Origin of the sequence: Paenibacillus sp. P13VS (genome assembly GCF_015143645.1) — a bacterium.
Lineage (GTDB): Bacteria > Bacillota > Bacilli > Paenibacillales > Paenibacillaceae > Paenibacillus > Paenibacillus xylanilyticus_A.
This window is the reverse complement of record NZ_WYEV01000020.1, coordinates 1-56,365: the sequence shown is the minus strand read 5'-3', so window position 1 is coordinate 56,365 and position 56,365 is coordinate 1. Positions and strand designations below refer to the sequence as shown.

At 46.8% G+C, this 56,365-nt stretch carries 69 protein-coding genes, 1 rRNA gene and 1 other annotated feature; of the genes, 1 reads left to right on the top strand and 69 read right to left on the bottom strand.

The window, feature by feature from the left end:
• Window positions 1–72 precede the first annotated feature (72 nt).
• From GUA98_RS28155 to GUA98_RS27860, 60 genes are all read right to left on the bottom strand, one after another.
• On the bottom strand, window positions 73–765 hold the full coding sequence (locus GUA98_RS28155) for a phosphoadenylyl-sulfate reductase (protein ID WP_193725097.1): 693 nt from the start codon (window positions 763–765) through the stop codon (window positions 73–75).
• A gap of 629 nt (window positions 766–1,394) precedes the next feature.
• A complete protein-coding gene (gene rpsI / locus GUA98_RS28150) occupies window positions 1,395–1,787 on the bottom strand; it encodes a 30S ribosomal protein S9 (RefSeq protein ID WP_056697740.1) in 393 nt (130 codons plus the stop codon).
• A 19-nt stretch (window positions 1,788–1,806) separates the two neighbouring features.
• Window positions 1,807–2,244, bottom strand: a complete 438-nt coding sequence (gene rplM, locus GUA98_RS28145) for a 50S ribosomal protein L13 (RefSeq protein ID WP_127540947.1) — start codon at window positions 2,242–2,244, stop codon at window positions 1,807–1,809.
• Between the two features lie 204 nt (window positions 2,245–2,448).
• Complete coding sequence (gene truA / locus GUA98_RS28140; RefSeq protein ID WP_193725096.1) at window positions 2,449–3,222, bottom strand: tRNA pseudouridine(38-40) synthase TruA; 774 nt, start codon at window positions 3,220–3,222, stop codon at window positions 2,449–2,451.
• A gap of 158 nt (window positions 3,223–3,380) precedes the next feature.
• Window positions 3,381–3,746: a 50S ribosomal protein L17 gene (gene rplQ, locus GUA98_RS28135; protein ID WP_017692102.1), complete on the bottom strand. Its 366-nt coding sequence runs from the start codon at window positions 3,744–3,746 to the stop codon at window positions 3,381–3,383.
• A gap of 34 nt (window positions 3,747–3,780) precedes the next feature.
• A complete protein-coding gene (locus GUA98_RS28130; protein WP_024633566.1) occupies window positions 3,781–4,725 on the bottom strand; it encodes a DNA-directed RNA polymerase subunit alpha in 945 nt (314 codons plus the stop codon).
• A gap of 136 nt (window positions 4,726–4,861) precedes the next feature.
• On the bottom strand, window positions 4,862–5,257 hold the full coding sequence (gene rpsK / locus GUA98_RS28125; protein ID WP_017692100.1) for a 30S ribosomal protein S11: 396 nt from the start codon (window positions 5,255–5,257) through the stop codon (window positions 4,862–4,864).
• A gap of 19 nt (window positions 5,258–5,276) precedes the next feature.
• Window positions 5,277–5,645 carry a 30S ribosomal protein S13 gene (gene rpsM, locus GUA98_RS28120; RefSeq protein ID WP_095293406.1) on the bottom strand — a complete coding sequence of 123 codons (369 nt, stop codon included), beginning with the start codon at window positions 5,643–5,645 and terminating at the stop codon, window positions 5,277–5,279.
• 20 nt (window positions 5,646–5,665) lie between these two features.
• Window positions 5,666–5,779 carry a 50S ribosomal protein L36 gene (rpmJ, locus tag GUA98_RS28115; RefSeq protein ID WP_003333770.1) on the bottom strand — a complete coding sequence of 38 codons (114 nt, stop codon included), beginning with the start codon at window positions 5,777–5,779 and terminating at the stop codon, window positions 5,666–5,668.
• Window positions 5,780–5,929: 150 nt separating this feature from the next.
• A complete protein-coding gene (gene infA, locus GUA98_RS28110; protein ID WP_017692098.1) occupies window positions 5,930–6,145 on the bottom strand; it encodes a translation initiation factor IF-1 in 216 nt (71 codons plus the stop codon).
• Window positions 6,146–6,148: 3 nt separating this feature from the next.
• Window positions 6,149–6,457 (bottom strand): KOW domain-containing RNA-binding protein, encoded by a 309-nt coding sequence (locus GUA98_RS28105; protein WP_095293407.1) that lies wholly within the window; start codon window positions 6,455–6,457, stop codon window positions 6,149–6,151.
• Window positions 6,458–6,467: 10 nt separating this feature from the next.
• On the bottom strand, window positions 6,468–7,220 hold the full coding sequence (gene map / locus GUA98_RS28100) for a type I methionyl aminopeptidase (RefSeq protein WP_153980057.1): 753 nt from the start codon (window positions 7,218–7,220) through the stop codon (window positions 6,468–6,470).
• 4 nt (window positions 7,221–7,224) lie between these two features.
• Window positions 7,225–7,869 (bottom strand): adenylate kinase, encoded by a 645-nt coding sequence (locus GUA98_RS28095; protein WP_095293409.1) that lies wholly within the window; start codon window positions 7,867–7,869, stop codon window positions 7,225–7,227.
• Window positions 7,870–7,959: 90 nt separating this feature from the next.
• Window positions 7,960–9,258, bottom strand: a complete 1,299-nt coding sequence (gene secY / locus GUA98_RS28090; RefSeq protein WP_095293410.1) for a preprotein translocase subunit SecY — start codon at window positions 9,256–9,258, stop codon at window positions 7,960–7,962.
• A complete protein-coding gene (gene rplO, locus GUA98_RS28085) occupies window positions 9,258–9,698 on the bottom strand; it encodes a 50S ribosomal protein L15 (RefSeq protein ID WP_153980058.1) in 441 nt (146 codons plus the stop codon). The genes secY and rplO overlap by 1 nt, the downstream gene beginning before the upstream one ends.
• Before the next feature lie 42 nt (window positions 9,699–9,740).
• On the bottom strand, window positions 9,741–9,926 hold the full coding sequence (rpmD, locus tag GUA98_RS28080) for a 50S ribosomal protein L30 (RefSeq protein ID WP_017692092.1): 186 nt from the start codon (window positions 9,924–9,926) through the stop codon (window positions 9,741–9,743).
• A 12-nt stretch (window positions 9,927–9,938) separates the two neighbouring features.
• Entirely contained in the window at window positions 9,939–10,436 is a 498-nt protein-coding gene (gene rpsE / locus GUA98_RS28075) for a 30S ribosomal protein S5 (protein ID WP_017692091.1), read from the bottom strand.
• Between the two features lie 27 nt (window positions 10,437–10,463).
• Entirely contained in the window at window positions 10,464–10,832 is a 369-nt protein-coding gene (rplR, locus tag GUA98_RS28070; protein ID WP_095293412.1) for a 50S ribosomal protein L18, read from the bottom strand.
• A 117-nt stretch (window positions 10,833–10,949) separates the two neighbouring features.
• Window positions 10,950–11,492 (bottom strand): 50S ribosomal protein L6, encoded by a 543-nt coding sequence (gene rplF / locus GUA98_RS28065; protein ID WP_090924669.1) that lies wholly within the window; start codon window positions 11,490–11,492, stop codon window positions 10,950–10,952.
• Between the two features lie 30 nt (window positions 11,493–11,522).
• Complete coding sequence (gene rpsH, locus GUA98_RS28060; protein WP_095293413.1) at window positions 11,523–11,921, bottom strand: 30S ribosomal protein S8; 399 nt, start codon at window positions 11,919–11,921, stop codon at window positions 11,523–11,525.
• A 32-nt stretch (window positions 11,922–11,953) separates the two neighbouring features.
• Entirely contained in the window at window positions 11,954–12,139 is a 186-nt protein-coding gene (locus tag GUA98_RS28055) for a type Z 30S ribosomal protein S14 (protein WP_009226651.1), read from the bottom strand.
• Window positions 12,140–12,213: 74 nt separating this feature from the next.
• A complete protein-coding gene (rplE, locus tag GUA98_RS28050) occupies window positions 12,214–12,756 on the bottom strand; it encodes a 50S ribosomal protein L5 (protein ID WP_095293414.1) in 543 nt (180 codons plus the stop codon).
• A gap of 32 nt (window positions 12,757–12,788) precedes the next feature.
• A complete protein-coding gene (gene rplX, locus GUA98_RS28045) occupies window positions 12,789–13,142 on the bottom strand; it encodes a 50S ribosomal protein L24 (protein ID WP_024633578.1) in 354 nt (117 codons plus the stop codon).
• Between the two features lie 41 nt (window positions 13,143–13,183).
• A complete protein-coding gene (gene rplN / locus GUA98_RS28040; protein ID WP_090905289.1) occupies window positions 13,184–13,552 on the bottom strand; it encodes a 50S ribosomal protein L14 in 369 nt (122 codons plus the stop codon).
• 35 nt (window positions 13,553–13,587) lie between these two features.
• Complete coding sequence (rpsQ, locus tag GUA98_RS28035) at window positions 13,588–13,854, bottom strand: 30S ribosomal protein S17 (protein ID WP_095293415.1); 267 nt, start codon at window positions 13,852–13,854, stop codon at window positions 13,588–13,590.
• A gap of 48 nt (window positions 13,855–13,902) precedes the next feature.
• Window positions 13,903–14,100 carry a 50S ribosomal protein L29 gene (gene rpmC, locus GUA98_RS28030; protein ID WP_017692083.1) on the bottom strand — a complete coding sequence of 66 codons (198 nt, stop codon included), beginning with the start codon at window positions 14,098–14,100 and terminating at the stop codon, window positions 13,903–13,905.
• Entirely contained in the window at window positions 14,090–14,524 is a 435-nt protein-coding gene (gene rplP / locus GUA98_RS28025) for a 50S ribosomal protein L16 (protein WP_017692082.1), read from the bottom strand. Before rplP ends, rpmC begins: the two co-directional genes overlap by 11 nt.
• Window positions 14,525–14,526: 2 nt before the next feature.
• Window positions 14,527–15,192 carry a 30S ribosomal protein S3 gene (gene rpsC / locus GUA98_RS28020; RefSeq protein ID WP_090924673.1) on the bottom strand — a complete coding sequence of 222 codons (666 nt, stop codon included), beginning with the start codon at window positions 15,190–15,192 and terminating at the stop codon, window positions 14,527–14,529.
• A gap of 15 nt (window positions 15,193–15,207) precedes the next feature.
• Window positions 15,208–15,540, bottom strand: coding sequence for a 50S ribosomal protein L22 (rplV, locus tag GUA98_RS28015; protein ID WP_095293416.1), 333 nt, complete (start codon window positions 15,538–15,540; stop codon window positions 15,208–15,210).
• A gap of 35 nt (window positions 15,541–15,575) precedes the next feature.
• On the bottom strand, window positions 15,576–15,854 hold the full coding sequence (rpsS, locus tag GUA98_RS28010) for a 30S ribosomal protein S19 (protein ID WP_095293417.1): 279 nt from the start codon (window positions 15,852–15,854) through the stop codon (window positions 15,576–15,578).
• Window positions 15,855–15,925: 71 nt separating this feature from the next.
• On the bottom strand, window positions 15,926–16,756 hold the full coding sequence (rplB, locus tag GUA98_RS28005; RefSeq protein WP_095293418.1) for a 50S ribosomal protein L2: 831 nt from the start codon (window positions 16,754–16,756) through the stop codon (window positions 15,926–15,928).
• A gap of 31 nt (window positions 16,757–16,787) precedes the next feature.
• A complete protein-coding gene (gene rplW / locus GUA98_RS28000; protein WP_024633586.1) occupies window positions 16,788–17,078 on the bottom strand; it encodes a 50S ribosomal protein L23 in 291 nt (96 codons plus the stop codon).
• A complete protein-coding gene (rplD, locus tag GUA98_RS27995; protein ID WP_095293419.1) occupies window positions 17,078–17,701 on the bottom strand; it encodes a 50S ribosomal protein L4 in 624 nt (207 codons plus the stop codon). The genes rplW and rplD overlap by 1 nt, the downstream gene beginning before the upstream one ends.
• 25 nt (window positions 17,702–17,726) lie before the next feature.
• Window positions 17,727–18,350: a 50S ribosomal protein L3 gene (gene rplC / locus GUA98_RS27990; RefSeq protein WP_095362280.1), complete on the bottom strand. Its 624-nt coding sequence runs from the start codon at window positions 18,348–18,350 to the stop codon at window positions 17,727–17,729.
• 43 nt (window positions 18,351–18,393) lie between these two features.
• Window positions 18,394–18,702 carry a 30S ribosomal protein S10 gene (gene rpsJ, locus GUA98_RS27985; RefSeq protein WP_017692074.1) on the bottom strand — a complete coding sequence of 103 codons (309 nt, stop codon included), beginning with the start codon at window positions 18,700–18,702 and terminating at the stop codon, window positions 18,394–18,396.
• Between the two features lie 435 nt (window positions 18,703–19,137).
• Window positions 19,138–20,328, bottom strand: a complete 1,191-nt coding sequence (gene tuf, locus GUA98_RS27980) for an elongation factor Tu (RefSeq protein WP_193725095.1) — start codon at window positions 20,326–20,328, stop codon at window positions 19,138–19,140.
• 99 nt (window positions 20,329–20,427) lie between these two features.
• Complete coding sequence (fusA, locus tag GUA98_RS27975; protein ID WP_193725094.1) at window positions 20,428–22,506, bottom strand: elongation factor G; 2,079 nt, start codon at window positions 22,504–22,506, stop codon at window positions 20,428–20,430.
• Window positions 22,507–22,553: 47 nt separating this feature from the next.
• Complete coding sequence (gene rpsG, locus GUA98_RS27970; protein ID WP_056697679.1) at window positions 22,554–23,024, bottom strand: 30S ribosomal protein S7; 471 nt, start codon at window positions 23,022–23,024, stop codon at window positions 22,554–22,556.
• Between the two features lie 86 nt (window positions 23,025–23,110).
• The gene (rpsL, locus tag GUA98_RS27965) at window positions 23,111–23,533 is read right to left on the bottom strand and encodes a 30S ribosomal protein S12 (protein ID WP_017692070.1); all 423 of its coding nucleotides are present in this window, start codon (window positions 23,531–23,533) and stop codon (window positions 23,111–23,113) included.
• 154 nt (window positions 23,534–23,687) lie between these two features.
• Window positions 23,688–23,936: a ribosomal L7Ae/L30e/S12e/Gadd45 family protein gene (locus GUA98_RS27960; RefSeq protein WP_076292165.1), complete on the bottom strand. Its 249-nt coding sequence runs from the start codon at window positions 23,934–23,936 to the stop codon at window positions 23,688–23,690.
• A 203-nt stretch (window positions 23,937–24,139) separates the two neighbouring features.
• Window positions 24,140–27,754 (bottom strand): DNA-directed RNA polymerase subunit beta', encoded by a 3,615-nt coding sequence (gene rpoC, locus GUA98_RS27955; protein WP_193725093.1) that lies wholly within the window; start codon window positions 27,752–27,754, stop codon window positions 24,140–24,142.
• 112 nt (window positions 27,755–27,866) lie between these two features.
• Window positions 27,867–31,412, bottom strand: coding sequence for a DNA-directed RNA polymerase subunit beta (gene rpoB, locus GUA98_RS27950; RefSeq protein ID WP_095293424.1), 3,546 nt, complete (start codon window positions 31,410–31,412; stop codon window positions 27,867–27,869).
• A 393-nt stretch (window positions 31,413–31,805) separates the two neighbouring features.
• On the bottom strand, window positions 31,806–32,423 hold the full coding sequence (locus tag GUA98_RS27945) for a class I SAM-dependent methyltransferase (RefSeq protein WP_127540935.1): 618 nt from the start codon (window positions 32,421–32,423) through the stop codon (window positions 31,806–31,808).
• Window positions 32,424–32,519: 96 nt separating this feature from the next.
• Window positions 32,520–32,882, bottom strand: coding sequence for a 50S ribosomal protein L7/L12 (gene rplL, locus GUA98_RS27940; RefSeq protein WP_095293426.1), 363 nt, complete (start codon window positions 32,880–32,882; stop codon window positions 32,520–32,522).
• A 72-nt stretch (window positions 32,883–32,954) separates the two neighbouring features.
• A complete protein-coding gene (gene rplJ, locus GUA98_RS27935) occupies window positions 32,955–33,458 on the bottom strand; it encodes a 50S ribosomal protein L10 (RefSeq protein ID WP_095293427.1) in 504 nt (167 codons plus the stop codon).
• A gap of 23 nt (window positions 33,459–33,481) precedes the next feature.
• Window positions 33,482–33,629: a sequence feature (ribosomal protein L10 leader region), on the bottom strand.
• A 67-nt stretch (window positions 33,630–33,696) separates the two neighbouring features.
• A complete protein-coding gene (gene rplA, locus GUA98_RS27930) occupies window positions 33,697–34,389 on the bottom strand; it encodes a 50S ribosomal protein L1 (RefSeq protein WP_127540933.1) in 693 nt (230 codons plus the stop codon).
• A gap of 95 nt (window positions 34,390–34,484) precedes the next feature.
• The gene (rplK, locus tag GUA98_RS27925; RefSeq protein WP_053779217.1) at window positions 34,485–34,910 is read right to left on the bottom strand and encodes a 50S ribosomal protein L11; all 426 of its coding nucleotides are present in this window, start codon (window positions 34,908–34,910) and stop codon (window positions 34,485–34,487) included.
• Window positions 34,911–34,978: 68 nt separating this feature from the next.
• Window positions 34,979–35,512: a transcription termination/antitermination protein NusG gene (gene nusG / locus GUA98_RS27920; RefSeq protein ID WP_056697652.1), complete on the bottom strand. Its 534-nt coding sequence runs from the start codon at window positions 35,510–35,512 to the stop codon at window positions 34,979–34,981.
• A 22-nt stretch (window positions 35,513–35,534) separates the two neighbouring features.
• Window positions 35,535–35,726: a preprotein translocase subunit SecE gene (secE, locus tag GUA98_RS27915; protein ID WP_024633600.1), complete on the bottom strand. Its 192-nt coding sequence runs from the start codon at window positions 35,724–35,726 to the stop codon at window positions 35,535–35,537.
• A gap of 21 nt (window positions 35,727–35,747) precedes the next feature.
• Entirely contained in the window at window positions 35,748–35,897 is a 150-nt protein-coding gene (rpmG, locus tag GUA98_RS27910; protein WP_072735843.1) for a 50S ribosomal protein L33, read from the bottom strand.
• A 303-nt stretch (window positions 35,898–36,200) separates the two neighbouring features.
• Window positions 36,201–36,845 carry an RNA polymerase sporulation sigma factor SigH gene (gene sigH, locus GUA98_RS27905; protein ID WP_024633601.1) on the bottom strand — a complete coding sequence of 215 codons (645 nt, stop codon included), beginning with the start codon at window positions 36,843–36,845 and terminating at the stop codon, window positions 36,201–36,203.
• Window positions 36,846–37,017: 172 nt separating this feature from the next.
• The gene (locus GUA98_RS27900; protein WP_095293429.1) at window positions 37,018–37,539 is read right to left on the bottom strand and encodes an NYN domain-containing protein; all 522 of its coding nucleotides are present in this window, start codon (window positions 37,537–37,539) and stop codon (window positions 37,018–37,020) included.
• 5 nt (window positions 37,540–37,544) lie between these two features.
• Window positions 37,545–38,291 (bottom strand): 23S rRNA (guanosine(2251)-2'-O)-methyltransferase RlmB, encoded by a 747-nt coding sequence (gene rlmB, locus GUA98_RS27895; RefSeq protein WP_095293430.1) that lies wholly within the window; start codon window positions 38,289–38,291, stop codon window positions 37,545–37,547.
• A gap of 80 nt (window positions 38,292–38,371) precedes the next feature.
• On the bottom strand, window positions 38,372–38,872 hold the full coding sequence (locus GUA98_RS27890; RefSeq protein WP_193725100.1) for a Mini-ribonuclease 3: 501 nt from the start codon (window positions 38,870–38,872) through the stop codon (window positions 38,372–38,374).
• A 20-nt stretch (window positions 38,873–38,892) separates the two neighbouring features.
• A complete protein-coding gene (gene cysS, locus GUA98_RS27885; RefSeq protein ID WP_193725092.1) occupies window positions 38,893–40,293 on the bottom strand; it encodes a cysteine--tRNA ligase in 1,401 nt (466 codons plus the stop codon).
• 27 nt (window positions 40,294–40,320) lie between these two features.
• On the bottom strand, window positions 40,321–40,989 hold the full coding sequence (gene cysE / locus GUA98_RS27880; RefSeq protein WP_127540927.1) for a serine O-acetyltransferase: 669 nt from the start codon (window positions 40,987–40,989) through the stop codon (window positions 40,321–40,323).
• 596 nt (window positions 40,990–41,585) lie between these two features.
• Window positions 41,586–43,049, bottom strand: a complete 1,464-nt coding sequence (gene gltX / locus GUA98_RS27875) for a glutamate--tRNA ligase (protein WP_193725091.1) — start codon at window positions 43,047–43,049, stop codon at window positions 41,586–41,588.
• Between the two features lie 36 nt (window positions 43,050–43,085).
• Window positions 43,086–43,562, bottom strand: coding sequence for a 2-C-methyl-D-erythritol 2,4-cyclodiphosphate synthase (gene ispF / locus GUA98_RS27870; protein ID WP_193725090.1), 477 nt, complete (start codon window positions 43,560–43,562; stop codon window positions 43,086–43,088).
• Window positions 43,559–44,251, bottom strand: a complete 693-nt coding sequence (ispD, locus tag GUA98_RS27865) for a 2-C-methyl-D-erythritol 4-phosphate cytidylyltransferase (RefSeq protein ID WP_095293434.1) — start codon at window positions 44,249–44,251, stop codon at window positions 43,559–43,561. The genes ispF and ispD overlap by 4 nt, the downstream gene beginning before the upstream one ends.
• A gap of 101 nt (window positions 44,252–44,352) precedes the next feature.
• Complete coding sequence (locus GUA98_RS27860; protein ID WP_193725089.1) at window positions 44,353–45,438, bottom strand: PIN/TRAM domain-containing protein; 1,086 nt, start codon at window positions 45,436–45,438, stop codon at window positions 44,353–44,355.
• Window positions 45,439–45,612: 174 nt separating this feature from the next.
• Here GUA98_RS27860 and GUA98_RS27855 point away from each other — a divergent pair, with 174 nt between their 5' ends.
• A complete protein-coding gene (locus GUA98_RS27855) occupies window positions 45,613–46,008 on the top strand; it encodes a DUF1573 domain-containing protein (RefSeq protein ID WP_095293446.1) in 396 nt (131 codons plus the stop codon).
• A 133-nt stretch (window positions 46,009–46,141) separates the two neighbouring features.
• Here the strand turns inward: GUA98_RS27855 and pssA are convergent, their stop codons facing one another.
• From pssA to rrf, 9 genes are all read right to left on the bottom strand, one after another.
• Complete coding sequence (gene pssA, locus GUA98_RS27850) at window positions 46,142–46,873, bottom strand: CDP-diacylglycerol--serine O-phosphatidyltransferase (protein WP_095293436.1); 732 nt, start codon at window positions 46,871–46,873, stop codon at window positions 46,142–46,144.
• A gap of 61 nt (window positions 46,874–46,934) precedes the next feature.
• Complete coding sequence (disA, locus tag GUA98_RS27845; protein ID WP_127540919.1) at window positions 46,935–48,011, bottom strand: DNA integrity scanning diadenylate cyclase DisA; 1,077 nt, start codon at window positions 48,009–48,011, stop codon at window positions 46,935–46,937.
• Between the two features lie 13 nt (window positions 48,012–48,024).
• Window positions 48,025–49,392 carry a DNA repair protein RadA gene (gene radA / locus GUA98_RS27840; protein ID WP_095293438.1) on the bottom strand — a complete coding sequence of 456 codons (1,368 nt, stop codon included), beginning with the start codon at window positions 49,390–49,392 and terminating at the stop codon, window positions 48,025–48,027.
• Window positions 49,393–49,618: 226 nt separating this feature from the next.
• Window positions 49,619–52,081: an ATP-dependent protease ATP-binding subunit ClpC gene (clpC, locus tag GUA98_RS27835; protein ID WP_153980071.1), complete on the bottom strand. Its 2,463-nt coding sequence runs from the start codon at window positions 52,079–52,081 to the stop codon at window positions 49,619–49,621.
• 188 nt (window positions 52,082–52,269) lie between these two features.
• Window positions 52,270–53,340: a protein arginine kinase gene (locus tag GUA98_RS27830; protein WP_153980072.1), complete on the bottom strand. Its 1,071-nt coding sequence runs from the start codon at window positions 53,338–53,340 to the stop codon at window positions 52,270–52,272.
• A gap of 28 nt (window positions 53,341–53,368) precedes the next feature.
• On the bottom strand, window positions 53,369–53,887 hold the full coding sequence (locus GUA98_RS27825) for a UvrB/UvrC motif-containing protein (RefSeq protein ID WP_095362295.1): 519 nt from the start codon (window positions 53,885–53,887) through the stop codon (window positions 53,369–53,371).
• 32 nt (window positions 53,888–53,919) lie between these two features.
• On the bottom strand, window positions 53,920–54,381 hold the full coding sequence (locus tag GUA98_RS27820; RefSeq protein ID WP_095293442.1) for a CtsR family transcriptional regulator: 462 nt from the start codon (window positions 54,379–54,381) through the stop codon (window positions 53,920–53,922).
• A gap of 488 nt (window positions 54,382–54,869) precedes the next feature.
• Window positions 54,870–56,045: an enhanced intracellular survival protein Eis gene (gene eis / locus GUA98_RS27815; RefSeq protein WP_193725088.1), complete on the bottom strand. Its 1,176-nt coding sequence runs from the start codon at window positions 56,043–56,045 to the stop codon at window positions 54,870–54,872.
• 220 nt (window positions 56,046–56,265) lie between these two features.
• Window positions 56,266–56,365, bottom strand: a 5S ribosomal RNA gene (gene rrf, locus GUA98_RS27810); the annotation flags it as partial.

Here is a 56,365-nt window from a genome sequence, read left to right as displayed (position 1 = left end):
TGGTGGTTCGATAGAGATAAGCTCAAAGCTATAATGTAAGCTCTAAAGAATGTTCCCGCTATTTCGAATACTTTATTTATGAAGTCCGCATTCTGTTTTATCATTGCCGGACCATCGTCCTGCACGCGGATCTTCACCTGGCATAACTTGACGGGTGCAATGTTCACAACCAATGCTCGGATAGTTCTGATCATGGAGAGGGTTGTATACGACGTTATTAGCCCGAATATAATCCCACACATCCTCAGAAGTCCAATGAGCGATCGGGTTAAATTTCATAAGTCCAAACTTCGTATCGTATTCCACCTTCTTCGCATTAGCACGAGTCGGTGCTTGATCTCTGCGAATTCCCGTGATCCATGCATCATACTTCGAAAGAATACGTGTTAGCGGCTCAACCTTGCGAATATTACAGCAAGCATTAGGATCGGATTTCCACAATTCCTCTCCATGTTGGGACGCCTGCTCTTCAGGCGTAATTTTAGGAGAAACACGCACAAAATCCATATTGTATTTCTCTTTCATAAGATCACGAGTCTCATACGTTTCCTTGAAATGAAAATCAGTGTCCAGATAAAAAACATCCGTAGATGGACTGATCTTCTGAAGCATATCTACAAGTACAACATCCTCTGCACCAAAGCTGCATGCAAAAGTGATATTTGGGAATGTCTCAACAGCGTAACGTATAATATCCTCGGGGCTTGCATTTTCCAATTCTTCTGCTTTCACCCGAGCGAGTTCTTCTTTTTCCAACAAGTTCATTCTGAATTTCCCCCATTCTGCTTTTCCCGAAAACTTTAATGCCGACCAATCTAATCTGAATTATGTATAGTATAAATCTTTCAGGGGGGATGTCAATGGCCTGCCGCATGGTAAAATGATTCCTTTGCAGCCCATTTTGGTGTGTGGATTGCCAATCATTTTGTAAACATTTCGATTCTCTCTCAATAAATTTCATTGCAACTAATTTAAGCAGGCTAGAAGTTATTAGGTCCAATTCGTTAAGCAAAATGTGAAATTCTTTGTCCCTTCTGGTTTTTTTGGATTAAACAGGACTAAAGTTCGTATTGATATTACTCGTTACAAAACCAAATACGAGATACAAAGGGACCAACCGTGCAAGAAAAAATTTGAATTCTCTGTGCACACATGTAAGTAACATTTATTGAATTCATAAGAAAAACTGATGATTATGACCTCGCATAACCTGTCTTGTAAGAACTATCCTCAGTCAAATTTAAGATAAGAAATAAGCCGAGTGTTATCACATTAGATCTTAGAACACATACATATGAAAAATTGTCTGGGCATCCTATGGAAATAGGATAACTAATCCATGTCTTATAGACAACAAAAAACCCCTGACCGAGGCCAGAGGCTTGTAAGGCATATTAACGTTTGGAGAACTGAGGAGCGCGACGAGCGGCTTTGAGACCGTATTTTTTACGTTCTTTCATCCGTGGGTCACGAGTCAGGAATCCTGCTTTTTTCAGGGAAGCACGGTATTCTGGATCTGCTTTGAGCAGAGCGCGGGAGATACCATGACGGATTGCTCCAGCTTGACCGGAGATTCCGCCACCATGAGCGATAACCAAAACGTCATAATTGCTAAGCGTTTCTGTCAAAGTCAGTGGTTGTTTTACGATCAGTTTGAGTGTTTCCAAACCGAAGTATTCATTAATATCACGTTTATTGATGACAATGCGTCCTTCACCCGGTACAAGGCGAACACGAGCTACCGAATGTTTACGACGACCTGTCCCATAGTATTGTACTTGTGCCATGAAACTGTCCTCCTTTTAATTAACCGCGAAGTTCGTAAACTTCTGGTTTTTGTGCTGCATGTGGATGCTCAGTGCCTCTGTACGCTTTAAGTCTCAGCTTCATTTTCTCGCCCATGCGAGTTTTAGGAAGCATACCGCGAACAGCCAATTCCAACATACGTTCCGGTTTGTTTTTAACCATGTCTTCTGCAGAAGTTACTTTCAAACCACCTGGGTGCATCGAGTGACGGTAGTATTTCTTGTCTTGCATTTTTTTACCAGTCAATACGATCTTCTCCGCATTGATGATAACTACGAAATCGCCAGTGTCCACATGTGGAGTGAATTGTGGCTTGTGTTTGCCGCGGATCAAAGCAGCTGCTTCGCTCGCCAAACGTCCGAGCGTTTTGCCTTCGGCATCAATGATGTGCCATTGGCGCTCAACTTCGTTAGGCTTCGCCATGTACGTTGTACGCATGAAAAGTTCCTCCTTAAAATGTTCAAAATCTCATTTTCATTTATCTTCGTTCATTAAGTGATAACTTTAGGTGTTGATGGATAGTTGTTGCGATGTGAACCTCTTAATTGGGGCTGTGGGAAAGCCATTAAGAAAACACAACTTTTATATTACATGATAGGAGGTTAAATCGCAAGTGTTAATTAAGCTTTTCACTCACCAAATTTAATCTTTTTTGTATTCAAGATCCCAGAGCATTAAACCGCAGCTTACCGCAGTTGGTCCTGCAGCAGAGCGATTACATGCGGCAATCATATTCGGTACATCAGAGGCTTTCCGTTTGCCCTCTCCGATCTCCAGCAGTGTACCTACAATAATGCGAACCATATGCTGCAAAAAGCCGTTGCCGCTCACATAAATATGAATGACTCCCTGATCGCGCGGATGATCTCTGCACATTGAACGGTCAACCTCTATCCATGCGTCGTATACCGAACGTATATGATTGTCTTTCTGAGACTTGCGAGAAGCAAAGGAGGTGAAATCATACGTACCAATAAAATGACGAAGCCCCTCCTGCATTGCAGTTACGTCCAACCTGGCATGATGATGGTATTGCAGCCTTCTGTCGAATACATCCGGAAATTGATTTGCATTGATCGTATAGCGGTACGTCTTCGTTTTTGCTGCATAACGAGAATGAAACTCAAGCGGTACCTCTATCGCATCAATCACAACAATATCAGAGGGTAATCTAGAATTAAGTGCAATACACCATCGTTCAATCGGGATTTGAGATTCGGTAGCAAAGTTGAAGATCTGCCTGCGAGCATGAACACCCGCGTCAGTTCTACCAGACCCCGTTATCTTTACCGTCTCACCTGTCAATGCACGAATGGCATCTTCAAGATGATCCTGAATGGTATTCCCCCCCGGCTGTACCTGGAAGCCATAATAAGCAGTGCCATCATAAGCAAGCGTCATGCACAAGTTGCGCATCATTACCACACCTTTGTTCCATACTATACATACCCTACCCCGAACAGCAAAAGAAGCCCCTTCCGGAGCTTCTATTACAGCACGAATTCCGAAATGAAGTGAAAAAAAGGGTTAATCCAGAATCAACGACTCTGTCCCCTTTCCTCATCTCATCTGTTTTACGCGCGGTCAACCAGTTCCAAGTAAACCATAGGCGCTGCGTCACCACGACGAGGTCCCAGTTTAAGGATACGAGTGTATCCACCTGGACGCTCAGCGTAACGACCGGACAATTCGCTAAACAGTTTTTGGATTGCATCTTGCTCACCATCGATAGTTTCGCGGCGAACATAAGCTGCCACTTGGCGACGGGCATGAAGATCTCCCTTTTTCGCTTTAGTGATCAGTTTTTCAGCAATAGAGCGAACCTCTTTTGCTTTCGCTTCAGTTGTCTGAATGCGCTCGTACAAGAACAGGTCGGTTACCAGGTCACGGAACAAAGCTTTACGTGCGCTGGAATTACGGCCCAACTTTTGGTATGCCATTGTTTTCCCTCCTTCACTTCAAGCACTCAGCTGTCTATTCTTCTGTACGGAGTCCCAGACCCAATTCTTCGAGCTTCTCTTGAACTTCTTCCAAAGACTTGCGTCCGAGGTTACGGACTTTCATCATGTCTTCTTCGGTTTTCGTAGTCAGCTCTTGCACGGTATTAATACCGGCACGTTTCAGGCAGTTGTAGGAACGAACAGAGAGATCCAGCTCTTCGATCGTCATTTCGAGTACTTTTTCTTTTTTGTCTTCTTCTTTTTCGACCATAATCTCAGCGTCTTTCGCTTCGTCTGTAAGACCCACGAAGAGCATCAAGTGCTCGGTCAAAATTTTAGCGCCGAGGCTTACAGCCTCTTCAGGACGAATACTTCCGTCTGTCCAAACTTCCAACGTGAGCTTGTCATAGTTGGTTACTTGGCCAACACGCGTATTTTCCACAGCGTAGTTAACGCGGCTGATCGGTGTGAAGATGGAATCGACTGGGATGACGCCGATCGGCTGGTCATCGCGTTTATTCCGATCTGCCTGGACGTAGCCGCGACCGCGATTGGCAAAAATACGCATGTGAAGTCTCGAACCTGGTCCGAGCGTAGCAATGTGCAGATCCGGGTTAAGGATTTCCACATCGGAATCCGCACGGATATCTCCAGCCGTGATTGCTCCTTCGCCTTCAGCATCAATCTCGAGCACTTTCTCCTCATCCGAATGAATTTTAAGCGACAAAGCTTTCAGGTTAAGAATAATCTCCGTTACATCTTCCATTACGCCAGGAACTGTAGCAAATTCATGCAGAACGCCATCGATTTGAACCGAAGACACTGCCGCACCCGGCAGTGACGAGAGCAAGATTCGGCGAAGCGAGTTTCCAAGCGTCGTTCCGTATCCGCGCTCCAGCGGTTCTACTACGAATTTCCCATAGGTGCCATCATCGTTGACGTCAACCGTCTCAATTTTCGGCTTTTCGATTTCAATCACTGCAATACCCCTCCTTCAAAACGTCGGTCCTCTATGAAACATTTACCTTCTCTTGCGAAAACATGTAGTAGTATGCCTAAACAACCATTATTAGCAGATTGTGCTGGATTTATACCACACGCAGGGGCAAATCTCATTAGACACGACGACGTTTTGGAGGACGGCATCCGTTGTGTGGGACTGGAGTTACGTCTTTGATCAGGTTAACTTCCAGACCTGCAGCTTGCAAAGAGCGGATCGCTGCTTCACGGCCTGCGCCTGGTCCTTTAACCATAACCTCAACGGCTTTCATCCCATGTTCCATTGCAGCTTTGGCAGCAGTCTCAGCAGCCATTTGTGCAGCAAACGGAGTCGATTTACGGGAACCTCTGAATCCGAGGCCGCCGGAGCTTGCCCACGAAATTGCGTTTCCGTGAGGATCCGTAATGGTAACGATAGTGTTATTGAAAGTGGAACGGATATGTGCCACGCCAGATTCAATATTTTTACGGTCACGACGTTTAGTACGTACGACTTTTTTCGGTTTAGCCATTTTCTCTTATCCCCCCTTATTATTTCTTCTTGTTCGCTACTGTACGACGAGGACCTTTACGAGTACGAGCATTCGTTTTCGTACGTTGTCCACGAACAGGCAGACCACGACGATGACGAACTCCACGGTAACAACCGATCTCCGTCAAACGTTTAATATTCAAAGAGATTTCACGACGCAGGTCACCTTCTACTTTGACCTCTTTGTCGATACTTTCACGCAATTTGCTGACTTCATCTTCCGTCAAATCACGAACACGAGTGTCCGGATTGATGCCTGTAGAGCTCAGAATTTTCTGGGAAGTCGTTTTACCGATTCCGAAAATATAAGTCAAGGCGATCTCAACGCGCTTATCACGTGGCAAATCCACACCAGCTATACGTGCCATTTTACGCTACACCCCCTTCATTAACCTTGTTTTTGTTTGTGTTTCGGATTTTCACAGATAACCATAACATTCCCTTTGCGGCGAATGACTTTGCATTTTTCGCAAATCGGTTTGACCGAAGGTCTTACCTTCATGTGAATTACCTCCTCAAAGTTCTGCTTAGCAAAACTCTCTTCGTAAGCATTGACCTCGTTTTACCATTGTAAAACCGGCTTCGAAGCTTTCGCAAGTTTTGCCGGGCAAAACCCGCTTCAAGCTTCACAGTTCATTGCAACTGTCTACTACTATTTACGGTAAGTTATACGTCCTTTTGTCAGATCATAAGGCGATAACTGAACAACTACTTTGTCACCAGTCAGGATACGGATAAAGTGCATCCGCAGCTTGCCGGAAACGTGAGCGAGAATTTGATGACCGTTCTCAAGCTCAACCTTGAATGTTGCATTCGGCAGCGGTTCAAGAACCGTGCCTTCCACTTCAATGACATCTTCCTTGGCCATTAGTCAGTCTCCTTTCTCTTCAGCTTGAATGTTGGTGGATTCCAGAAACGAATGAACCGCATAGCGGAGCTTTCCGTTTGTCACCCGACCACTCTCGTTTAAACTGTTTACAACCTCGCTGCTGATCATCGGCTGGAGCTCCAGATGAAGAATATTCTTCTTCTTGGGTTGATCAAACTTACGTTTGTCTCCATCCGCTATATACACGAACCTACTGTCCGCTATAGCAACAATTACCGCGGCTTGGTCCGCATTGCGGCCTTTACGGATCTTCACAAGTTGACCGAGCTGCGGATTAGACTGATTATTCATGCCTCATCACCTACGCATTCAGTTTTGTGAAAATTTCCATGCCTTCTGGTGTAACTGCTACGGTGTGTTCAAAGTGGGCACATAACGATCCATCAACAGTAACGACAGTCCAGTTATCTTCCAACGTTTTCACATACCGGCTACCTGCGTTAACCATCGGCTCTATGGCCAGCACCATGCCCGCTTTAAGCCGTGGTCCTCGATCAGGAAGACCATAGTTCGGAATTTGAGGTTCTTCGTGCAGATCCGCTCCTATGCCGTGACCGACATATTCCCGAACTACCGAAAAACCGGCATCCTCAATATATTTCTGAATCGCATGAGATATAGTAAACAAGCGAATGTCCGGTTTAACCAGCGCCAGACCTGCGTATAACGAAGCCTCGGTAACGTCCAGAAGACGACGGGCTTCTTCGGAAATACGGCCGACCGGATAAGTCCAGGCAGAATCTCCATGATACCCCTGGTACTGCGCGCCAATGTCAAACGTAACGATATCGCCCTCGTTCAACTTGCGTTTGCCGGGAAATCCATGCACCAACTCTTCATTTACTGAAGCGCACACACTGGCAGGAAAACCGTTATAACCTTTGAAAGACGGCACAGCTCCTTGACTGCGAATGTATTGATCGGCCATATGGTCAAGTTCTCCAGTCGTAATACCGGGAGCGATATGCTCTGCCAAGAGACGATGCGTTTCCGCAACGATTCTCCCTGCTTCCCTCATCAAGCCCAGTTCCGTTTCGGACTTACCAATGATCATTCAATTAACCTCGCAGTAAGGACACGATCTCTTGAGAGACTTGATCAATATCCTGTTCTCCGTTCATTTGACGAAGAAGACCTTTGTTCTCATAAAACGTGAGGAGTGGTGCTGTTTTGTTGATATATTCGTCAAGACGGGTTCCTACGCTCTCTTCGTTATCATCCGAGCGTTGGTACAACTCGCCGCCGCATTTATCACAAATACCTTCCTGCTTAGGCGGATTGAATACGACATGATAAGTGGCGCCACAGTTTTTGCAAATGCGACGACCCGTCAAACGAGCCAGCAATTTGTCGCGGTCCACTTTCAGGTTGATTACATGATCGAGACCTGAGTTCAGTCGGTCCAGGATGCCATCAAGCGCTTCTGCTTGAGACAAGGTTCTTGGAAAGCCATCCAAGAGGAAACCTTCTCTGCAGTCAGGCTGCTGCAACCGTTCTTCAACGATGCCGATGGTTACATCATCTGGTACAAGCAATCCTTGATCCATATATTCCTTGGCTTTCAGGCCAATGGGAGTTCCCTGTTTAATCGCCAGACGAAATGCATCGCCTGTTGAAATGTGGGGAATACCGAACTCTTTCACGATGACGTCTGCTTGTGTTCCTTTTCCTGCCCCCGGAGGGCCCATGAATAGGATGTTCACGTTATGTCACTCCCTCCAAGACTACCCTACATCAACAAACAGCACAATAGGTGCCGGCAAGTAAATCTTAGCTTGACCGGTACCTATTGCCTATTTATTGATAAAACCTTTGTAGTGGCGTTTGATCAATTGGCTTTCGATTTGCTTCATGGTATCGAGCGCAACACCGATAACGATCAGGAGAGACGTTCCTCCAATTTGCGCCGATTGAGGCAAACCAGAAAGTGCCCCTAAGAATACAGGCAGAACGGAAATGACTGCCAAGAAGATGGCTCCGGCCATTGTCAAACGAGTCATGACACGGGTCAGATATTTCTCGGTTGCTTTACCCGGGCGAATGCCTGGGATGTAACCGCCGTTCTTTTTCATATTATCAGCCATCTGCTGTGGATTCATCTGTACGAAAGTATAGAAGAAAGTGAAACCGAAGATCATCACGACATACAATAACATACCCAGAGGTTTATGAGTAGTCAGATTTTGTCCGATCCACTGTGCCCATAAACGATCAGCCCAGAAGTTGGCGATAATCGTTGGGAACATCAACAGAGATGAAGCAAAGATGACAGGGATAACACCTGCTGCGTTAATCTTCAGCGGGATGTGTGTATTCTGTCCACCGTACATTTTGTTACCTACGACGCGTTTCGCGTACTGTACAGGAATTTTCCGAATCGCCTGCTGAATGTAAATGACACCGATGATAATCAACACAATAACAATTGCGACGATTACACCTTTAAGGATGTTCATGAACAACTGATCAGGTTGAATGAAGTCGGACTCGATTGTCTGTTTGATAATGTTAGGCACCGTTGAAAGGATACCCGCAAAGATCAAAATCGAAATCCCGTTTCCTATGCCCTTCTCGGTGATCTGCTCACCAAGCCACATCAGGAATGAAGTACCGGCCGTAAGTACAATCGCGATCAAGATATAATCAGCAAAAGTGGCGTTAGGCACCATTTCTGTATTGTACAAGCGGTTGAATCCGATCGACGTACCAAACGCTTGAATCAATGCCAGACCGATCGTTAAATAACGAGTCAGCTGAGCTGATTTTTTCTTACCTTGTTCACCTTGCTTAGCCCATTCCGCTAACTTAGGGATAACGTCCATGGAAAGCAACTGTACTATGATAGACGCAGTGATGTAAGGTACGATCCCGAGTGCAAAGATCGAGAACTGGAACAGTGCTCCACCCGAGAACGTATTGAGAAGTCCAAAAACTTCTTTACCCGCAGAATTTGTCGCTTCGAAAACCTCTTTGTTTACTCCAGGTACTGGAACGAAGGATCCGATGCGGTAAATGATCAGTACAAAAAGGGTAAATAATACCCTTTTGCGCAGATCTTCAACCCGCCAGATATTCTTTAGGGTCTTGAACATTAAATCACCTCGGTTGTACCGCCGGCAGCTTCAATTTTCTCCACCGCAGATTGAGAAAACTTGTTAGCTTTAACAGTCAGCTTCACAGTGACTTCACCGTTACCCAGGATCTTGATTCCGGATTTAGCGTTTTTAACTACGCCGTTCGTCATCAAGAATTCTGGAGTTACTTCAGTACCCGCAGCAAAACTGTTCAGGTCTTCAATATTCACAACCGCATATTCCTTGCGAGTTGGGTTTACGAAACCACGTTTTGGCAAGCGACGATACAATGGATTTTGTCCACCTTCGAAGCCCGGACGTACACCACCGCCGGAACGAGCGTTTTGTCCTTTGTGACCGCGACCTGATGTTTTACCCGTACCACTACTTGGACCGCGACCAACACGTTTACGCTCTTTGCGGGATCCAGGAGCTGGGGAAAGCTCATGTAACTTCATCGTTCGTTGCACCTCCTTAAAGATTTATGGGAATATCCCGTATTAAGCTTCTACTTCTTTAACAGCTACCAAGTGACTTACTTTGTTAATCATACCACGAATGGCTGGATTATCGTTTTGAACCACTTTGCTGTTGATTTTGCGCAAGCCCAATGTTTTCACAGTTGTTCTTTGCGTCTCCGGACGTCCGATCAAGCTGCGGACGAGGGTAATTTCCAATTTAGCCATGAGATTCCCTCCTTAACCCAGAAGCTCTTCGACGGATTTTCCGCGCAGTTTAGCCACGTCTTCAGCACGCTTCAAACGGGACAAACCTTCCAAAGTCGCATTGACCATGTTCATGGAATTCGAAGAACCCAGAGATTTTGTCAAAATGTCACCTACACCAGCAAGTTCGAGAACCGCACGTACAGGACCACCAGCGATAACACCAGTACCTTCAGATGCTGGTTTCAACAGAACGCGTCCTGCGCCGAACTTACCTGTTACCAAGTGAGGAATCGATGTTCCTACGAGTGGAACGTGTACAAGGTTTTTCTTAGCATCTTCAATACCTTTGCGAATTGCATCAGGTACTTCGCCCGCTTTACCGATACCAGCTCCAACCCAGCCGTTGCCGTCGCCGACTACAACCAGTGCGCTAAAGCTGAAACGGCGTCCGCCTTTTACTACTTTAGCTACGCGATTAATATTTACAACTCTTTCAGTCAGTTCCAAAGTATTCGGATCTACACGCAAGTCGTTAACCTCCTTTTGAAAAATATCTTAAAACTCAAGTCCTGCTTCACGAGCCGCTTCAGCCAATGCTGCGATACGACCATGGTACAGATATCCGCTACGGTCAAATACGATGTTAGAAACGCCTTTGTCTTTCGCACGTTTTGCAACGAGTTCGCCAACTTTACGAGCTGACTCAACAGAAGCGCCGTTTTTGATGTCGCTGCTCAGTTCTTTGTCTACAGTAGACGCGGAAGCGATCGTTACACCAGCTACGTCATCGATAATTTGAGCGTACATATGTTTACCAGAACGGAATACGTTCAAACGAGGACGTGCTGCCGTTCCTTGGATTTTCTTACGAACACGCAGGTGTCTTTTCAGACGAGCCTTGTTTTTATCTTGTTTCGTAATCATCTCAGGGATTCACTCCTTTCAGGTTACCTCGCTGGCTTCAAACCGGAAGCCACGGGGTATATTAGAAACACACGAAGCAAGCAAGCCGAAAGCCGCGCAAAGGCGGTAAGAGAAATCTTATTTCTTCTTACCGGCTTTACCTTCCTTACGGATGATACGCTCGCCTTCATATTTAATACCTTTACCTTTGTACGGCTCAGGTTCACGAACGGAACGGATTTTAGCAGCGTAAGCACCTACGCGCTCTTTGTCGATCCCGCGAACGATGATTTTTGTATTCGAAGGAACTTCGAATTCAATTCCCGCTTCCGGTGTAATTTCAACCGGGTGAGAGTATCCAACGTTCAGAACGATTTTATCTCCGGATTTGCTTGCACGATATCCGACCCCAACCAACTCCAGAGATTTTGCGAATCCTTCAGTAACGCCGCTCACCATGTTGCTTACAACGCTGCGCGTTGTGCCGTGCAAAGAACGGTGAGTTTTGTTATCGGAAGGACGCACAACTGTAATTTCGTTGTTCTCAACTGTAACCTTCATGTCTTTATGAAGTTCACGAGTCAGAGTTCCTTTTGGTCCTTTTACCGTAATAACGGTGTTGTCCAGTGTGATGTCCACACCACTTGGTACTGTAATTGGTTTGCGACCAATACGAGACATATGTTGCACCTCCTATCTTGTGACGTTATATTACCAAACGTAGCAAACGACTTCTCCGCCGGATTTAGATTGACGAGCTTCTTTGTCCGTCATAACACCTTTGGATGTCGAGATGATCGCGATACCCAGGCCACCAAGTACACGAGGTACTTCGTTGCTTTTCGTGTAAACACGAAGACCAGGTTTACTGATTCTTTTCAGACCAGTGATAACGCGCTCGTTATTTTGACCGTATTTCAGGAAAACACGGATAATCCCTTGTTTGTTATCATCGATAACTTCAGCGTCACGGATGAAACCTTCACGCTTCAGGATATCGGCGATTTGTTTTTTCATTGTCGAAGCAGGCATTTCTACTGTTTCGTGACGAACAGTGTTCGCGTTACGAATACGAGTAAGCATATCTGCAATTGGATCAGACATAGTCATTGTGAGTTAACCTCCTTCCCGTTCAGGACTTTTTACCAGCTTGCTTTTTTCACGCCAGGAATCTGGCCTTTATAAGCTAATTCACGGAAGCAAATTCTGCAAATTTTGTACTTTTGCAGCACCGAATGTGGACGTCCGCAACGCTCACAGCGTGTATAAGCACGTACTTTAAACTTTGGTGTGCGTTGTTGTTTAACTTTCATCGAAGTTTTTGCCACTTTAGCCTGACACCTCCTAAATAATTTCGGAGAAAAGGGAGTCCTTCCAGACACCCGGAAACGTTATGCCAACTTTATTTTACGAAAGGCATTCCCAGTTGCGTGAGCAACTCACGGGACTCTTCGTCTGTTTTCGCCGTTGTTACAATAACAATGTCCATACCGCGGACTTTGTCTACTTTATCATACTCGATCTCTGGGAAGATCAATTGTTCTTTCAGACCCAGTGTGTAGTTACCACGTCCGTCGAACGCTTTGCTCGATACACCGCGGAAGTCGCGGACACGAGGCAATGTAACGTTGAACAATTTATCGAGGAAGTAGTACATACGCTCGCCGCGCAATGTAACTTTCACACCGATAGGCATGTTCTCACGCAGTTTGAAACCTGCGATAGATTTCTTAGCACGAGTGATTACAGGTTTTTGACCCGCGATCAGTTGCAAATCGTTTACTGCGGAATCCAACACTTTAGAGTTTTGGACAGCGTCGCCCACACCCATGTTGATAACGATTTTCTCGATTTTAGGCACTTGCATTACCGTTGTATAGTTAAACTTCTGCATCAAACCAGGAGCGATTTCTTGCAGGTAACGTTCTTTCATTCTTGATGCCATGAATCATAGCCCTCCTTTCTCATTCGGTTCAATTAGTCGATAATTTCTCCGGAACGTTTAGCAACGCGCACTTTCTTTCCGTTATCCAACACTTTGTAACCAACACGGGTTACTTTTCCGCTCTTTGGATCGATGTGCATCACGTTGGAAACGTGAATCGGAGCTTCCTTCTCGATAATGCCGCCTTGCGGATTTTGCTGGTTAGGCTTCTGGTGTTTTTTAATCATGTTAACACCTTCCACAAGGACGCGGTTCTCACGAGGATAAGCAGCGATGACACGGCCTTTTTTACCTTTGTCTTTACCGCTGATCACCATAACCGTATCTTCTTTTTTAACGTGAAGTTTGTTGTTATGGGATTCCAGAACTTTTTTCACTCTTGGCATTTCGTACACCTCCTGTTTCTAAACATCACGAGCTTAATCTATTAGATAACCTCTGGGGCCAAGGAAACGATTTTCATGAAGTCTTTCTCGCGAAGTTCACGAGCAACAGGTCCGAAAATACGTGTTCCACGTGGGCTTCTGTCGTCTTTTACAACAACAGCTGCATTTTCATCAAAACCGATGTAGGAACCGTCTTTACGACGTACAGAACGTTTCGTACGAACGACAACCGCTCTAACTACATCACCTTTTTTGACAACGCCGCCTGGTGTTGCTTGTTTTACAGAACAAACGATCAGATCACCGATTTGTGCTGTACGACGTCCCGTACCGCCGAGTACGCGGATACACATCAGTTCCTTCGCACCGGAGTTGTCGGCTACAGCCAAACGTGTAAATGGTTGAATCATTTAGTATTCCTCCTTCCAGCTATGCTGATAATGCATTAGATGATAACCGCTTTTTCTACGATTTCAGTAAGTCTCCAGCGTTTATCTTTCGAAAGCGGACGAGTCTCCATGATTTTCACCGTGTCACCGATTTTCGCAGTGTTTTCTTCGTCATGCGCTTTGAACTTTTTAGTAACCTTGATGCGTTTATGGTACAATTTATGGTTTTTGTAAGTTTCTACAGCAACAACAATCGTTTTATCCATTTTATCGCTAACAACTTTACCAGTTTGCACTTTACGTGCGTTACGTTCTTCGCTCATTGTTGGCCTCCTTCCTGATTACGGACGGAATGTATATCCGACCTCTAATTAACCGATACCCAGTTCTCTTTCACGGATGATGGTTTTAGCACGAGCTATTTCTTTCCGCACATCACGGATTCGAGTCGGGTTATCCAGCTGACCGGTAGCGAGTTGAAAGCGGAGGTTAAAGAGTTCTTCTTTAAATCCGGCAATCTTTTGCTCGATTTCAGCAGAGGTTAGGTTGCGAAATTCACTAGCTTTCATTTGCTTCACCACCCAATTCTTCACGTTTCACAAACTTCGTTTTGATTGGCAGTTTGTGAGCGGCAAGACGCATCGCTTCGCGTGCGATCTCCTCCGGTACACCAGCAAGTTCAAACATGATCTTACCTGGTTTCACAACTGCAACCCATTTTTCTACGTTACCTTTACCGCTACCCATCCGAACCTCGAGAGGCTTTTGAGTGATTGGTTTGTCAGGGAAAATTTTGATCCAGACTTTACCACCACGTTTGATGTAACGAGTCATCGCAATACGAGCCGCTTCGATTTGACGGTTCGTAATCCAAGCCGGTTCCGTAGCTTGCAGACCGTATTCGCCAAAGTTCAGCGTAGTTCCGCCTTTTGCTTGGCCTTTCATATGTCCACGTTGTTGCTTACGGTGTTTTACACGTTTTGGTACCAACATGATTAGTTGCCTCCTTCCTTAGCAGCTTGTTTCTTAGCCGTAGGAAGAACCTCTCCACGATAGATCCATACTTTTACGCCGATACGGCCGTAAGTTGTATGAGCCTCTGCTGTACCGTAGTCGATGTCGGCACGAAGCGTGTGCAGTGGAACAGTTCCTTCGCTGTAGCCTTCCGAACGTGCGATCTCAGCTCCGCCAAGACGTCCGCCCACTTGAGTTTTAATACCTTTAGCACCAGAGCGCATAGTTCTTTGAATAGCTTGTTTCAGAGCACGACGGAAAGAAACGCGACGTTCCAGTTGTTGTGCAATGCTTTCTGCTACCAGGATTGCGTCCAGGTCTTGGTTCTTAATTTCAGAGATGTTGATGTGTACTTTTTTACCGCCAGCAATTTTCGTAATTTGGTTACGAAGATTCTCAACTTCAGATCCACCTTTACCGATTACCATACCTGGTTTCGCTGTGTGAATCGTTACGTTCACGCGGTTAGCCGCTCTCTCGATTTCAACACGAGACATAGCGGAGTCTTTCAATTTATTTTTCAGGAATTCACGAATTTTCACGTCTTCCATCAAAAGATCACCGAAGTCTTTGCCTGCATACCATTTAGATTCCCAGTCACGGATTACTCCGACACGGAGTCCGACCGGATTTACCTTTTGGCCCACACGTTTTCCCTCCTTCTACTTTTCAGATACCACCAAAGTGATGTGGCTAGTACGTTTGTTAATACGACTTGCACGTCCCATTGCACGAGGGCGGAAACGTTTCATTGTCGGTCCTTGGTTCACGTAAGCTTGCGAAATGACCAAGTTATTAACATCCATAGAATAGTTATGTTCCGCATTCGCAATAGCGGAGTTAAGCAACTTCTCAACGATTGGAGAAGCGGATTTCGGAGTGTGACGGAGAATGGCAACCGCCTCACCAACTTGCTTGCCGCGAATCAAGTCAACAACGAGTTGAACTTTACGAGGAGCAATCCGGATAAACTTAGCATGTGCTTTTGCTTCCATTGTGTAACCTCCTCTCAAACATTAAAGATGTTCATTTATCTTCTTGTTTTCTTGTCATCATCAGTATGGCCTTTGTACGTACGGGTTGGAGCGAACTCACCCAATTTGTGTCCGACCATGTCCTCAGTCACGTATACTGGCACGTGTTTACGTCCGTCATATACGCCGAATGTGTGTCCGATGAATTGTGGGAAAATTGTAGAGCGACGGGACCAGGTTTTGATAACGTTCTTTTTACCGGAAGCGTCCATCTCTTCTACCTTTTTCAGCATGTAGCCATCAATGAATGGCCCTTTTTTCAAACTGCGACCCATGTGGAGATCCTCCCTTCAAACGTAGCGTTTATGCATCCGCAGATGCCTCACGAAGTTATGCACAGTGTGTATTACTTCGTGCGGCGGCGAATGATGTATTTATCAGAAGCTTTATTTTTCTTACGCGTTTTGTAACCAAGAGTAGGTTTACCCCATGGTGACATTGGCGATTTACGTCCGATTGGAGCACGACCTTCACCACCACCGTGTGGGTGATCGTTAGGGTTCATTACTACACCACGAACTTCAGGACGTTGTCCCAACCAACGGCTACGACCGGCTTTACCGATTTTGATGAGCTCGTGGTCTTGGTTACCAACAGAACCGATTGTTGCACGGCAAACTTTCAGAATACGACGAACTTCTCCGGAAGAGAGACGAACGGAAACGTATTTTTCTTCTTTACCAAGCAATTGAGCTTCTGTACCAGCAGCACGAACCAACTGTCCGCCTTTACCTGGTTTCAACTCGATGTTGTGGATAACGGTACCTACTGGAATGTTTTCGAGTGGCAGTGCGTTACCGATTTTGATGTCGGATTCAGGACCGGAGAAGATTTGATCTCCAACTTTCAATCCTTTAGGAGCGATGATGTAACGTTTCTCACCATCAGCATAGTGGATCAGGGCGATGTTCGATGTACGGTTCGGGTCATACTCGATCGTAGCAACGCGGCCCGGTATTCCATCTTTAGTACGTTTGAAGTCAATGATACGGTATTTACGTTTGTGTCCACCACCGTGGTGACGAACTGTAATTTTACCTTGGTTGTTGCGGCCAGCCTTTTTGCTCAGTGGGGCCAACAACGATTTCTCCGGCTGATCTGTGGTGATTTCCTCAAATGTAGATACGGACATGTTCCGTCTTGCCGGGGATGTCGGTTTATACTTTTTGATTGGCACTGGGTTTCCCTCCTTACTTCAACAATTTCAATTATACAGTTTCAAAGAACTCAAGCGTTTTGCTGTCTTGTGTCAGTGTTACAAACGCTTTTTTCCATTCGCTAGTATATCCGGAATAACGTCCGTACCGTTTAGGCTTAGCTGGAACACGAAGAGTGTTCACGTTTTTCACTTTTACGTTGAAAATAGCTTCCACGGCTTTTTTGATCTCGGTTTTGTTTGCACGGATATCGACTTCAAATACATATTTCAAGTCATTCATCATGTCAGCAGTACGTTCCGTAATAATCGGACGTTTAACAATATCACGAGGATCCTTCATTACGCGAGCACCTCCTCTACCTTCTGAACTGCTTCTTTCGTAATGATCAGTTTGTCGTGCGCAAGCACGTCAAGAACATTAATGCCGTCAGCTGCTACGAATTTCACGCCAGGAATATTCCGTGCGGAAAGAGCCACATTATCATCATAGCTAGGAGCTACGATCAAAGCTTTGCGTCCAACTTTCAAGTTGTTCAAGATGGCTGCAAATTCTTTTGTTTTAGGTGTGCTCAGCGAAAGAGCGTCCAAAACGATAATGTCATTGTCGAGCACTTTGGATGAAAGAGCTGATTTGATCGCCAGACGGCGAACTTTCTTAGGCAGTTTGTACGCATAGCTCCGTGGTGTCGGACCAAATACGATACCGCCGCCTTTCCATTGTGGAGAACGAATCGAACCTTGACGAGCGCGACCTGTACCTTTTTGTTTCCAAGGCTTACGTCCACCGCCACGTACTTCAGAACGTCCTTTTACTTTGTGGGTACCTTGACGAAGGGAAGCGCGTTGCATAAGCACTGCATCGTACAGAACGGAAGTGTTCGGCTCTACTCCGAATACTGCATCGTTCAGTTCAACTTCGCCCACTTGGCTACCATCTACATTGTAAACTGATACTTTTGGCATTTTGTGTTCCTCCTTTCTTCAGTGGTTATTTTTTCACCGTTTCTTTAACTTTTACAAGACTGTTTTTCGGTCCAGGAATGGAACCCTTCACGAGCAACACGTTACGCTCAGCGTCTACTTTAACAACTTCAAGACGTTGGATTGTAACTGTCTCATGACCCATGTGTCCTGGCAAGTGTTTGCCTTTAGGAACGCGGTTAGCTTGGATCGAACCCATCGAACCCGGGCCACGGTGATAACGAGAACCGTGAGACATAGGTCCAGTGCTTTGTCCCCAACGTTTGATTACGCCGGCAAAACCTTTACCTTTAGAAATACCCGTTACGTCAACGAATTCGCCTTCTGCGAAAATGTCAGCTTTCAACTCTTGGCCAACTTCATATTCCGCGATGTTGATGCCGCGAAGTTCACGAACGTAGCGCTTAGGGGCAGTATTCGCTTTTTTAGCGTGTCCTGCTTCTGGCTTGTTGGCATTTTTCTCTTTCTTATCGGAGTAACCGATTTGAACTGCTTCGTAGCCATCGTTCTCAAGATCTTTCTTTTGCAAAACAACACAAGGTCCTGCTTCGATAACCGTTACTGGTACTACGTTACCTTCAGCGGTAAACACTTGAGTCATTCCAAGTTTTTTTCCTAAGATACCTTTCATGTTGACACCTCTTTTCCTTTATACATGGTCTTATTGATTTATATTACAGTTTGATTTCGATATCTACACCGGACGGCAGATCCAAGCGCATCAAGGCATCCACAGTTTGTGGAGTCGGGTTAACGATGTCGATCAAACGCTTATGTGTGCGTTGCTCGAACTGTTCCCGAGAATCCTTGTACTTGTGTACCGCACGTAGAATAGTAATGATTTGTTTTTCAGTTGGAAGCGGAATCGGACCGGATACACCAGCACCCGAACGTTTTGCTGTTTCAACAATTTTCTCCGCGGATTGATCAAGAATTCTGTGGTCGTAAGCTTTCAAACGAATACGAATTTTTTGCTTTGCCATTTTAGTCCCTCCTTCTATCGCCCAATTTATTATCGGACATACTCCGTGAAAATTTTCCGACATCCCTCCCATGGCAAAGGGGCCGGGTGTGTCAGTAACCTCTCACATCATCGCAACGTCTCAGAACAACATTCATTATTATATAGAAAAAATGGGCGTATTGCAAGCATATTTAAGAAAAACATTTAAACTAATCTTTTCATATCGAAATGACGTTGTTTAATGTGTTGTTTAATTGTTATGCAAGCTGCCTTAACCGATCTTTCTATACATTTGAATGCTATTCACATTATGACGCAGGTTCCGAATCTCTTATACATAATAAAAGAGTTCTCTATCCGATGTCGGATAAAGAACTCTTCCGAAGCTTCGTTACAGTACAATGTTACTCGTTCCAGTACACTGTTGCATATGCTTACTCAGCGGAAAGCTGAATTATTTTTGGATGGATGCAACCGCACCGGCACCAACTGTACGTCCACCTTCGCGGATCGCGAAGCGTGTACCTTCTTCGATCGCGATTGGAGCGATCAGTTGTACAGTTACTGTGATGTTGTCGCCTGGCATTACCATTTCAGTACCTTCTGGCAGGTTGATGATACCTGTTACGTCAGTTGTACGGAAATAGAATTGTGGACGGTATCCTGTGAAGAAAGGTTTGTGACGTCCACCCTCTTCTTTAGTCAGAACGTATACTTGAGCTGTAAATTCTGTGTGTGGTTTAACAGAACCTGGTTTAGCAAGTACTTGTCCACGCTCGATGCTTTCACGGTCAACACCACGCAGCAATGCGCCGATGTTGTCACCCGCTTGAGCGGAATCCAGCAATTTACGGAACATTTCAACGCCCGTAACTACGGATTTTTTAGTTTCTTCGTGGATACCCACGATTTCGATCTCTTCACCGACTTTAACAGTACCACGCTCTACACGACCTGTAGCAACTGTACCACGACCAGTGATGGAGAATACGTCCTCAACTGGCATCAAGAAAGGTTTGTCAGTGTCGCGCTCTGGAGTTGGGATGTAAGTATCGATTTCTTTGAACATCTCAACGATTTTTTGAGCCCACTCACCATCAGGGTTTTGCAGAGCTTCACGAGCGGATCCACGAGTGATTGGAGTATCGTCACCTGGGAACTCGTATTCGTTGAGCAAGTCGCGAACTTCCATTTCAACCAGTTCCAACAACTCTTCGTCTTCAACCATGTCGCATTTGTTCAAGAATACAACGATGTAAGGTACGCCTACTTGACGGGAGAGCAAGATGTGCTCACGAGTTTGTGGCATTGGGCCGTCAGCTGCGGATACTACCAAGATAGCTCCGTCCATTTGAGCCGCGCCAGTGATCATGTTTTTAACATAGTCGGCGTGACCAGGGCAGTCAACGTGAGCGTAGTGACGAGCGTCAGTTTCGTACTCAACGTGTGCTGTGGAGATTGTGATACCGCGTTCGCGCTCTTCTGGAGCTTTGTCGATTTGATCGAAAGCGATCGCTGCGCCACCGTAAGTTTTGGACAATACAGTAGTGATTGCAGCAGTCAGAGTTGTTTTACCATGGTCGACGTGACCGATAGTACCAATGTTAACGTGTGGTTTATTACGTTCGTATTTAGCCTTTGCCATTTGAACGTGGCCTCCTTAAAATGTTAAATTTTATGTTTTCACTGGACGTTAGCATCTAGAAGATTATATCCCTAAGCACTAGCGTCCAGTGTGAGAAAACTACTCGGTGCCTTTTGTTTTGGCAACGATCTCTTCAGCGATGCTCTTAGGAACTTCTTCATAGTGAGAAAGCTCCATGGAGAATACGCCGCGTCCTTGAGTACCGGAACGAAGAGTTGTAGAGTATCCGAACATTTCGGACAATGGTACTTTAGCACGAATGATTTGAGCTCCACTACGGGAATCCATACCTTCAATGCGGCCACGACGGGAGTTAAGCATACCCATAACGTCACCCATGTACTCTTCCGGAACGGTTACTTCCACTTTCATGATTGGCTCAAGCAGAACTGGACTACATTTGTCTTTTGCTGCTTTCAGCGCCATCGATCCGGCAATTTTAAATGCCATCTCGTTGGAATCGACATCATGGTAAGATCCGTCTACAATTGTAGCCTTAACGTCTACAAGCGGGAAGCCTGCAATAACGCCGTTTTTCATTTGCTCTTCAATCCCTGACAGTGCTGGTTGAATGTATTCTCTCGGAACCGAACCACCGACAATCTTACTTTCGAACTGACTGCCTGTACCTGGCTCGAGTGGTTCGAACTCAACCCATACGTGACCGTATTGACCACGACCACCGGATTGACGAACGAATTTACCTTCAACACGCGCTGGAGCACGGAATGTTTCACGGTAAGCTACTTGTGGTTTACCCACAGTAGTTTCAACCTTGAACTCACGACGCATACGGTCGATGATGATATCAAGGTGAAGCTCACCCATACCTGCCAAGATTGTTTGGCCTGTTTCTTCGTCAGTGTGAGCGCGAAGAGTTGGATCCTCTTCTGTCAACTTGCCGAGAGCAACACCCATTTTATCTTGGTCAGCTTTGGTTTTAGGTTCAACGGCGATTTCGATAACCGGATCAGGGAAGTTCATCGATTCCAAGATAACCGGGTTTTTCTCATCACATAGTGTATCACCTGTACCAGTATCTTTCAAACCTACGGCAGCTGCAATGTCACCGGAGTAAACTTCAGTGATCTCTTGACGGCTGTTCGCGTGCATTTGAAGGATACGACCGATACGCTCACGTTTGTTTTTAGTGGCATTCAATACGTAAGAACCGGATTGAAGAATACCGGAGTACACGCGGAAGAATGTCAATTTACCAACGTAAGGGTCAGTCATGATTTTGAAGGCCAATGCAGAGAATGGCTCTTCATCGGAAGACTTGCGAACTGCTTCTGTTCCGTCTTCAAGGAGACCCTTGATTGCCGGAACGTCAACTGGAGCTGGCAAGTAGTCGATAACAGCATCCAACATCAGTTGAACACCTTTGTTACGATAAGAGGATCCACAGATTACTGGGAAGATCTTAACTTCTACTACACCTTTACGGAGAGCGGATTTGATCTCTTCAACAGTGATCTCTTCGCCTTCCAGGTATTTCATAGTCAATTCTTCGTCGAGTTCTGCAACCCGCTCAATCAATTCGTTGCGGAGTTCTTCAACTTGATCAGCAAATTCCGCAGGAATTTCGGTTTCTTCGATATTTTGACCAAGGTCATCTTTGTACATATGAGCCTTTTGTTCAACGATATCGATGATACCAGTGAAATCATTTTCAGCGCCGATTGGCAGTTGAATCGCAACAGCGTTCGCTTGAAGGCGATCACGCATGTCAGCGACAACGTTCAAAAAGTCAGCACCGATGATATCCATTTTATTTACGTAAGCGATACGAGGTACGCCGTAACGGTCAGCCTGTCTCCATACAGTTTCAGACTGAGGCTCAACGCCTTCTTTCGCACTGAATACACCAACTGCTCCGTCCAATACACGAAGGGAACGTTCAACTTCAACAGTGAAGTCAACGTGTCCCGGGGTATCAATGATATTAACGCGGTGGCCTTTCCAAGCAGCGGTAGTCGCAGCGGAAGTAATCGTAATTCCGCGCTCCTGTTCCTGTTCCATCCAGTCCATTGTCGCAGCGCCTTCGTGAACTTCACCGATTTTGTGCGTACGGCCTGTGTAGAACAAGATCCGCTCAGTTGTCGTGGTTTTACCCGCATCAATATGAGCCATGATCCCGATATTACGTGTATTTTTCAAGGAGAACTCTCTTGCCATGAAATGGGTCTCCCTTCAAAATTGAAGTTTTTATTGTGAACTGAATCCTACCAACGGTAGTGAGCAAACGCTTTGTTCGCTTCAGCCATTTTGTGCGTATCTTCACGTTTCTTAACGGAAGCGCCTGTGTTGTTGGAAGCGTCGATGATCTCAGCCGCCAAACGCTCTTCCATTGTTTTCTCACCGCGGTTGCGGGAGTAGTTCACGAGCCAACGTAAACCCAAAGCAGTACGTCTCTCTGGTTTTACCTCGATTGGTACTTGGTAGTTGGCACCGCCGACACGGCGAGCTTTAACTTCCAGGACTGGCATAATATTCTTGATTGCTGTCTCAAATACTTCCATCGGGTCATTACCCGTGCGTTCTTGGATCAACTTGAACGCATTATACAGAATGCTTTGAGCAACACCGCGTTTTCCGTCGAGCATGATGCGGTTGATCAAACGAGTAACCAACTTGGAGTTGTATACCGGATCTGGCAACACGTCTCTTTTCGTAACTGGACCTTTGCGTGGCATGGATATCCCCCTTTCTTTCTTGCTAAGCTGATCCTGTACTCTGGACATTAAGCCAAAGGATATTCAGGATCGCTTCTTATAATGTGTTAGGCTTTTTTAGCTTTAGGACGTTTAGCACCGTATTTAGAACGAGCTTGCATACGGTTGTTCACGCCTGCAGTATCGAGTGCTCCACGAACGATGTGGTAACGAACCCCTGCAAGGTCCTTAACTTTACCTCCGCGAATCAATACAACACTGTGCTCTTGCAAGTTATGTCCGATACCCGGGATATAAGCAGTTACCTCGAGACGGTTCGTCAAACGAACACGGGCATATTTACGAAGTGCAGAGTTCGGTTTACGTGGAGTCATTGTACCTACACGAGTGCAGACACCACGTTTTTGTGGGGCACTGATGTTAGTAGATTCACGTTTCAAAGCGTTGAACCCTTTTTGCAATGCTGGTGATTTGGACTTTTCAACTTTAGCTTGACGTCCTTTGCGTACCAGTTGGTTAATAGTTGGCATGTGATTGCCACCCCCTTCCTCAATTGTTCATGTTTCTTTATAAACCTCTTATCGCTAAGTCCACAGACCCAGGCGGTTCATAAAAAGACAAATGAAAAGTTTTTGCCTTGGAGAATCCCTAAAAAGTTCTCGGACAAAAACGTTCCTTACCCTATCATTTTGCGACAGCAGCCATTGCTGCTCCCACTCCAATCCCGCAAGCTTTGCCGAGATTTTTCATTGTGTCCACTTTCGTGTACTTCACATTGTGTTGTTCACACAAGGCAATGATTTTGGAAGTGAGCTGCGGATCACTATCTTCGGCCACATAGACCTCAGCAGCCATTCCTGACTGAACCATCCGCATGGTCTGTTTTGTACCTATTTTGACATGAGCATCTTGCAGGCCTTTTTCATTAGACATTGTTCATTCCTCCGAATAGGACATATACAATCAGCTGCTCACGCACCTTTGATATATTAGCATCTAGCGCAAGCAATGTCAATGCTAATCGTAAAACATTTATTCAAAGTTTTCGTACATCAGGAAATGTCCATCTGTATTAAACAGACGTCCATCCCCTGACATACAAAACTTTATATTCACCCTAAACAGGGGGAATCTATTTAATCAACGGAAACAGGCTCAAGTTCTTCAACTGAAGATTGACCATCTTCCGGCTCAGCAAACTTGATGCTGCGGTAACGGTTCATACCTGTACCTGCAGGGATCAATTTACCGATGATTACATTCTCCTTCAGACCGAGCAACTGATCGACTTTACCTTTGATCGCTGCATCTGTCAGTACACGTGTAGTCTCTTGGAACGATGCCGCAGAGAGGAAGGAGTCTGTTTCGAGAGACGCTTTTGTGATACCGAGCAAGATTGGTTTCGCAACCGCTGGCTCTTTATCACTAAGAATCGCTGTTTTGTTAGCTCTTTCGTACTCATGCGTATCTACGAACGATCCTGGCAGCAGCGTTGTATCTCCTGCATCGACGATGCGGATTTTACGCAGCATTTGACGGATCATAACTTCAACGTGTTTATCATTAATTTCTACGCCCTGGTTACGGTATACGCGTTGTACTTCCTGCAGAATGTAGTTCTGTACACCACGTACGCCTTTGATGCGCAGCATTTCTTTTGGATCGATGGAACCATCAGTCAGCTCGTCGCCTGCTTCGATCTCCATACCTTCGCTTACGCGAACACGGGAACCGTAGGTAACGGAGTAAACTTTGGATTCCGCTTCACCTTGAATTTCGATTTCGCGACGGTCTTTTGCTTCGCGAATCTCTTTGACAATACCGTCAATCTCACTGATCGTTGCTTGACCCTTAGGATTACGAGCCTCAAACAACTCCTGGATACGCGGCAAACCTTGCGTGATATCGTCTCCGGCTACACCACCGGTGTGGAACGTACGCATTGTCAGCTGTGTTCCTGGCTCACCAATGGATTGCGCAGCGATAATACCAACTGCTTCACCGATCTCCACGTGTTTACCAGTCGCCAGGTTGCGACCGTAACATTTTTTGCAGACACCATGACGAGCACGGCAGCTGAGTACGGAGCGGATTTGCAATTTGGTAACACCTGCTTTGATGATTGCCTCTGCTTTGTCGGAGTCAATCAATTCATTGCGGTGTGCAATAATTTCTTTTGTTTCTGGATGACGAACAGTTTCGAAGCAGTATCTTCCTTCGATACGGTCATAGAGATCTTCAATAACCTCTTTACCATCCTGGATACGGCTAACCGTAAATCCTTTATCTGTACCACAATCATCTTCACGCACGATCACATCTTGTGCCACGTCTACGAGACGACGAGTCAGGTAACCTGAGTCGGCTGTACGCAAGGCCGTATCGGCCAAACCTTTACGCGCACCGTGTGTCGAGATGAAGTACTCGAGTACCGTCAGACCTTCACGGAAGTTCGATTTGATTGGGAGTTCGATGATACGACCGGACGGGTTGGCCATCAGACCACGCATACCGCCCAATTGGGTGATTTGCGATTTGTTACCCCGTGCTTTGGAGTCAACCATCATCATGATAGAGTTATAACGATCCATCGACTTCATCAGAATCTCGGTAATATCATCTTTCGATTTAGACCAGATATCAATGATGCGGTCATAGCGCTCTTCGTTCGTAATCAGACCACGACGGTACTGGTTCGTAACGATTTGTGCTTTTTCTTCGGACTGCTTAAGGATATCCGTTTTCTCATCTGGAACGATAACGTCCGACACCGCAACCGTAATACCGGCACGAGTGGAGTATGTGAATCCAAGTTGTTTGATTTTATCCAGAATAACGGCTGTTTCCGTTGTATGGTAAATTTCAAAACAACGAGCGATAATTGTACCCAGATATTCCTTACCAACACCACCTGCTTGAGGTGCATTCATGATTGCTTCTCTCAGGTCAGTCCCCTTCTCATACACAAAGAAATGCTCTGCAGTACCTTGATAAAGGTTTGCACGAGTTGCATCGTTAATGTAAGGGAAACTTGCTGGGAAAATTTCATTGAAGATGATTTTACCGACAGTTGTCAGTAACATTGCATCTTGTTGTTTTTCAGTAAAGCTAGTTTTACCCAGGGCTTTAACCGGAATCGCCACGCGTGCATGCAAGCCGGCAGTACCGCGTTGATACGCAGATACAGCCTCGTTCACTGTACGCAGGATCATGCCAGTTCCCTTTTCTTCCTTGTTGTCCATAGTCAGGTAGTAAGAGCCTAGGACCATATCCTGGGAAGGAGTAACAACTGGTTTACCGTCTTTCGGGTTCAAAATGTTACCAGATGCAAGCATCAGGATACGTGCTTCCGCTTGTGCCTCAGCAGACAACGGAACGTGCACGGCCATTTGGTCACCGTCAAAGTCGGCATTGTATGCCGTACATACGAGTGGGTGAAGACGAATGGCTTTACCTTCAACCAGAATTGGTTCGAATGCTTGAATACCGAGACGGTGAAGCGTAGGGGCACGGTTGAGCAGAACCGGGTGCTCCTTAATTACTTCTTCAAGAACATCCCATACTTCAGGACTTACACGCTCAACTTTACGTTTCGCGCTCTTGATATTGTGGGCAAGCCCTTTATTCACAAGTTCTTTCATTACGAAAGGCTTGAACAGTTCAAGTGCCATATCTTTTGGCAGACCACACTGATACATCTTCAGGTAAGGTCCGACAACGATAACGGAACGACCAGAATAGTCAACACGTTTACCGAGCAAGTTTTGACGGAAACGTCCTTGTTTACCTTTCAGCATGTGGCTGAGGGATTTCAATGGACGGTTACCAGGACCCGTTACCGGGCGTCCGCGACGGCCATTGTCGATCAATGCGTCAACAGCTTCCTGCAGCATCCGTTTTTCGTTCTGCACGATAATGTCTGGTGCGCCCAGATCAAGCAAGCGTTTCAGACGGTTGTTCCGGTTAATTACACGGCGGTACAGATCATTCAGGTCAGACGTTGCAAAACGCCCACCATCCAATTGTACCATCGGACGAAGTTCCGGCGGGATAACAGGAAGTACATCCATGATCATCCACTCAGGTTTGTTACCTGAGTTGCGGAAAGCTTCAATAACTTCCAGACGTTTGATTGCACGGTTGCGACGTTGTCCTTGTGCAGTGCGGAGCTCTTCCTTCAGGAATTCAAGCTCTTTGTCTACATCAAGGTCTTGAAGCAGTTTTTTAACCGCTTCTGCACCCATGCCAGCTTGGAATCCATATCCGTATTTTTCACGGTAGCTGCGGTATTCTTTCTCGGACAACAGCTGTTTTTTCTCCAGTGGAGTTTCTCCTGGATCAGTTACTACATAAGATGCAAAATAGATAATCTCCTCGAGAGATCTTGGAGACATATCCAAAGCGAGACCCATGCGGCTCGGAATACCTTTGAAGTACCAGATGTGCGATACCGGAGCAGCGAGCTCAATATGGCCCATCCGTTCACGACGTACTTTGGCACGTGTTACTTCAACACCACAGCGGTCACAGACAACGCCTTTATAACGAACGCGTTTGTATTTACCACAGTGACATTCCCAGTCTTTCGTAGGGCCAAAAATCTTTTCGCAGAACAGCCCTTCTTTTTCCGGTTTCAACGTACGATAGTTGATCGTTTCCGGTTTTTTCACTTCTCCGCGGGACCAAGAACGAATTTTTTCTGGGGAAGCAAGCCCGATCTTCATGTATTCGAAATTGTTGACGTCCAACAAGGAGCAACCCTCCTTAACCAATTCCTGTATTCTAGGTTACGCCTTCTCCGGCCGAAGCCGGAGCAAGACGCGAGCCTGATGAAAAACGCCGGTCATCATGCGCCCGAAGCGGTTACTCCACTCCGACCTCTGAACCCTCAAGGTTGAGGCTGAGCTTATCGCTCGCAGCGTCATCTTCATCGTCCATTTCTTTCATTTCAATCTCTTGTTCATCTTCACTCAAAATCTTAACGTCCATACCCAAGCTTTGCAGCTCTTTGATCAATACTTTGAACGATTCAGGAACACCCGGCTCCGGAACATTCTCACCTTTGACAATGGACTCATATGTTTTCACCCGACCAACAACATCATCGGACTTAACAGTCAAGATTTCTTGCAGAGTATAGGCAGCGCCGTATGCTTCAAGCGCCCAAACCTCCATCTCCCCGAAACGCTGTCCACCGAATTGGGCTTTACCACCCAGCGGCTGTTGCGTAACGAGTGAGTAAGGACCTGTGGAACGGGCATGGATTTTATCATCAACCATGTGCGCCAGCTTGATCATGTGCATGACGCCGACAGTTACTTCACGTTCAAACTCTTCACCCGTACGGCCATCGTACAGAACGGTTTTACCATTACGCTGCATACCTGCTTCTTCCATCGTATCGAAGACGTCATACTCTTTCGCTCCGTCGAATACAGGGGTAGCTACGTGGATACCGAGCTGCATAGCAGCCATACCCAAGTGAACTTCGAGCACTTGACCGATGTTCATCCGGGAAGGTACGCCCAGCGGGTTAAGAACGATTTGAACCGGTGTTCCGTCCGGCAGGAATGGCATATCTTCTTCCGGCAGAATACGAGCCACGACCCCTTTGTTACCGTGACGTCCGGCCATTTTATCACCCTCGGAGATTTTCCGTTTTTGAGCGATATAGACACGAACGAGCTGGTTAACACCTGGAGGCAGTTCATCACCGTTTTCACGGGTAAATACTTTCACGTCTACGACGATCCCGTCCGTACCGTGAGGCACACGCAAGGACGTATCACGAACTTCACGTGCTTTCTCACCGAAGATTGCATGCAGGAGACGTTCCTCTGCAGTCAGTTCAGTTACACCTTTAGGCGTTACTTTACCAACCAGGATATCGCCAGCAGCGATTTCGGCACCAATCCGGATAATACCACGCTCATCGAGGTTACGCAGCGCTTCTTCCCCTACGTTAGGGATGTCACGTGTGATTTCTTCAGGTCCGAGCTTGGTATCACGCGCTTCTGACTCATACTCCTCGATGTGGATGGATGTGTAAACATCTTCCTTCACGAGTTTTTCACTAAGCAGAATCGCATCCTCGTAGTTGTAACCTTCCCAAGTCATGAAGGCAACAACGACGTTGCGTCCCAAAGCCAATTCGCCCATTTCCGTCGAAGGACCGTCAGCGAGGATGTCGCCAGCTTTGACAACAGCACCACGTTTGACAATCGGACGTTGGTTAATGCATGTTCCTTGGTTCGAACGCATAAATTTGTGTAATTTATATTTAACGATATCGCCTTTAACTTCTTGGCCATCTACCTCTTCCACACGACGGAGCCAGATTTCATTCGCAGAAGAACGTTCAATAATCCCGTCATATTTGGAGACAATACATACACCGGAATCTTTTGCAGCTTTGTGTTCCATACCTGTTCCTACGAGCGGAGCTTTAGGAATCAAGAGAGGAACCGCCTGCCGCTGCATGTTGGATCCCATCAGTGCGCGGTTGGAGTCATCGTTTTCAAGGAACGGAATAAGCGCTGTAGCGACAGATACAACTTGTTTAGGAGATACGTCCATGTAGTCAACGCGCTCGCTCGGCATCGTAAGGATGTTATCCGATTGTTTGTTGTAACGTACAATGATCGCTTCTTCTGCAAAAGTTCCATCTTCATTCAGTTTCGCGTTCGCTTGTGCGACAACGTAGTTGTCCTCTTCGTCTGCTGTCAGATAATCGATTTGCTCGGTTACGACACCAGTCTTCGGATCTACCCAGCGATATGGAGCTTCAATGAAACCATATTCGTTCACACGGGCAAATGTAGACAAGGAGTTGATCAAACCAATGTTTGGTCCCTCTGGAGTCTCGATTGGACACATCCGGCCATAGTGGGATGGATGGACGTCACGGACTTCCATGCCTGCACGCTCACGTGTCAAACCGCCCGGTCCGAGTGCGGACAGACGACGTTTATGCGTCAATTCACCCAGAGGGTTCGTTTGATCCATAAACTGTGACAATTGGGAGCTACCGAAGAACTCTTTAATGGATGCAATTACAGGACGTATGTTAATCAATGCCTGTGGCGTGATCACGTTAGCATCCTGAATGGACATTCTCTCACGAACAACACGTTCCATACGGGACAAACCGATACGGAATTGATTCTGCAAGAGTTCACCAACCGAACGCAGACGACGGTTACCCAGGTGATCGATATCATCTGTGCTTCCGATGCCGTGCAGAAGGTTAATGAAGTAACTGATTGAAGAAATGATATCTGCCGGTGTTACGTTCTTCACTGATTTATCAATGTTAGCATTGGCAATCAACTTAACGACTTTACCATCTTCAATCGGCGAGAACACGTCAATCGTTTGCATTGGAATATCATTCGCATCCAGAACCCCGTTAGCTACGTGATACGTACGGAAGCCAACACTCTTCTCCAGATAAGGCATGATTTCATCGAGCAAACGACGGTCTACCATTTGACCTGCTTCGGCGATAATTTCGCCAGTTTCAGTATCAACGAGAGACTCAGCCAAACGTTGATTGAACAAACGGTTTTTGATGTGAAGCTTTTTGTTGATTTTGTAACGACCTACGTTAGCTAGGTCATAGCGTTTTGGATCAAAGAAACGAGCTACGAGCAAGCTTTTCGCGTTATCCAGCGTTGGCGGCTCGCCCGGACGAAGGCGCTCATAAATTTCAATCAGCGCTTTCTCCGTGGAATCCGTATTGTCTTTGTCCAGCGTGTTGCGAATATATTCGTCATTACCGAGCAGATCCAGAATCTCAGCGTCTGTGCCAAAACCAAGAGCACGCAGGAGAACCGTAACTGGAATTTTACGTGTACGGTCGATCCGGACGTATACAACATCCTTCGCGTCCATCTCCAATTCGAGCCAAGCGCCGCGGTTAGGAATAACTGTAGCGGTATACGTTTTTTTGGCGTTCTTATCTACTTTGGTACTGAAGTAAACGCTAGGAGAGCGAACCAACTGGCTGACAATAACCCGTTCCGCACCATTAATAATAAATGTGCCGGTTTCGGTCATCAGCGGGAAATCTCCCATGAATACTTCCTGCTCTTTGACTTCGCCGGTTTCCTTATTAATGAGCCGGACTTTGACCCGAAGCGGTGCTGCATAAGTAACGTCACGCTCTTTCGCGTCGTCTACTGTATACTTCGGTTCACCGAGACTGTAATCGATAAATTCCAAAATCAAGTTGCCTGTAAAATCCTGGATCGGCGAGATATCCTGGAACATTTCGCGCAACCCTTCCTCCAAAAACCAATCGTAAGATTTTTGTTGGATCTCAATCAGGTTCGGAACTTCGAGTATCTCGTTAATTCGTGCATAACTGCGCCGAGTGCGTCGACCATATTGAACAAGATGTCCTGCCAACTTAAACTCACCCCTCAATGTCTACTCACTTTAAAAATTTCGTTGCGAACCTCTGTTTGTAACCTTATAATGGTACACATACAGAGCAAAGCAATGCATCCACAAATAAAGAAAAGCCCTTACTCGAATGTCGTTCGAAAAAAGAGCAACTTTGATCGGCGGATGTCTTCCAAAATCATACTTATCCCCAGTTTGCCCAAAATGTACATATTATACGCCAAACGTAGGCATAATAAGCCCGTTCGGCGTAAAAAAAGATTGACATTTTTAGTTAGCTAAAGCCAAGTAGGGCATCTTAATACTGACATTTTACAATAATACCACGACCTGAATTTCAAGTCAATAGTCCTATTGCAAAAAAAATGCTCCCCTGCTTACTTTACAAATCGGAAACTACCCTTCGGACGAGTCCTCCGTTTTCACCGCTTTGAAAATCCGGTAGCCTTTGTCTTTCGTCACTTCTTCCACTCTTCCAAACAAGGATTCCAGCTTCGCTTTTGCCGAAGGAGCCCCTTGCTTTTTCTGAATGACAATCCACAACGAACCACCTACCTTCAGATGCTGATGCGCCTGCTCAAAAATGGTATGAACGGTTTCCTTCCCTGCTCGGATCGGCGGGTTGGTTAGAACTGCGTCAAAGTCCCTCTGGTTCACTTCAGAAAGTAGATTACTTTGTAATACCGTTACATTCGTGATTCCATTTGCTTTTGCATTTTCTCTGGAAAGCTCAACCGCTCTCTCGTTGATATCGATCATGGTGACATGTCCTTCGGGTACAAGCTTGGCTGCCGTAAGACCAATTGGTCCATACCCGCAACCCACATCCAGAACATGAGCCCCAGCAGTTAATTCTACTGCATCAATCAGTACTCTGCTGCCGTAATCGATTCCGCTCTTGGAAAATACACCTGCATCGGTAACGAATCGCAATTTCCATCCACGAAGCTCCGCTTCCGTTGCCCGTCTGTCATGTGCGACCTGCGGTTTGTCCGAATAATAATGATTGGACATGTCCTCACTCACTTTCCATATACAATTACAGCAACAAACCCCTTGATATAAGTCAAGGGGTTTGTTGTTTTGTTCATTTAGCTTGTAAAAGCCAAATTATTTAACTTCGATTGTAGCGCCTGCTTCTTCCAATTTAGCTTTGATGGATTCAGCTTCTTCTTTGCTAACTTTTTCTTTCAATGCTTTTGGAGCATTGTCAACTACTTCTTTAGCTTCTTTCAGGCCAAGACCTGTGATTTCACGAACTGCTTTGATAACGTTGATTTTGGAAGCGCCAGCGCTTGCCAAGATTACGTCGAACTCGGATTGCTCAGCTTCTGCTGCAGCAGCTCCGCCACCTGCAACAGCTACTGGAGCTGCAGCAGTTACGCCGAATTCTTCTTCGATTGCTTTAACAAGATCGTTCAGTTCCAGTACAGTCATGCCTTTGATTGCTTCCAAGATTTGCTCTTTACTCATGATTGAACCTCCATATATAATTTTATTTTTTTGTCATTCAATGCTGCCTAAACAGCGATCAGATCAAGTAGCTTACGCGCCTTGTTCTTCTTTTTCCGCAACTGCTTTAACCGCAAGCGCGAAGTTGCGCACTGGCGCTTGAAGCACGCTGAGGAGCATGGAGAGGAGACCTTCGCGGGATGGCAGTTCTGCCAAAGCCTTAACTTCTTCTACTCCGATTACACGACCTTCAACAACTGCACCTTTCAATTCCAGTGCGTCGTTCTTTTTAGCGAAGTCGTTCAGAATTTTGGCTGGAGCCACAGCATCTTCGGCGCTGAATGCAATTGCAGTAGGACCTGTAAGAACGCTATCGAGTTCTGTCAGTTCTGCTGCAGCAGTCGCACGGCGAAGCAATGTGTTTTTCAGCACTTGGAATTCGATTCCGGCTTCACGAAGCTGCTTACGCAGCTCAGTTACTTGGGCAACGTTCAGACCGCGATAGTCAACAACAACTGTCGTAGCGCTCTCGCGCAATTTCGCTGTTACTGCATCAACGGACTCTTGTTTTGCTTGAATCACTTTTGCGTTTGCCAAACTGTACACCTCCTGATCAAATTTATCCCATTAAGAAAAGCCTCCGTAGAATCACGAAGGCTTGATATATACTCATCATCGATTTACATCGTTCTAAGTTCTATAATCATACCTCGGTAGGAAATTAAGCCTGATGGCACCTACTGTCTACGGCAAGCATATTCAAATGTCAACGGTCAGTCACTCGGACTCACAACTTTTATATCATATCAAAACAGAACAAGTCTGTCAACAGATATTATCTAAAAGAAGCTGCGTTCACGCGTGCGCCAGGGCCCATCGTGGAAGAAAGAGAAACATTCTTCAGATAAACACCTTTTGCTGCCGCCGGTTTAGCACGGTTCAGAGCGTCCATGAGAGCTTTCAAGTTCTCGTTCAGTTGCTCTGCAGAGAAAGATGCTTTACCGATCGGTGCATGAATTTGACCTGCACGATCCAGACGATATTCGATTTTACCGGCTTTGATTTCTTGAACAGCCTTAGTTACATCGAAAGTTACCGTTCCGGCTTTAGGGTTAGGCATCAGACCTTTACCGCCGAGCAGTCGGCCCAATTTACCTACTTCACTCATCATATCTGGTGTCGCTACGCAGACGTCGAATTCGAACCAGCCTTGTTGGATTTTGTTGATCATGTCTGCATCACCAACATAGTCCGCGCCAGCCGCTTCCGCTTCTTTCGCTTTGTCACCTTTTGCAAATACCAATACGCGTTGTGTTTTACCTGTGCCGTGTGGCAAGACAACTACACCACGTACAGCCTGGTCTTGCTTACGTGGGTCAACGCCCAAGCGTACTGCTGCTTCGATTGTTTCATCGAATTTTGCAGTGGCTGCCTTTTTCACAAGCTCTACAGCTTCTGAAGGCTCGTAAGTTGCTTCGCTGTCGATCAGCTTAGCAGCTTCCAGGTATTTTTTACCGTGTTTAGCCATGTTATATTCCTCCTTTGTGGTTTTAGCGGATATACCTCCCACATCAACCGGCCGCGAATCGGCCGGCTTTACGAAGCCATGTTTCAGATGAAAAATTAGTCTTCGATGGTGATACCCATGCTACGGGCAGTACCTTCGACCATACGCATTGCGGACTCAACGTTCGCTGCATTCAGGTCAGGCATTTTTTGTTCTGCGATTTGACGTACCGCATCACGTTTAACAGTAGCAACTTTTTTCTTGTTCGGTTCGCCGGATCCTTTTTCCACTTTAGCTGCCACTTTCAACAGAACTGCTGCTGGTGGAGTTTTAGTGATGAAAGTAAAGGAACGGTCCTCGAACACTGTGATTTCCACAGGAATAATCAATCCCGCTTGATCGGCTGTACGAGCGTTGAACTCTTTACAGAATGCCATGATGTTGACACCTGCTTGACCCAAAGCTGGACCTACCGGAGGCGCTGGATTCGCTTTACCTGCTGGAATTTGCAGTTTTACCATTTTGATTACCTTTTTTGCCATGATTGACACCTCCTTGCAAAATAGTGGTTAACGAACCTTTCGGTCCTCCCACAAGAAACTTGAAGAGACTATATCTTCTCCACTTGTGTATATTCCAACTCAAGCGGCGTTTCCCGTCCAAACATGTTCACATGCACTTTCAACTTGCTTTTGTCTACCAAAATTTCTTCCACGGAGCCCACAAAATTCGCAAAAGGACCAACTTTAATTCGTACGGATTCCTTAATGTCGAATTCAATTTTCGGCTTCGGCTCAACCATACCCATGTGCTTCAGAATTTGTTCCACTTCTTCAGGCAACAGAGCAGTTGGTTTGGACCCGGAACCTGTCGAACCGACAAATCCCGTAACACCCGGTGTATTGCGAACAACATACCAAGAGTCATCCGTTTGGATCATTTCCACCAAGACATAGCCGGGGTAAACTTTACGCATAACGGTTTTTTTCTTACCGTCCTTGTTTACCACTTCTTCTTCCATAGGAACAAGAACGCGGAATATCTTGTCTTCCATGCCCATGGACTCTACGCGTTTTTCCAAATTGGCTTTGACCTTATTCTCATACCCTGAGTAGGTATGAACGACGTACCATCTTTTTTCCATATCAAGCCACCTGGGACCCTTCTTAAATAATCGCTTCGATCACAGCGGAGATGCCGATATCAACGACCCAAAAAAACAGCGTCATAACCACAACAGTACCAAGAACGATCAATGTGTAGTTGGTCAGCTCTTTACGATTAGGCCAGCGAACTTTTTTAAGTTCAGCCCAGCTTTCTGAGAAAAAGGAAATCAGAGATTTGAAACTACGTTTCACGCCGACTACACCTCCCAAAAACTATCTGGTTTCGCGATGAGAAGTCTGCTCGTTACAAAACTTGCAAAATTTCTTCATCTCCATGCGGTCGGGGTGATTACGCTTGTTTTTTGTCGTAGTGTAATTTCTTTGTTTGCAGTTTGTACAAGCCAAAGTAATAATTACCCGCATGATGTACACCTCCCGAAGACTTCCACTTTAAAGCAGAGTCTCTAAATTGATCCTAAAAAAAGCCGCGAATTTAGGCCTACCTAAAACACTTTATCATAAGGGTATAACCATGTCAATGAAAGAATAGCCTTTCATCACTGGTAAAAGTTCCGTTCAAAAAATGTGTAGTTCGGGCGTCTCTGATTTTTCTCTTCTCCTGCTTGGACCAAGCGATTACTAGTATTATCAATCTTTTGACTTATAAACTTAGAGCAGCAAAAAAAGACTCAAACACCGAGCCTTTTCCGTCAATAGCAACATTGTTCAATTATCTCGAACTTCCAGGTACTTTTCAAGTTTGCGCTTCACGCGCTGCAGTGCATTATCAATGGACTTCACATGTCGGTCCAAATCTACTGCAATCTCTTGATAAGATCTCCCGTCCAGATACAACATCAACACTTTTCGTTCCAAGTCACTTAGAATCTCCGACATCTTATCTTCCAGACCTACAAACTCTTCCTGGTTAATGATAAGCTCTTCCGGATCACTGACCTGGGTTCCACAAATCACATCGAGTAACGTACGATCGGATTCTTCATCATAGATTGGCTTGTCCAACGATACATAGGAATTAAGCGGAATATGTTTCTGACGTGTTGCCGTCTTGATTGCCGTAATAATCTGTCTGGTGATACACAGCTCGGCAAAAGCTTTGAACGAAGCCAGCTTGTCTCCCTTGAAATCCCGAATGGATTTGTAGAGACCAATCATTCCTTCCTGAATGATATCTTCCCGGTCTGCCCCAATCAGAAAATAAGATCTTGCCTTGGCGCGTACAAAGTTGCGATATTTGTTAATCAAAAACTCCAGCGCTTCGCTCTCACCTTCACGGACCGCTTCGACAATGTCTTCGTCACTTTGGTAATCATACTTTGATAACATGATATCTTTGAGGTCGACACTCACAGACAATCCCTCCGGCTGCAACGCAAGGTACACCGTTACTCTACTCTATGAAATATACGAACAGTATATATGATGGCACCTTACACCGTCAACCACGCTATCCCTAAAAAAGAACATGAATAACATAATTGTCAAGACTTTCAAAAATTGAAATATTTGTAAAACAGTTCCCCTATTCACGCCGCCAGCGCTCAAATTGCTTCAACACATCCGGGCTAAGCTTGGCTCCCAGTGTATTACGTGTGGACTTGGCCTGATCCTCCTCCAGACGTTTCTGCAATTCTTTCTCATTCTGCTCCACTTCGATCAGCAGCTCTCTGGCAGATACACGTAATGCTCCCTGTCCAAAAATGACATGCTGTTCTACCATATCGCTTGTGGCTACATAGATTTGGCGTCTCCGCGAGCTTAGTTCCCGTACGAGTCTCTCAATGCATTCGTCAGCCGTCTCTTTTTCCTTGGTAAAATAGATCTGCACCTTGCTCTGTGTGTATGTTTTACCAAGTCCGGGTACGAGATAGGCATCAAAAACAACGATGACCTTGCGACCGGAGAACGCCTGATAGTCGGCAAGACGGAAGAGAAGACGATTCCGCGCCTCCTCGAGCCCACTCTCTGCCAGTCTGGACAGTTCCGGCCAGTCACCAATCATGTTATACCCGTCTACCAGAAGCACATCCCGGGAATCAGCCATACCATCTATCCCTGTGCTTGGCGCGAACGAAGCACTTCGTACATGACAACACCCGCCGCCACGGAAGCATTCAGGGAGTTAATCTGTCCCTGCATCGGCAATTTGACCAGTACATCACACTTCTCACGAATCAGTCGGCCCATACCTTTGTTTTCGTTCCCGATAACCAGGGCTACCGGTCCTGTAAATACACCATTGCCAAACACCGGCTCACGTGCAGTTACATCCGTACCCACAACCCACACGCCCTCTTCCTTGAGACGATCAATCGTCTGAGCCAGGTTGCTAACCCTAGCAACCGGTACATATTCAGCTGCACCTGCAGAAGTTTTGGACACCGTTGCAGTCACTGATGCTGAACGCCGCTTAGGGACAATAACACCGTGAGCCCCCGTGCAGTCAGCTGTCCGCAGAATGGAACCCAGGTTATGCGGATCTTCAATTTCGTCCAGCAAAATCAAAAACGGATGCTCATTCTTCGATTTTGCCGCCTCCAAAATATCCTCTACCTCAGCATAAGCATAAGGGGCCGCTTGCGCCACAACACCCTGATGCTGAATGCCCGGCACGGTTTGATCCAATTTGCGCTTGTCCACATGCTGAATTACGATACCGAGTTTTTTGGCTTCCGCGATAATTGGTTGGGTCAAGTGTTTCTGTGCAGTATCAGCGATCCATATTTTGTTGATGGTGCGTCCTGAACGCAGCGCCTCCGTCACGGAGTGCTTACCAGCAATCCATTCTTCTTCCATATTGCTTCGGTCCTCTCTATTACGTCCTGCATATGCCTCCTACATTGGCTTGTACCACAGGAACGACTAAGTTGTTATTTTTATTTTTTGTTTGGTGGGGGTGACTGCTTCTCTGCATGCTCAATTCCCTGCGTAATCAGTTGGATCATGCGCTCATGCCGACCACTACTGTACAGGTAACCGACAAGGCACTCTAGAGCAGTGGCATGTCTGTATTCCAGTACATCGGCATTCTTGGGAATACTGCCCGACTTGGCATTCCGCCCCTGTCTTATAACATCGCGCTCTTCTTCGGTCAATTGTTCCTCGATCCCTGTAAGGATTCGACTCTGTGCCTTGGCTGATACGAGACCCGTCGCACTGCGATGCAAGTGATTCGGACGCATATTGGCTTTGGACAACAGATACTGCCTTACCGCCACCTCATACACTGCATCACCGATATAGGCGAGTGCAATCGGAGGAATCAATCTTGCAGGCCGGGAAGGCGGGTACGGAAACCACCCTCCCTGTGCCACAGCCTCTGTCTGCTCTTCAGCAGGCCGTTCCCCCTGCTCCGAATGTTCGATAGAATCAGACATATTTTTCAACTGATCCTCGTTCATTTGCGCCGCCATCTCATCCCTTGAGCCGTATCTTCAAGCAGGATGCCCTGCGCTGACAATTCGTCTCTGATTTCATCAGCCCGTGCCCAGTTCTTGGACTTGCGCGCTTCCGTACGTTCTTCAATCAGGCGTTCAATCTCTTCATCCAGGAGTTCCGGTTCTGCTTCCGTATAAATGCGAAGCACCGCATTCAACTCACCAAACAGCTCAAGCAATGCACGAATTTCTGCAGCGTTTACGACTTCCTTTTGCAGCAGCTGGTTTGCTTCCGCAGCCCATTCGAACAATGCTGTAATGGCATCCGGAGTATTGAAATCATCCTGCATTTTCTCGTGATACTGCTGGCGAATCTGCTCCAGTTTAGCAGCGAACTCCGCTGTAATATCCTGATCTACCGTTACTGCCTGCAAACGATGCTTCAGATTGCCAACGGCATTCGCGATACGATCCACACTGTTTTGCGCTTGCTCCATTGTATCTTCGGTAAAGTTCAGTGGATTGCGGTAATGTGTCGACAGCATGAAATAACGAATGGCTTCACGTTTGTACTGGGTTCGAAGGTCTTTTACAAGCACTCCGTTACCGAGTGATTTCGACATTTTTTCGTTATCGATGCGAATAAATCCGTTATGCATCCAATAGTTGGCGAGCGGTTTGCCCGTCAGCACCTCGGATTGTGCACATTCGCACTCATGGTGAGGGAACTGCAGATCCTGTCCACCTCCATGGATATCGAGCGTATCACCCAGGTATTCACGCGCCATAGCAGAGCATTCGATATGCCAGCCCGGACGGCCATTGCCCCAAGGACTGGACCAGTAGATCTCCCCTGGTTTAGCTGCTTTCCAGAGCACGAAATCTTCGGGATGTTCTTTGCGCTCATCTACACCAATCCGGATACCGAACTGTAATTCCTGCAGATTCTGCTTCGACAGCTTGCCGTACTCTTCGAATTTGCCTGTGCGGTAATATACGTCCCCACCATTTTCATAAGCAATGCCCTTTTCAACCAACTCACGGATAAAGTCGATAATAAGCGGCATATTCTCCGTAACTCTCGGATTGCTGCTCGCTTTGGGAATCCCCAATCCCTCAAGATCCTCGTAGTACGCAGCAATAAACTTCTCTGCAACATGAGGAACGTCAGTACCCAGCTGTTCGGCTTTGCGAATCAATTTATCATCAACATCCGTGAAGTTTACAACGTAGTTTACTTCATGTCCTGTCTGTTCCAAGTAGCCGCGAACGGTGTCGAAAAAAATAACCGGACGTGCATTCCCGATATGAATGTAATCATACACTGTCGGTCCGCACACATACATTTTTACCTTCCCCGGTTCTTGGGGAATGAAATTCTCTTTGGTACGACTCATCGTATTGTAAATTTGAAGCGTCATGGTCACTTTCCTTTCATCCATACTTCCCTATTTATTTATTGTATCACGTGAAGTCTCATTCTTACGGCTATCCTGTAGTGTACGCACTTCTTCACGCAATCGTTCGATCTCTTGCTGCATACTGCGCAGAGAGTCAATGACCGGATCGGGCAGCTGCTGATTCAGACGATCCACCCGGCGTCCGTCCTGCTTGACGATTCTCCCCGGTATGCCTACAACCGTACTGTTGGATGGTACTTCTTTTAATACGACCGAGTTGGCTCCAATGTTACATTGATCACCAACGCTGAATGAACCGAGCACTTTGGCTCCCGATGAGATAACCACATTATTGCCAATCGTCGGGTGTCTCTTTCCTTTTTCTTTCCCTGTTCCGCCAAGTGTAACCCCCTGGTAAATAACAACATCATCGCCTATCTCACAGGTTTCACCAATAACTACACCCATTCCATGGTCAATAAACAGCCGATTCCCTATGGTCGCTCCAGGGTGAATCTCGATTCCTGTCATAAAACGGCTGATCTGCGAGATAAACCGGGCAACCGAGAACCATTTCCGTTTATAGAAAAAGTGCGCGATCCGGTGAGCCCATATGGCATGCAGCCCCGAATAGGTAAATACAACCTCGAACCATCCCCGGGCAGCCGGATCGTTTTCAAACACCGCCTGGATATCTGATCTGATCTTCTTGAACATGCTCGTTCCCCTCTTGTTCAGGTCTTCGTCCTCCGGCATACCGGACGGCGCAGCCCTCTTGGTAGTGTACTGCTGACTCGCCCCAAACAAAAAACGCCTCTGCAGCATAATGCTGCAGAGGCGTTAATCGCGGTCCCACTCTGCTCGGCTTAAACTTACGTATCAGAATTAGACAGTCAGCGAATGGCTGCCACCTCTTCCGACAAATAAGAATAAACCCTCAAGCGGTTCGGTAACGGAAACCAACCGTCACAACCTATCCTGACGTTTTCCTCTCCTACACGTACAAGAGGCGGGGCCGGATTCGGCTATGCAGCTCACGGGCGCATTTCGACCGACGGACAGTGGATGGCTCACAGCCACCACAGCCAAAGAAATTCATTCTTCGCTGCGGGACCATCCTCTCTGGAACTGTCCGGTTCGGTTTACTCCTCCCGGTCTTTGCTGTTCTATGATGAATGCTGAAACATGTCATTTAACCTTTGTGTTGCTATTATAGCGAAAAGGTACTGGACTGACAACAACCTTGCAATAACTTCATCCCAGGCGATACCGGCCTCACCCGCGGCAGTACCAGGATCTACAGCGTTCCTGGATTACGCGCCTTTCACCTGTGCATGCAGACGCTCAACAACCGTATCCCGGCCAAGCAGTACAATCGTCTGATTCAGGTCACGTCCATGGGTCTGTCCAGTCAGTGCTACACGAATAGGCATAAAGAGCTGCTTGCCTTTAAATCCGGTTTCCTTCTGTATTTCCTTAATCAATGAAGCCATTTTACTTGGGGTAAACTCTTCACTCGCCTGAACTTTATCGGCAAAGGCCTTCAGAACCGTTGGCACCTGCTCTTCTCCAAGTACGGCGGTCGCTTCTGCATCCAGCTCCAGATGGGAGCGGAAGAATACTTCGGACAGTTCCACAATGTCGGAGGCTGCAGTCATTTGCTCCTGGTACAGATGAACGAGTGTATACGCCCATTCCTTCTGTTCAGGTGACAGCTCAGCCGCGATGCGTCCTGCCTTTTGCAGATGCGGAATTGCCATTTCAGCAATACGATCCGGGTCTGCATGTTTAATATAGTGATTGTTCAAGTGTGCCAGCTTATGAGTATCAAATACAGCCGGGCTCTTGGACAAACGTTTGGTATCAAAGATGGAGATCAACTGTTCCTGCGAGAAGATCTCTTCTTCCCCTTCCGGCGACCAGCCAAGCAGGGAGATGAAGTTGAACATCGCCTCTGGCAAGTAGCCGAGCTGATCATATTGTTCGATAAACTGAATGACGGATTCGTCCCGTTTACTCAGCTTCTTGTGATTTTCATTCACAATCAGGGTCATATGACCGAATTGCGGCGGCTCCCAGCCGAGCGCTTCATAGATCATCAGCTGACGCGGCGTGTTGGAGATGTGATCTTCCCCGCGGAGAACGTGGGATATTTTCATCAGGTGATCATCCACTGCAACAGCATAGTTGTACGTGGGAATGCCGTCTTTTTTCACAATGACGAAGTCCCCGGATTCCTTGCTGTTAAACGAAATGGTGCCTTTAACCATGTCATCGAACGTATATGTGCGCTCTTCCGGTACACGGAAACGAACGCTCGCAACGCGGCCTTCCGCTTCAAAAGCACTGATCTGCTCTGGCGTCAGGTCCCGGTGTTTGCCCGAATAACGCGGCGTTTCTCCACGTGCCGTTTGCTCCTCGCGCTCTTGCTCCAGCTCTTCTTCCGTGCAGAAGCAGCGGTAAGCCAGACCTTTGTCCAGCAGCTCCTGGGTGTATTTGCGGTAAATATCCAAACGTTCCGTCTGACGATAAGGTCCGTATTCCCCGCCTACATCAATGCTCTCATCCCACTCGATTCCGAGCCATTTCAAATATTTAAGCTGGCTTTCCTCGCCACCCGCAATGTTCCGTTTTACGTCAGTATCCTCAATACGAATGATAAATTTCCCGTTATTATGCTTGGCATACAAGTAGTTAAAGAGCGCCGTACGGGCATTCCCGATATGCAGGTGTCCCGTTGGACTCGGCGCGTAGCGCACACGAACTTCTGTGCTCATAAAATATCCCCTCCGTATACTAGTTGGTTGATAATATCACACACGAACAAGGCAAACAACCGATTGGGCCGCAATCCCCTCTCCCCGTCCAGGGAATCCGAGCTGCTCCGTAGTCGTTGCTTTGACATTGACCTGATCAACATCCGCTTCCAGTGCCTTGGCAATAATCTCGGCCATCTGTGGAATGTATGGTGCCATTTTCGGTTTCTGCGCAATAATGGTGGAATCAATGTTGCCCAAACGATATCCGCGCTCTTTCACGAGCTGCCATACATGCTCCAGCAGTTTGAGGCTATCCGCGTCCTTGAACTCCGGATCGGTGTCCGGAAAGTGTTTGCCAATGTCCCCAAGTGCAAGTGCACCCAGAATGGCATCACTGATGGCATGCAGCAGCACATCTGCATCCGAGTGACCAAGCAGTCCTTTTTCATAAGGAATCGTTACCCCGCCAATGATGCACGGACGTCCCTCCACCAATTGGTGTACATCAAATCCCTGTCCTACACGTATCATCGCTTCTTCTCTCCCCCAAGCAAAAACGCGGCATATTCCAAATCTTCCGGCGTCGTTAATTTGATGTTGGTATAACTTCCTTCCACAACCTGGACGGACATCCCCTGGCGCTCAGCCAGCATGGCATCATCCGTCCCCAGAAATCCATCCCTTGCGGCCGACTCGTAAGCAAGCAGCAGTGAAGAAAGACGAAAAGCCTGCGGGGTTTGAATACTCCACAGACTGCTGCGGTCAGGCGTCGCCGTAACGATTCCCTCCGCATTCACTTGTTTAATCGTATCTTTCACGGGAACGGCCAGTACAGCGGCTCCCCCCGACATCGCGGCCTCCATGCAACCTGTAATCTGCTTACGGTCAACAAAAGGACGTACCCCGTCGTGAACGAGGACCCAATCCGTCTGTAAGGCCTTCAGGCCTTCTTGAACAGAATGCTGTCTCTCTTTCCCTCCGGGGATGACACGGACACGCGACTCCAGTCGGTATTCTTTTACCCAATCCAGGCAGCGTTCAACATCTGCGGCTCCGGTTACCAGCACGATCTCGCTGATCTCATCCAGAGCGGCAAACACTTCAAGCGTATGTATGAAAACGGGCTTGTCCTGCAGCAGCAGAAACTGCTTGCTCTCGGTTGTTCCCATTCGGGTTCCCCGACCTGCTGCCACAATGACGACACCCCACCCTTTATCCATGCCGTAATCCCTGCCTTGTCTGTCAGTTTATCGTTCTACGATACTGAATATCTTCAAGCGATATAAATATCGGTGAACGATACACTACCCATCATACCCCTTTATTGGGCTTTTTCCAACAGTTTAGGCTTGGCAAAAATCATTCGTCCCGCGGAGGTCTGCAGCACACTGGTCACCAGCACTTCCATCATCATGCCGATATACTCGCGTCCGCCTTCCACGACAATCATCGTACCGTCATCCAGATAAGCTACACCTTGGCCATGCTCCTTGCCATCCTTGATGATCTGCACCATGATCTCTTCACCAGGCAGCACCACAGGCTTAACCGCATTCGCCAGATCGTTGATGTTCAGTACAGATACACCCTGGAGCTCGCAAACTTTGTTCAGGTTGAAGTCATTGGTAACCACCTTGCCCTGAAGCACTTTGGCGAGTTTGACCAGCTTGCTGTCCACTTCCGATATTTCTTCGAAATCCCCTTCGTAAATGAGCACCTTCACGTCGAGTTCTTTCTGGATTTTATTCAAAATGTCCAGTCCACGCCGTCCTCTGTTTCGCTTCAGCAGATCCGAGGAATCTGCAATATGCTGAAGTTCTTCCAGGACGAATTCCGGAATCACGATTGTACCTTCGATAAACCCGGTCTTGCATATATCTGCGATACGGCCATCAATAATGACACTGGTATCCAAAATCTTGTGTTCTTCCATCCGTCTGTCTTCATCCAGCTCGGGATGACCCCATCGCCCAGACATCCAGAATGCAGCGAGGTCGTCTTTCTTCGCCATGGCTAGCATGTACCCCGAATAACCGCTTACGGCCGTCAGAGCCACCTGAAGCACCTCTCCTGCTGTTCCCAGCCAAGTCAGGCATGGATAGAGCAGCAAGGCCACCAGTAACCCTGCAACAGTACCTGCTGCACCAGCAGCCAGTTCGTTCATCGGTACTTTAGCCAAACCATCAATCCCATTTTGCAGCCTGCTTGCCAGCAAGGTTCCACCAATATTACATACAGCCATAAACAATACAGCGCCCAGTGCCGTTGCTACTCCTGCCCCCAGCAGCCCTGCTGACTGAATCCATTCAGCCATCCACGGGACGGATTTTCCTGCCAGATGATATGCCGTGTAGCCAAACCATGCACCGCACAATCCTGTAAAAGTTAAAATGCCTTTTTTCCACATATGTCCCTGCACCTCCTTTAATTGTCCTTCATCTTCATATCCAGTATGATCCAATTGTTGGATTGCTAATCCCGGTTGCAAGAACTTTTTGGAAATGTTTGCAATCGTCAGTTGAAAGAAGGTAAATTATTGGCATATAATGAATTCAATTCATATCCCGAGGTGAGTAGCAAAATGAGTACGCTAAGTTTACAGGCTTTTCAGGATCAGGTTTCCGAGCTGTTGCTGCGTCATCGCAGTCTGATTGACGTACTGTCCAAAACAGGACAAGCCGGAGCTTCTGTCAACCGTGCCGTGTCCAAGGCCATTACCGAATGCGGCTGCATTGAGCTGCACGCCACCAAGCAGAAATATGCCCCCGAGAGCGGTATTGCTCAAACCAAGGGCCTGCTGGAAACGCATGTGGAAGGTGAATTGTGCGAGAATTGCAAAGAGGTCATCAGCTCCGAACTGGGGCGGAACCTGTTTTATATGTCAGCTCTCTGCAATCTGCTGGATATCAACATGGAAGAAGTCGTGAATCACGAGTCACAGAAATGTTCGACGTTAGGGATGTTCAATTTGTCGTAAATGATTGGCGAAGTTGCCGTACAAGAGTAGGTACCGTATAGATTCGAATCAACAAAAAAAGCACGTACGCTCCTGAAGGAGAATGCGTGCTTTTTCTTATTCATGCAAGGCAAGTATGCCAATCCGTAAACCATTACCGATCGGAAGGACGAGAAGACTTCTCTTCCTTGCGCTTCTTCGCCCTGTTGCGGGAGGCTGCCGTCCGCATATTATGCTTCATTCCATATAGAGCGTACAGCACCAGTGGAATAAAGATCAGCTTCGACAACTGTTCCGGGAAAATGACAGCAACCGCTACAGCGAATACAACTACCCAAGGAGCGATCCAGATCGCTTTTCGCGGCAGACCGACCTTTTTGAAATTCGGATATTTAAGCGAGCTGACCATCAGATAGGATAATAACAATGTAGCTATCATCATGCTCACAGGACCAATATCCTTGTTAAATAACGTCAGCGTTGCAAGCACACCTCCAGCTGCCGGAATGGGCAGGCCGGTAAAGTACCCGGGAATTCCGGGTCTTACATTAAAGCGTGCCAGCCGAATGGCTCCGCAAATGGGGAAGCTTGCCGTAGCGATCCAGGCGAGAACCGGTGATGCATCCTGAAAGGAAACCATAAACATAATGAGTGCCGGGGCTGCACCGAACGAAACCATATCAGACAAAGAGTCGAGCTCCTTGCCAAATTCACTTTGAGCATTGAGTGCACGCGCTACCCGGCCATCCAACCCATCCAGCAGCATCGCAACGATGACCATAATCGCAGCCAGACTATAATTCCCATCAATTGCAAGCAGTATCGCCATCATTCCAAGAAACAGATTACCCAAGGTAAAGAGGTTCGGAATGAATCTGGTTAACATTGTTGTTTCACCTCATCATCTTCAGGGCCGTTATAGGCAAACCTATACTGATAGCTCTGGATTACATTTGTCTGTCGATAAACATTTGCTCCTGCAGACGCTTCAGCCCTTCCTTAATGGTCCGGGCGCGTACCTCACCAATACCGTCGACTTCATCCAGCTCTTCAATCGTTGCCATGATCACATGCGGCAATTGTTCAAATTGGTCAACCAGGTTATGAATAATGACATTGGGAAGACGTGGTATCTTATTCAATACCCGATATCCGCGCGGTGCAACCGAATCTTCCGATGTAGCAGCCGATGAAGGATAGCCGAGCAGACGGACGATGTGATGTGCATCCAGCAATTCATCATCCGACAGGCGTTTGAGGCCCACGATAATTTCGCGAATTTTCTCGTCGCTATCATCTCGTGCATAGTCCTTGTACAGCAACCACGCTTCTTCTTCCGTTGTTCCAACCAATTCCTCCATTTGCATGGAGATCAGTCGTCCTTCATTCCCAAGTTCATGGATGTAGCGCTTGATTTCCGTTTTGATGCGCATCACCATTTCCGTACGCTGAATGACATTTACCACTTCAGGAATCGTGACAAGTTCTTCGAACTCCGAGGCACTTAGATTCGTAAGGGATTGGGTAAGTACAGCTTTGTACTTCTCCAGCGTTTGAATCGCCTGGTTAGCCTTCGTCAGAATAACGCCAATTTCCTTGAGCGAATATCTAAGAGTTCCCTGATATAAGGTAATAATATTCCGGCGCTGCGAGATAGATACGACCAATTTGCCTGTTTGCTTGGCTACACGTTCTGCTGTCCGGTGACGGATCCCTGTCTCAGAGGATGAGATGGAGGAATCCGGAATAAGCTGGGTGTTGGCATACAGAATACGCTTCAGGTCCTCGCTAAGAATGATGGCACCGTCCATCTTGGCGAGTTCATATAGATAGTTGGGGGAGAAATCGCAATTGATCGAGAAACCCCCGTCGACCACTTCCATTACTTCAGGGCTGTATCCTACAACAAGCAGTGCCCCTGTCTTGGCGCGCAGCACGTTCTCCAGACCTTCGCGGAAAGGTGTACCTGGTGCGATCAGCCTCAACAATTCATTCATATTATCCAGTTGGCTTGAATCTTTCATCTTGTTATGCCCCCTAATCTAAAGCAACCGCTAGTGCATCTGCCACGGTATTCACACCGATCAATTGTATCCCGCGAGGATGTTTCCAGCCCTTTAAGCTTTTCTCCGGTAAAATGACTCGTTTGAAGCCCAGCTTCTCGGCTTCCTTCACACGTTGTTCAGCCCGCGAAACGGCCCGAACCTCACCTGTCAAACCAATTTCGCCAAATATTACGTCATCTGGCTTGGTCGGCACATCCCTCAGACTGGATGCTATGCTGACGGCAACCGCCAAATCCACCGCCGGTTCATCGAGCCGAACTCCCCCGGCCACATTCAGGTACGCATCCTGCGTTTGCAAAAACATGCCCATCCGCTTCTCAAGCACGGCAATAATCAGGTTCAGCCTGTGATGATCTATCCCTGTTGCCATACGGCGGGGAGACGGGAAATGTGTTGCAGAGATGAGCGCCTGCAGCTCAACCAGCATCGGTCTAGTGCCTTCCATACTTGCAACTACCGTAGAACCCGCTACACCGAGCGGTCGTTCCGACAAAAAGAGTTCGGAAGGATTGCCCACTTCACGCAAGCCATCTTCGCCCATTTCGAAAATACCAATCTCATTGGTTGAACCGAAACGGTTTTTAACCGCACGTAACAGTCTATACGTATGATGACGTTCCCCTTCAAAGTAAAGAACACAGTCCACCATGTGTTCCAGCATACGTGGACCAGCGATTGCTCCTTCTTTCGTAACATGCCCCACAAGCACGGTTGCAATGCCTCGGCCTTTCGCAATCCGCATAAACCGAGAAGTGCATTCCCTTACCTGTGCTACGCTACCGGGTGCACTGGTGACTTCTGGGAGATATACCGTCTGAATAGAGTCGATGACAAGAAAATGCGGCTGGATCTGCTCCACCGCTTCCTCTACACGTTCCATATTCGTTTCACACAGCACATACAGTTCAGGAGAGAGTGCATCCAGACGGTCAGCCCGCAATTTGGTCTGTTTCACCGATTCCTCACCCGAAACATATAACACGCGCAAGCCCGAATGCGTTAGAGCATGCGAGGTTTGCAGCATCAGCGTTGATTTTCCGATTCCCGGATCTCCGCCTACCAGCACGAGAGAACCCGGAACAATTCCGCCACCCAATACCCGGTTCAGCTCTCCGATTCCAGTCTGCACACGCGGTTCCTGACCGCTATCTATATCTATGATGGGAAGCGGTTTATCTTTACTGTCAAAGAGGGGGGAATTTCTCCCTTGTGTTTTGACAACCGTTTCCGTTTCTTCCACCATGGAATTCCATGACTGACACCCCGGACATTTGCCGTACCATTTGGGGGCTTCATAACCACATTCCGTACATTGAAACTTGGTTTTAACTTTGGCCACTTCAGCACTCCTAGGATTTATTTTATAACAGCATTTTGCATTTTTCGACGAATTTTGCCCTGAATTTCTGACGTGCAGGGTTAATAAAAGTTTACCATTGTTTGAGATTTTTCGTAAAGGATTATCGTAAACTTTACACATGTTCCTTGGACAACAATAAAATAAAAAATCCTCTCCGGCCGAAGCCGGAAAGGATCATAAACCATTTCTCAGGTTTGAAATTTGCTTATTTGGTTTCGATTTCTTCATTGGAAGGAACAGCAGCTTCCTTTTTGGTTACGGACAGGGCACCATTCTCTTCGTCGATCAACAACGAATCGCCTTTGGTTACCGTACCTGTAAGCAATTCTTCAGACAATTTGTCTTCAATATGCTTCTGGATTGCCCGGCGAAGCGGACGAGCACCGTAAGCTGGATCGAAGCCTGCTTTGGCCAGGAAGGCCTTGGCGTTGTCTGTAAGCTCGAAGTCGACTTCATATTCACGCAGACGTTTCCGGAGCTCCTCGCTCATGAGGGAGACAATCTCAGCAATGTGTTTCTCTTCAAGAGAGTGGAATACGATGATCTCATCAATCCGGTTAAGGAACTCTGGACGGAAGCTTTTCTTCAGCTCATCCATGACTTTACCCTTCATGTTATCGTAATCCGCACCTGCATCCACAACAGCGGTGAAGCCGAGTGTAGAGTTACGTTTAATCGCTTCGGCACCCACGTTGGATGTCAGAATGATCAAAGTGTTGCGGAAATCCACGACACGACCTTTTGAGTCTGTCAGACGACCATCCTCAAGCACTTGCAGCAAGATGTTGAATACTTCCGGATGTGCTTTCTCGATTTCGTCGAGCAGGACTACGGAATACGGTTTGCGACGAACTTTCTCTGTCAACTGACCGCCTTCTTCGTAACCCACATATCCTGGAGGCGCTCCAACGAGTCTTGAAGTCGAGTGTTTCTCACCATACTCGGACATGTCGATCCGGATCACTGCATTTTCATCGCCGAACATAGCTTCAGCAAGCGCACGAGCCAGCTCGGTTTTACCTACCCCGGTAGGACCGAGGAAGATGAAGGATCCCATTGGACGTTTTGGATCTTTCAATCCAGCACGAGCACGGCGAACCGCACGGCTGACTGATTTCACGGCTTCATCCTGACCGATAACACGTTCATGCAGAATGGATTCCAGATTCATCAGGCGTTGTGTCTCTTCTTCTTTCAGCTTGTTCACCGGAATTCCTGTCCAGTTGGCTACCACTTGTGCGATATCCTCAGGCGTTACTTCGGAATCGGTGCGACCTTGTTTTTCTTTCCATTGGTTCTTCGTTACATCCAGCTCTTCACGGATTTTTTGTTCCGTATCACGCAGAGCTGCTGCTTTTTCGAACTCCTGGCTTTGGACCGCTGCGTCTTTTTCCTTACGGATATCTTCGAGACGGCTTTCCAGCTGTTTCAGGTTCGGCGGAATAGTGTATGAGTTCAATCTTACTTTGGAACCCGCTTCATCAATCAGGTCAATCGCTTTGTCTGGCAGGAAACGATCTGTGATGTAACGGTCAGACAATTTAACCGCCTGTACAATCGCTTCGTCCGTAATTTTCACACGGTGGTGGGCTTCATAACGATCACGCAGGCCGTGCAAAATTTGAATAGCTTCTTCCGGAGAAGGCTGATCTACAGTAATCGGTTGGAAACGACGCTCAAGCGCTGCATCCTTCTCGATATATTTGCGGTATTCATCCAGGGTTGTTGCCCCGATGCATTGCAATTCTCCACGAGCCAGAGCCGGTTTCAAAATGTTCGAAGCATCAATGGCGCCCTCAGCTCCGCCTGCACCGATCAGGGTGTGCAATTCGTCGATGAACAGGACAATGTTACCTGCCTGACGAATCTCATCCATGATTTTTTTCAAACGATCCTCAAACTCACCACGGTACTTCGTTCCGGCAACAACAGAACCCATATCCAGGGTCATGACACGTTTGTCGCGCAAAGTCTCCGGAATTTCGTTGGCGATGATTTTCTGTGCAAGACCTTCAGCAATCGCTGTTTTACCTACACCAGGTTCACCGATCAATACCGGGTTGTTCTTGGTACGACGGCTCAATACTTGAATGACACGCTCGATTTCTTTACTGCGGCCGATAACCGGATCCAGGTTGTTCTCCTTCGCATAAGCGGTAAGATCACGTGCCAGACTGTCCAGTGTTGGTGTACTTACATTAGCAGGCGTTCCATTATGACTGGATACAGCCTCACTGCTGCCAAGCAGTTGCAGCACTTGTTGACGTGCTTTGTTCAAACTAATACCAAGGTTGTTCAGCACACGTGCTGCAACGCCCTCGCCTTCACGAATCAATCCGAGCAAGATATGCTCTGTACCTACATAGGTGTGGCCCAATTTGCGAGCCTCATCCATGGACAGTTCAATTACTTTTTTCGCACGAGGCGTATATGCAATGTTCGTAGGTTGCTCTTGACCGCGGCCAATCAGCGTTTCTACTTCATCTTGAATTTTTTCCAATCCGAGTCCCAGGCCGATCAGCGCTTTGGCTGCGATGCCTTCGCCTTCACGAATGAGGCCGAGCAAAATGTGCTCTGTACCGATGTTATTATGACCGAGACGGACAGCTTCTTCCTGCGCGAGTGCGAGCACCTTTTGGGCCCGTTCCGTAAATCTTCCAAACATCATATCTCCTGCACCTCCATGGTTTTGGATAAAACGTGGGCCTTGTTCATGATCCCGACGTATAATTCATATCATTCTTGTTTGCAGCCATGCTGCGAATAAAGTCATTTGGCATTTAGTCCAATGCCCGTTTTATATAAAGCCGCAGATGCGGCATGAAACCTTAATATTAAATTTGACGAAAACAATTACTAGGATTGACTGGCTGCATTGATCGTATCACGAATCAACTGAGCCCGGTAGATGTCACGCTCATCTGTGCGCATATCTTCTCCGAATGTTTTCTGCAAAAAGCCTGGTTGTGTCATCACGTTTAACTCATTCATTACCGTAATGGACAATCCATTCAACAGCCCCAGATCTACACCTAAGCGAACATCCGAGAGACGCTGTGCGGCTTCCTTGGAATCCATAATGGCTGCGTGGGACAAAATCCCATATGAACGCATCACTCTATCGGTAATCCGCAGTCTCGAGTCGGAAATTAACCGCTCTCTGGCTGTACGTTCATGCCCAATCATCTGCAGCACTACGCTGTGCAGATTATCGATAACCTCTTGTTCCGTCTGTCCAAGCGTAATTTGATTGGAGATCTGGAAAAGGTTGCCCATCGCTTCGCTGCCTTCGCCATATATCCCACGCACGGTTAACCCCACTTGAGAAACAGCTGTCAGGATGCGTCCAATCTGCTGTGTCATCACCAGCGCAGGCAGATGCATCATTACAGATGCTCTTACCCCTGTACCTACATTGGTAGGACAGCTGGTCAGGTACCCTCTGCGATCATCAAAGGCATAATCCACATGCGCTTCAAAAGCATCATCTATGGCGGAAGCTTTCTCCCAGGCTTCTTTCACCTGGAACCCCGGATAGAGGCATTGGATACGAAGATGGTCTTCTTCGTTAATCATAATACTGATGGATTCATCCTCACTGAGAATAACCGCACCATTTTTTGATTCGTTCACAAGACTGGGGCTAATTAAATGCTTCTCCACCAGCACCCGCTTATCGAGATCATCAATATCCATCAGGTCCAAGGTATGGAAATCTCCAAAGGCATGAACGTCATCATATTGAAGTACTTCGCTCAGCTTATTCAGCACTTCTTCCGATTGCTCATTGGAAGCAAGCATTGGAAATGGGTAATGCTGAAGATTACGTGCGATCCGGACACGGCTGCTAATGACGATTTCGGAATCAGCCGCTTCACTGCGCATCCAGTCGCTGAGCGCCTTCTCTGTAAAGCGCAGATTAGGCATTACGCGTCCCTCCTACTCATGACAAACTCTACTCCTGAGCTATTTCTTTTTCAAGTTCCCTGATCTGGTCACGGATTTGAGCAGCCTCTTCAAATTCCTCCTGGGCGATACTCTCCTGAAGATCGCGTTTCAGGTCGGCAATCTGCCGCTTCACTTTAATGCGACCACCAGCTCGTGCAGGCACTTTGCCCACATGGGTTGTGCTGCCATGAACCCGTTTGAACAACGGATCCAGACGACTGTCAAAATATTTATAACAAGAACTGCAGCCGAATCGGCCGATTTTGCTAAACTGTGAGTAAGTCATGCCGCACTCTTCACAGCGAAGAGTCTGAGCAGGGGGAGCCCCGGCATTTCCATTCTTAGGTTCGAAATCAAGCAAGCCGGACAACAGGTTGTGAATGGAAAATCCATTCGATGTTCCCGGAATCATTTCTCCCTTTTCACGGGCACATGACTCACAAATATGGAATTCCGTCTTTTCTCCATTCACGATTTTAGTGAAATGAAGAGTCGCCGGACGTTTGTCGCATTCTTGGCACAGCATTTAGGATGTACCTCCTTGATCCCGATAGGTTTTCATTTACCGAGCAAAGATATTAACATCGCCTTTAACATTCTGGCACGAATTTGATCCCGGTAAGGAAGTTTGACCAATAAAATTTCTCTTGATACAGCTGCACGCATCAACCCAGCTTCCCTTTTACTCAGGAAACGTGCTTCCTCCAGCTGATAAATCAAGCCTTCGGCAGCTGTCTGTCCAATCTCATCCCCGATGCTATGGTGCAGATGATTATGCAAAGCAGAGTGGGCCGGCAATTCAATCCGCTGTATGCGGACATAACCGCCACCACCACGTTTACTCTCGACCAAATATCCCTTTTCAAGAGTAAAGCGTGTGCTTATTACATAGTTGATCTGGGATGGTACGCATGAGAATTGATCTGCAAGATCATTGCGCTGAATTTCAACCATTCCTTCGGGACTTTCATGCAAAATACTCTTCAGATATTGTTCGATAATATCAGAGATATTACGCATCCACTCATCCTCCACTGTCTGAAACGTTAAGTCAATAAGGACCCACACGCCCCCACAGAGTACACCTTCTCAACCCATTTAACCAATCGGAGAAACGACGAATCTTGATTTCCACTGGCTTATTCGGGAGAGCAAGGACGCACGAAGGTCCTCTTGGTACTGCCTCTTTCCGATGATATCCATCGTTCATGAAATGTGTCTCATCACCGGAATGTAGAAAGAAAGCTACGTAAGTATTTAACCTTCAGTTGACTTTGACTTTCTTTGACTTTATATACATTATAGCATATTTTGTGGTTTTGCCAAGTGGGGTCACTATTCATTTTTTACGATTTTACACGAAATATTCCCCGGACACAAAAAAACCTCTCCAAAAAATCCGGAGAAGTTCATTTGTCTCACTGTAGCACTGTTTTTCTATTGATATGAAAAGGGAAGGCACCCAGTATAAAGTGGCTTCGGATATACTCATGAACACATTTGAAAAATCAGAAGAAATCAAGCAGATAAGTTTCCCGTTCAGGGATCGTATGCTCTAACGCAGTAATGACTTCTGCCGGGCCGTGGATTCGACCCATTTGAGCCATCTCTGCTGGTCGTCTATATCCCATAAGCATCGCGGTAAGAGCTTGAATGTTGACCTTAAGTGTCTGCTCTTCCAAGACAGTTTCGGATGTTTTCCATATGGAGGCTGTACCATTCATTGCTACATTCAACTGCCATACGCCTTCATTCCAAGGAGCATAAGCATCCTCTACCTGAAGATTAATCTGTACCGGTGAGTCCTGGCTCGCAAAAGGGTATTGCGAAATAAACTGCTCCACACTTACAATCCGTGCCATGAAGTAAGGTACGATCTCCTGCTGTATTCGTGGATTATCCAGTTGAAAGGCAAGTGTATCACTCGCAGGTGCCTGCAGGGTCACCTCTTCAATCATTGAATCGTGATTTGCAATAAAGGTCCAGAGCGCTTGTCTGGCTTCTTCATTGAGATAAATGATCTCATCAATGGCAAACTTACGTTCTTTCACTTCATACAGTAGGTATCCTTGGGCTTGTCCTGCCTCATCCAGATAGACTGCCTTCTGGCTGGTTCCATCCGTGAGCACCGAGTTCTCCCACCATGAATCATCACGAACGAGAGTTCCGTTATAGCGTTCCGCATATGAGCTGTAAACTTCTTTTAATATATCAAGACCAGGATCACCACGCCGAATGTTACCTGGTGTAGCTTTTTTCGCCGGCAAATGAGCAACAGGCGCTTTATATTTTTTATATTCAATGTAGGTTTCCCATCCATACTTCCGGTAAAAGGCAAATGAGAATGGATGCAAAAACGAAATGCTTTGTTTATTCCGGTTCATCTCTTCAAGTGCATGCTTTAAAAGCCCAGCAACCCAACCCTTGCGCCGATACTCTGGCCAAGTGGCCACCCCAGCAATCCCACCCATCTCAAAGGCTCTGCCATGAATGTAGGTTTGAAAAGGGATGATATGCAGCTTGGCACCAAGCTCGCCTTCCTCATATACGCCCCAGATATCCTGTGAAGCGAATCGATACCGCTGTCTTTCTTTACGTTCCTCACTTAATACATACTGAAAAGCATACTGGGAGAGGGCAATACTGGATTCAAAATCCTCTGCGGTCAACTTGCGAATGTCCATGTTAATTCTGCACCCCGTTCTCTAGAATAGTAAGTGGCTTCAATCGTATCCTGAAATGTGATGTATGTATCTTCTATGAGTGTGTCAGAGGCGTCGTACAAAGTCAAATAAGAGATGCTGACGCATCTCCGGGGATTCATATTTAGATGTGTAAAGTAAAAGTACAACGAAAAATAAACAAATAAAAACCACCACCGAGATTCTTCGGCAGTGGTTCTTTGCTTGGCAGCGTCCTACTCTCCCAGGACCCTTCGGTCCAAGTACCATCGGCGCTAGAGGGCTTAACGGTCGTGTTCGGGATGGGTACGTGTGGAACCCCT

Excerpts from the sequence above, each read along its gene's own strand:
- fusA (WP_193725094.1), bottom strand. The coding sequence starts at position 22,506 with ATGGCAAGAGAGTTCTCCTTGAAAAATACACGTAATATCGGGATCATG.
- rplR (WP_095293412.1), bottom strand. The coding sequence starts at position 10,832 with ATGATTACGAAACAAGATAAAAACAAGGCTCGTCTGAAAAGACACCTG.
- rplD (WP_095293419.1), bottom strand. The coding sequence starts at position 17,701 with ATGCCAAAAGTATCAGTTTACAATGTAGATGGTAGCCAAGTGGGCGAA.
- GUA98_RS27855 (WP_095293446.1), top strand. The coding sequence starts at position 45,613 with ATGAGTACGCTAAGTTTACAGGCTTTTCAGGATCAGGTTTCCGAGCTG.
- gltX (WP_193725091.1), bottom strand. The coding sequence starts at position 43,049 with ATGAGCACAGAAGTTCGTGTGCGCTACGCGCCGAGTCCAACGGGACAC.
- GUA98_RS27820 (WP_095293442.1), bottom strand. The coding sequence starts at position 54,381 with ATGCGTAATATCTCTGATATTATCGAACAATATCTGAAGAGTATTTTG.
- GUA98_RS27860 (WP_193725089.1), bottom strand. The coding sequence starts at position 45,438 with ATGTGGAAAAAAGGCATTTTAACTTTTACAGGATTGTGCGGTGCATGG.
- eis (WP_193725088.1), bottom strand. The coding sequence starts at position 56,045 with ATGGACATTCGCAAGTTGACCGCAGAGGATTTTGAATCCAGTATTGCC.
- ispD (WP_095293434.1), bottom strand. The coding sequence starts at position 44,251 with ATGGATAAAGGGTGGGGTGTCGTCATTGTGGCAGCAGGTCGGGGAACC.
- truA (WP_193725096.1), bottom strand. The coding sequence starts at position 3,222 with ATGCGCAACTTGTGCATGACGCTTGCTTATGATGGCACTGCTTATTAT.
- rplE (WP_095293414.1), bottom strand. The coding sequence starts at position 12,756 with ATGGCATCAAGAATGAAAGAACGTTACCTGCAAGAAATCGCTCCTGGT.
- cysE (WP_127540927.1), bottom strand. The coding sequence starts at position 40,989 with ATGTTCAAGAAGATCAGATCAGATATCCAGGCGGTGTTTGAAAACGAT.
- map (WP_153980057.1), bottom strand. The coding sequence starts at position 7,220 with ATGATCATTGGTAAGTCCGAAACGGAACTGGGCTTGATGAGGGAAGCA.
- rpsH (WP_095293413.1), bottom strand. The coding sequence starts at position 11,921 with ATGACTATGTCTGATCCAATTGCAGATATGCTTACTCGTATTCGTAAC.
- rplF (WP_090924669.1), bottom strand. The coding sequence starts at position 11,492 with ATGTCTCGTATTGGTCGCAAACCAATTACAGTACCAAGTGGTGTGGAC.
- rpmC (WP_017692083.1), bottom strand. The coding sequence starts at position 14,100 with ATGAAAGCTAGTGAATTTCGCAACCTAACCTCTGCTGAAATCGAGCAA.
- rpsJ (WP_017692074.1), bottom strand. The coding sequence starts at position 18,702 with ATGGCAAAGCAAAAAATTCGTATTCGTTTGAAAGCTTACGACCACAGA.
- GUA98_RS27960 (WP_076292165.1), bottom strand. The coding sequence starts at position 23,936 with ATGTCTAATGAAAAAGGCCTGCAAGATGCTCATGTCAAAATAGGTACA.
- rpsL (WP_017692070.1), bottom strand. The coding sequence starts at position 23,533 with ATGCCAACTATTAACCAACTGGTACGCAAAGGACGTCAAGCTAAAGTT.
- rpmJ (WP_003333770.1), bottom strand. The coding sequence starts at position 5,779 with ATGAAGGTAAGACCTTCGGTCAAACCGATTTGCGAAAAATGCAAAGTC.
- ispF (WP_193725090.1), bottom strand. The coding sequence starts at position 43,562 with ATGATACGTGTAGGACAGGGATTTGATGTACACCAATTGGTGGAGGGA.
- cysS (WP_193725092.1), bottom strand. The coding sequence starts at position 40,293 with ATGACGCTTCAAATTTACAATACGATGAGTCGTACCAAAGAGAATTTC.
- GUA98_RS27890 (WP_193725100.1), bottom strand. The coding sequence starts at position 38,872 with ATGTCTGATTCTATCGAACATTCGGAGCAGGGGGAACGGCCTGCTGAA.
- rpsI (WP_056697740.1), bottom strand. The coding sequence starts at position 1,787 with ATGGCACAAGTACAATACTATGGGACAGGTCGTCGTAAACATTCGGTA.
- rplN (WP_090905289.1), bottom strand. The coding sequence starts at position 13,552 with ATGATTCAACCATTTACACGTTTGGCTGTAGCCGACAACTCCGGTGCG.
- rpsM (WP_095293406.1), bottom strand. The coding sequence starts at position 5,645 with ATGGCACGTATAGCTGGTGTGGATTTGCCACGTGATAAGCGCGTTGAG.
- GUA98_RS27825 (WP_095362295.1), bottom strand. The coding sequence starts at position 53,887 with ATGCTGTGCCAAGAATGCGACAAACGTCCGGCGACTCTTCATTTCACT.
- tuf (WP_193725095.1), bottom strand. The coding sequence starts at position 20,328 with ATGGCAAAGGCTAAATACGAACGTAATAAACCACACGTTAACATTGGT.
- rpmG (WP_072735843.1), bottom strand. The coding sequence starts at position 35,897 with ATGCGGGTAATTATTACTTTGGCTTGTACAAACTGCAAACAAAGAAAT.
- rplA (WP_127540933.1), bottom strand. The coding sequence starts at position 34,389 with ATGGCTAAACACGGTAAAAAATACCTGGAAGCTGCTAAGCTGATCGAC.
- rplK (WP_053779217.1), bottom strand. The coding sequence starts at position 34,910 with ATGGCAAAAAAGGTAATCAAAATGGTAAAACTGCAAATTCCAGCAGGT.
- nusG (WP_056697652.1), bottom strand. The coding sequence starts at position 35,512 with ATGGAAAAAAGATGGTACGTCGTTCATACCTACTCAGGGTATGAGAAT.
- rpsG (WP_056697679.1), bottom strand. The coding sequence starts at position 23,024 with ATGCCACGCAAAGGTCCAGTTACGAAAAGAGACGTGTTGCCAGATCCG.
- rpmD (WP_017692092.1), bottom strand. The coding sequence starts at position 9,926 with ATGGCTAAATTGGAAATTACCCTCGTCCGCAGCTTGATCGGACGTCCG.
- rplO (WP_153980058.1), bottom strand. The coding sequence starts at position 9,698 with ATGAAGTTACATGAGCTTTCCCCAGCTCCTGGATCCCGCAAAGAGCGT.
- rpsK (WP_017692100.1), bottom strand. The coding sequence starts at position 5,257 with ATGGCTAAACCGAAAAAAGTCGTACGTACTAAACGTCGTGACCGTAAA.
- infA (WP_017692098.1), bottom strand. The coding sequence starts at position 6,145 with ATGGCCAAGGAAGATGTCATTGAAGTGGAAGGCACGGTTCTTGAACCG.
- rplX (WP_024633578.1), bottom strand. The coding sequence starts at position 13,142 with ATGCCAAGAGTGAAAAAAGTTCTGGAATCCCATAACAACAAACTTCAC.
- GUA98_RS28105 (WP_095293407.1), bottom strand. The coding sequence starts at position 6,457 with ATGAATAATCAGTCTAATCCGCAGCTCGGTCAACTTGTGAAGATCCGT.
- pssA (WP_095293436.1), bottom strand. The coding sequence starts at position 46,873 with ATGTTAACCAGATTCATTCCGAACCTCTTTACCTTGGGTAATCTGTTT.
- rplV (WP_095293416.1), bottom strand. The coding sequence starts at position 15,540 with ATGGAAGCAAAAGCACATGCTAAGTTTATCCGGATTGCTCCTCGTAAA.
- rlmB (WP_095293430.1), bottom strand. The coding sequence starts at position 38,291 with ATGGAAGAAGAATGGATTGCTGGTAAGCACTCCGTGACGGAGGCGCTG.
- rpsS (WP_095293417.1), bottom strand. The coding sequence starts at position 15,854 with ATGGGTCGCAGTTTGAAAAAAGGGCCATTCATTGATGGCTACATGCTG.
- GUA98_RS28155 (WP_193725097.1), bottom strand. The coding sequence starts at position 765 with ATGAACTTGTTGGAAAAAGAAGAACTCGCTCGGGTGAAAGCAGAAGAA.
- rplP (WP_017692082.1), bottom strand. The coding sequence starts at position 14,524 with ATGTTGGTACCAAAACGTGTAAAACACCGTAAGCAACAACGTGGACAT.
- rplM (WP_127540947.1), bottom strand. The coding sequence starts at position 2,244 with ATGCGTACAACGTACATGGCGAAGCCTAACGAAGTTGAGCGCCAATGG.
- rplQ (WP_017692102.1), bottom strand. The coding sequence starts at position 3,746 with ATGGCATACCAAAAGTTGGGCCGTAATTCCAGCGCACGTAAAGCTTTG.
- secY (WP_095293410.1), bottom strand. The coding sequence starts at position 9,258 with ATGTTCAAGACCCTAAAGAATATCTGGCGGGTTGAAGATCTGCGCAAA.
- disA (WP_127540919.1), bottom strand. The coding sequence starts at position 48,011 with ATGAAAGATTCAAGCCAACTGGATAATATGAATGAATTGTTGAGGCTG.
- rplL (WP_095293426.1), bottom strand. The coding sequence starts at position 32,882 with ATGAGTAAAGAGCAAATCTTGGAAGCAATCAAAGGCATGACTGTACTG.
- GUA98_RS27945 (WP_127540935.1), bottom strand. The coding sequence starts at position 32,423 with ATGTCCAATCATTATTATTCGGACAAACCGCAGGTCGCACATGACAGA.
- clpC (WP_153980071.1), bottom strand. The coding sequence starts at position 52,081 with ATGATGTTTGGAAGATTTACGGAACGGGCCCAAAAGGTGCTCGCACTC.
- rplW (WP_024633586.1), bottom strand. The coding sequence starts at position 17,078 with ATGAAGGATCCTCGTGATATTGTTAAACGTCCGATTATTACGGAACGT.
- GUA98_RS27830 (WP_153980072.1), bottom strand. The coding sequence starts at position 53,340 with ATGCCTAATCTGCGCTTTACAGAGAAGGCGCTCAGCGACTGGATGCGC.
- rplC (WP_095362280.1), bottom strand. The coding sequence starts at position 18,350 with ATGAAAGGTATCTTAGGAAAAAAACTTGGAATGACTCAAGTGTTTACC.
- GUA98_RS27900 (WP_095293429.1), bottom strand. The coding sequence starts at position 37,539 with ATGGCTGATTCCCGGGATGTGCTTCTGGTAGACGGGTATAACATGATT.
- rpsQ (WP_095293415.1), bottom strand. The coding sequence starts at position 13,854 with ATGAGCGAAGAACGTAACGCACGTAAAGTGCAAACTGGTAAAGTTGTT.